Here is a 57,671-nt window from a genome sequence, read left to right on the forward strand (position 1 = left end):
GGGCGGATAAGCCCCGCCAAAGCCGGGCAGGCCCGCAGCGCCGGTGGTACCGGTACGCCACGGCGCACGGGAGAGTAAGCCGCCGACACATTATTGAGAGCCTTTGGAGAAATCCAAAGGCTTTTTTCACTTAGATGAATCGCTGTCAAACCAATTCAAAAATTTTTTAATATGAAAAATACCTTTGATCAGACTTATATCAATATCCTTTGATAACCAACTCTGAAACCATTTTTTACTTTTCTTTTGGTAAGAAATGGATTAACTTGGCCCTTGATTTGAGAAAAAAAATATCGCCGAATTTAGATTATCCCCCTATGAGAACGTATTTCTTTTTATTGGTTTTTTTGTTATCTTTTTCTTCTAACGCATTTACCCAAGATAATTTAGCAACCTATAAAAGAGGTAAAACTTTAATCAGATATGGGAATTATTCTGAAGCCATGGAGTTGATGCGTCCATATATGGATGAATCCTCATTTGGAAAATTAGCTTTATATGCCCAATATCATTTTGGAATGGCTGCTTTTAAAAATGGTCAAGGTGAATTAGCCAAATCTGTGATAGAACCATTGGCAGAAAATAAGACATGGGAAAAACAAGAAGATGCAAAATATCTGCTAGCATTGATTTATTTCGAAGAAAAAAAAAATATAGAAGCCTTACATGAATTATCTTTGATCAAAAATCCTGACATCTTTTCAAACGGTGAGCGTGCAAGCCTGAATTATTTAAAAAATACCTCTGTTAGTTTTTTGGTAGCAAACTTAAGTAAATTCAAAGATAATAAAGGGTATTTAATTGCTTTGAGAGAACAGCTCGAAAGACAATCAATTATGTCTATAGAAGAAAAAGCTGTTTTGAAACAGTTAAGTAATATTGATTATTCTTTTGATATTCCTAACCAAAGTAATAAAAACCTTCAAATTCTTGATATAGCCATATTATTACCTTTCAATTATTCAGGTGGAACTGATGTTAAAACAATATCACAAGGTAATTTTATTCTAGAGCTGTATCAAGGGATTAATTATGCTCTTGCTGAATTAATTGCGAACGGGACCAAGATTAATGTAAAAACCTATGACACCCAAAGGAATAATAACAGACTTCAAACCATTCTTTCTGAAGAATTTTTGCTAAATGCAGATGTAATCATTGGTCCTATTTACCCCGAAGAAACAGAGATTGTTTTGCAATTTTCAGAAAAAAATGAAATCCCATTTATTAATCCTCTTTCTAATTTGGATGATAAAATTCAAGGGTATGATTTTGCCTATTTGTTCAGGCCTGCAGTTTCATCTTTAAGCAGTAGTCTGTTGAATTATTTGAAATCAAATATTTCAGGAAAAAGGCTAGCAATAGCATATTCGAGTGCGTCAAGGGATGAACAGCTCGCAAACAAACTTGAGGCAGAAAGTAAGAATCAAGGGTTTGGTATAGTGACCAAAACCTTAATTTCAGCAAAAAATATCAACCATTTTTTTGAATCCCTACAACTTCAAAAAGACCTTCTTTCAAAAACAGATGCTGTCCTAATTCTTTCAGATGATCCGAATATAGCTCAGGCTACATTTGGATATATGGAATCTAAAAATCTTCAAATCCCCGTGGTAGTGATGGACAGTTGGCTTTTTTTCAATTTTGCCAGTTATGAAATGCTGGAAACCCAAAATTTTGTCTTTTTAGGAAATAATTCCATTGATTTCAGCAATCCTAATCTGGAAGCTTTCAGAACCGGATTCAATGAGCAATATGGGAAATTTCCCTCTCTAAATATGCATTTGGGCTATGAACTTGTAAATTGGATAGCGCAGACGATAAGCCCGGCAGAAGGATTTGATTTTAGAAGTAACTTGAATAAAAACGGCTTTAGCCAAGGGAAAATTACCTATGGTTTTGATTTTAGAGATTCCAATAACAACCGTTACGTTCCTGTGTTAAGATTGAATAATGGAAATTTAGAAGATAATTAAAGAACATATACATGCAGATTACCCATAGTAAAACTTTATTTGAAAAGGCAAAAAGATATATACCGGGAGGAGTCAATTCTCCAGTTCGTGCTTTCAGGTCTGTAGGGGGAGATCCGATTTTTATCAAAAGAGCTGACGGAGCTTATATCTATGACGAAGATGATAATGCCTACATTGAGCTCATTAATAGTTGGGGGCCGATGATTCTGGGGCATAATCACCCAATGATCAAAGAAGCCATCATCAGGGCTTTGGAATTTGGGACATCTTATGGGGCACCTACATCAAAAGAAGTTGAAATTGCTGAATTGATTGCAAGCATGGTACCTTCTGTCGAAAAGGTCAGAATGGTGAATTCAGGTACGGAAGCCACTATGTCTGCTATCAGGGTAGCGAGAGGATACACTGGAAGAGAAAAATTTATCAAAATGGAAGGCCATTACCATGGGCATGGAGATTCATTTTTAATTTCTGCAGGTTCTGGTGCGATTACTATGGGCAATCCGGATTCACCGGGCGTGACCAAAGGTACAGCAAAGGACACCCTCCTAGCACCATACAATGACCTCGAAGCCATCGAAAAACTTGTTGCCGCCAATAAAGGTGAAATTGCTACTTTAATTTTGGAGCCTGTTCCTGGTAATATGGGACTTGTCTTGCCAAAAGAAGGTTACCTCCAAGGATTAAGAAAGATATGTGACAGGGAGGAAATTGTTCTGATCTTTGACGAGGTCATGACTGGATTCAGGCTTGCAAAAGGCGGAGCCCAGGAACTTTTTGGAGTAGTTCCTGATATGACTACTCTCGGCAAGATCATAGGAGGCGGACTTCCGGTCGGAGCTTATGGTGGGAAGAAGGAGATTATGGAGTTTGTTTCACCGGCGGGACCAGTCTATCAGGCAGGAACACTTTCCGGAAATCCCATCGCAATGGCAGCGGGTCTTACAATGCTGAAACACCTAAACCAGAATCCTGAGGTTTATACCACATTAAACAGTATCGGGCAAAAATTGGTGAAAGGTTTCCGATCTTCCTTAGAGAAGCATGGATTGAATTATAGGATCAACCACATAGGGAGCATGTATAGTCTGTTTTTTACCGATCAGGAAGTTTTTGATTTTGAATCTGCCAAAAAATCTGATACTGTACGCTTTGGTAAATATTTCCAAGCCATGCTCAAAAGAGGTATTTACCTTGCCCCTTCCCAATATGAAAGTCTTTTTCTATCAACTGCCTTGACTGATGATTTGATTGAAAAAATTGTACAAGCCAATGAAGAATCACTCAAAGAAAGCTTTTGAATCGAAAATATAAATTAGAATGACCTTAAAAATATACGGCATCAAAAACTGCGACACTATGAAAAAGACCTTCATTTTTTTGGAGGAAAAAGGGATTGGTTATGAGTTCATTGATTACAAAAAACAGGCGCCTGACAATGCTTTGCTCGGGAGGTTTGCCAATAAAGTAGGAATAGAATCTTTGGTCAACAAAAAAGGGACTACTTATAAAAAGCTCACTGAAGATGAAAAGGTCACTTTGGAAAATGAAACTTCCGCTTTTGAAATGTTGGTTACAAAAAGCAGCATGATCAAAAGACCGATAGTCGAGTTTCCAAACGGTGATATGATTTTGGGTTTTGAGCCGGAAGCCATCTTGAAAAAAATCTAGAATTTGCCTTTCCTGCTAATATTTCACTTGATCTGTTGGCAGGGAAGGCAATTTAAAATTTCCCAATTCGACCTTAAAACTCAATCTCTTTAGCTTTTCAACGTCGATCTCATTGGCTAAAGGGGTTTCATAAGCAAAAACTTTTTGAAGGCTAAGATGGGAATCCAGCTTCTCTAAATTTTCCCCATTGACCATTGATTTAGTCAAATGCAACTGAATCAAGTGGGTATTTCCCTTCAGCATTTCAAAACTTTGACCTTTAATTTTTGTCTCATTCAGTTTGAGTACAGTGAGGTTTTCCATTTTCCCAATAAGAGGAATAACATCATCAGTGACATTCGAAAGACTTAAATCAAGGATGGTGATATAGGCAAGAATAGATTCCAAAGATTCCAAGTCCTGATTATCGGCTTCAGGGAAATTGATGGTACTGACTTTGAGTAAGGGAGATGTTACGCTCAACTTTTCGATAAAAAAACCTTGGCCTTTTAATTTCTTTAAAACATCCTCCTCCAATGGCTCGAGTTGGACTTCAGGATAAATCGAGTTTTCATTTTTCACAAAAAAAGAAGAAACCAAATCCACTGAAATTCCCGATTGGCCAAGTGTCTCTTCAAAAGAGGCACCTGTCTGAAGCCAAGCTTTTATCAATTCAACTTCGGCTTTTACAGGCTGTCTTTTTTCTTTTGGTGGCATATGGTCTTCATGGTCCAAAGGGAGCAGCATTCGTACCATGAGTTCGCTTTCCATAGGGTTTTTATGGAAGATCACTTCTCCATTTTTCCCGCCTTCCAACAAGCTTTCTTTGGAAGTCAGGATCAAATCTCCTTTGTTGTTCTTCTGATTATGGCAACTGCGGCAGTTTTGGTTCAAAATTGGTTGGACTACTTCTTCAAAAAACAAGGCCTCCTTCCAGGCTTCCCCATCAAGGGAAAGTGGCTTAAACTGCTCCTCCATTTTCCATCCAAAAGTTTCTTGTATTCTTTCTGGCAAAACCTCCGTTAGGTAGGTTTCTCCGTGTGTCAGATTGCCTCCGAGATGCCCGGTAATTGTCAGGGAAAGAAAAAGTATCGCTGAACCAACATGGATTTTTGGATTTGATGTGGATTGATATTTTTTGACAAGAAGATAAAGAGACAAGCAAGTCACCGCAGTGAGAATGCCCAGAATCAAATGGTTTTGAATCGTGTCAAAAGCATAACCTTCCTGATTGTAGAGAATAATTCCCGTGATACAAGCAAAAAATGCCGTCACAGTACTCAAAAGCAAAGCAAACTGCACTGTGGGCAAAAGCAGGTTCTTGTCCTTCCTTGGATAATACATCAAGATCAGGGCAAACAAAATAAACCCAATCGGCAAGTGGACTATCAATGGGTGGAAGCGTCCGATCAATGGTAAAATGAATAGCGGCATTGGTCTTGTTTAGGCTAAAATGTCTCTGATGATTTCACCTTCCACATCTGTCAGTCGAAAAGGCCTTCCCTGAAAATCGTAGGTAAATTTTTCGTGGTCAAATCCCAAAACCTGCAATATCGTGGCGTGGACATCATGTACCGAAACTTTTCCCTCTACTCCTGAGAATCCAAAATCATCCGTTTGGCCGTAACTAGCTCCGCTTTTAATCCCTGCCCCTGCCATCCACATTGTAAATGCATCCACGTGGTGGTCTCTTCCTTTGAAGCCCATGGTCTTTCCTTCCCTGTTTTCCTGCATCGGCGTTCTTCCAAATTCACCTCCCCACACCACTAAAGTATCTTCCAACAATCCCCTTTGCTTGAGGTCGAGCAAAAGGGCGGCAATCGGCCGGTCTATTTCATTGCATTTGTTTCTTAATCCCAAATCAATTGCCGTATCATGGTCCGTGCCGTGGCTATCCCATCCCCAATCATACAACTGAACAAAGCGAACCCCTTTTTCTACCAGTTTTCTGGCGAGCAGGCAGTTATTGGCAAAGGCTTCTTCTCCGGGTTTTGTGCCATACAGCTGATGGATATATTCAGGTTCGTCGTTGATGTTCATCACATTGGGAACCTCGATCTGCATCCTGTAGGCCATCTCGTATTGGTTGATCCGGGCCAAAGTTTCGGGGTCGCCAAATGCCTCAAATTCAGCTTTGTTTACTTCATTGATGGAGGAAATCAATGTCTTTTTGAGATCTCGGTTGATTCCTTTCGGGTCTTCAAGGTATAGCACCGGATCGCCTTTTGAGCGACATTGGACACCTTGGTAAACAGAGGGTAAAAACCCGCTGCCCCATACGCTTTTTCCTGCATCAGGGGTTTTTCCGCCGGATGTCAGGACTACAAAACCCGGTAGATTCTGATTTTCAGTACCAAGCCCATAGGTAACCCAACTTCCCAAGCTCGGTCTCCCCAATCTCGGACTTCCTGTTTGCATAAAAAGTTGGGCAGGACCATGGTTAAATTGGTCGGTGTGGACGGCTTTTAAAAAAGCGACTTCATCTACCACTTTTGAAAAATGCGGTAAGTAATCAGACACCCAAGCACCGGATTCGCCATGTTGGGCAAAGTTGGATTGTGGGCCAAGAAGATTGGGCACCCCACGGATAAAGGCGAATTTCCTGCCTTCTAAAAGAGATTCCGGGCAAGGTTGGTTGTTGTATTTGACAAGTTCTGGCTTGAAATCAAAAAGCTCCAACTGCGACGGTGAACCTGCCATATGCAGGTATATAACCGATTTTGCTTTGGCAAAATAAGGAGGAGGCAAGGGAGAAAGGGGATTCAAATCCCTGTCGGAAAGTTGAAGTCCCTGAACTTTGGGTACACCTTGATTTGTCTCGCAGCCATAAAGCAAGGGAGCCAAGGCCAACCCGCCCATTTTGCTGACGCAGTCCAACAGGAAGTGACGCCTTGTCTGTTTTTCAAGTTGCGTGCGGTGAAGCTCGGTCAATAGGTTTTCCAGCCTTTTCATTTCAGGATTTGGTTAGAAATTCATCTAGGTTCAACATGGCATTGGCCACCAAAGTATATGCTGCCAATTCCGGATTCCCTTCGACTTTTTTGTCTTGTAAAAATTCTTTCAGTTCCTCTGGTTTGGCTCTGTAATTTGCCAATGCTTTTTGATAAAGGTTCAGTAGACTTTTCTTCTTGGATTCAGAAATTGGCGCCAACATCATTTTTTCATAGGTTTCTGCAATGACATTCCCGGGATCTTTATTGGTTTCTTGGGTCATTTTTTCCCCAAGTTTCAAAGCAGCTTCAATATACACCGGATCATTTAAAGTCGCCAATGCCTGAAGTGGAGTATTGGTGACGATCCTTTTACTGATGCAGACTTCCCTACTGCCGGCATCAAAGCTGATAAATGAAGGATAGGGACTGGTTCTTTTCAAAAATGTATAAATCGACCTTCTGTATTGGTCTTCGCCTTTACTTGTTTTCCAGGATTCTCCATTATAAACTGTTTGCCAGATTCCATCGGGTTGGTGGGGCATGACACCTTTGCCATACATTTTGTCACTGATCAGCCCTGAAACAGCCAAGGCTTGGTCACGGATTTGCTCGGCACTCAGCCTAAATCTCGGCCCTCTTGCGTACCACCTGTTTTCAGGATCTTTTTCGTGCATTTCAGGACTGATCTTGGAGCTTTGCCTGTAAGTGTGGGAGCTGACGATTTCCTTAATCAGGGATTTGATGCTCCAATCATATTCGTGCATCAGCTTCCAAGCCAAGTGATCCAATAATTCAGGATGGGAAGGCAGATCCGATTGGGTTCCCATATCTTCCAAGGTATTGACCAATCCGCGTCCGAATATTTGCGCCCAAACCCTGTTGACCAAAGTACGGGCTGTCAGGGGATTTTCCTTGTCTACCATCCAATAGGCAAGTCCTAACCTGTTTTTGGGCCAATCGGCTTTCCAGTTGTTCAAGGCTTCTGGTGTTTTTGGGGAGACTTCTTCCCCGAGTAATAACCAGTTTCCCCTTTCAAAAACATTGGTTTTTCTCTTCATGAAATCAGGATTCTCGATCATGATGGGAAGCGCCACAGGTTTGGCGGCTAACAAATCTTTCCATTGCTGCTCGATGCTCAGGTATTCGGGTTTGTCTTTTCCGGGAAGTGAATTGACAAATGCAAACCAAACTATACCTGAAGTGGACTGTTGCGGTTTTGCTTTTGGATTTACGGCACTGATGAAAAGGTCGGTCTTTCCTTTTATTGGTGCAAATGGAATAGCCCTTGTAATCCGGCCTTCCGTTTTATTGATAGTAAATTCACTCAGGATTTCACCTTCAGGTCTACCTTTTCGGATTTCCATTTTGGTGCCGTCTATATCTGCCCAATAATTCAGTAAGAGTTGATCGGAGTTTTGGGTGTCCACATTGCGGAGGTAGGTCGTTCCATTGTGCCACATGCCTAGCCATTTGGTATCGATGAGTTCGGCGTTGACATAATCCTCGCAAAGATGGGCGTGGTACTTGGGTTCAAGGTAGGTTAGGAAATTGGCTTTTGCCAAAGCTTCCTCGTTGTTGCTGTTTTGGGCCACCCAGGTTTTGATTTTTTGAACCTGAGCTTTTTCTTCCTCGGAATAAAGTCTAAGCTTTGGTTCCTCGTCGTGGGTGTCCTCGTCCCGCGAATTATTGAAAAATGCCTTGATCTGAAAATATTCCTCATGCTTGAAAGGGTCATAAGGATGGCTATGACATTGTACGCAGGCCATGGTGGTGCTTTGCCAAACTTCAAATGTCGTATTGACTCGATCTAATACCGCCGCAACCCGGAATTCTTCATCCTCCGTACCGCCTTCATCATTGTTCATGGTATTGCGGTGAAAAGCCGTAGCGATCAACTGCTCTTCGGTAGGATTGGGCAATAGGTCCCCAGCAAGCTGCTCCACAGTAAACTGATCAAATGACATGTCATCATTGAGTGACTTGATGACCCAATCCCGATAAGGCCACATGGTCCTGGAGACATCCCGCTCATAGCCTTTGGTATCGGCATATCGGGCCATGTCTAGCCACCAAGTCGCCCATTTTTCACCATAGGTAGGCAAGGAGAGGAGTTGGTCGACAGCTTGGTTATAGGATATTTTTCCTGTATTCCAATCATTTACCAATTTTTGTGATGGGGGAAGACCCGTGATATCCAAAGCCAATCTTCTTAATAAGCGCAAGGATTCTTCCTCTGAAGATGGCAAAATCCCATTTTCAATTTGTTTTTGGAATACAAAATGGTCAATGGATGAAATGGGAGATGTACCAAGAATTGAGACAAATGAACGAAGCGAAGGGGAAGAAACTTTAGGTTTTTCGACCGGCACATAAGCCCAATGTTTGCCCCAGGCAGCGCCTTGATGGATCCAATTTTTGAGTGTTTCGATTTCTTCAGGTGACAATGCGGGTCTGTGATAAGGCATCCGCAATTCGGGATCGGATTCATAAAGTCTCCTGATGATTTCACTTTGTCCAGGTCGGCCGGGTATGATGGCAGGCTGTCCTGATTCTGTTTCAGCAAATGCTTCCTCCTCAAAAAGAACGCTGAAGCCGCCGTTTTTTTTCACCCCTCCATGACAGGAAATACAATGCTTGTTTAGGATGGGTTTGACATCCGTACTGAAATCCACTCTTTTTGGTTCTTTGAAAAACAAGATGGTTCCCACCAAAAGGAAGAGCGAAACGGTAAGGAAAGCTGGAAGATTTTTATTTGGCATTTTGGATAAGCTACTGCAATAAAATTAAAGATTTTTGTACAACTTATCAAAATGTCGTTTGTTGGAAGGGGGAATAGCAATTATCTGTACAAGTCAAATTGAATAAATACAAACCAACTTCTGCTATTATACGATATTGTTTGATACTTTTTGATATTGGGATATTGTTTCGATTCGAACTTGGTGTCTGTTTGGTTTAAGATTTTTTTGGAAAATGATCCCATCGGGATCAAATATTAATAACCCCGGGTAAGGAACGCAACCCGGGGAAAAAAGAGAGAAAGCGTGACCGGTTTTTGGCCGAAAGAATATCAAGAGAGTATAAGCCTTCTACCAAAAACAGGGGACTTCAAGACATAATTTCTTATGCCATTATTTAAGGTACAATACATTCAACCCCGGGTTTAACCCTGGGTTACTATTATTTGATCTTTTCAGGATCATTAACCCAAAATGTTTGTGATGGTAAAAACATTTCTTGATTTAATATCTGCCTTTGGAAAATCAAAACGAATAAGACGGAAGATGCTTTAGGATATCGCCAGTCATTTTTTCCAGACTGTACTCATGTTGCCAACCCCAGTCTTTCCTTGCGCAGCTATCGTCAATACTATCCGGCCAAGAGTCGGCTATTTCCTGTCTGAAATCCGGTTTGTAACTGATGCTGAACTGAGGATAATGGACTTTGATACTTTCGAAAATTTCCTTTGGAGAAAAACTCATGGCCGAAAGGTTGTAACTCGACCGGATTTTCACCTGCTCTTTTGGCGCATGCATCAGGTCTAAAGTGGCCTTGATCGCATCGGGCATATACATCATTGGCAGGTAGGAATCTTCTTGGAGGAAAGAAACGAAATGCTCGCCTGCAATTGCTTTGTGGTAGATGTCCACCGCATAATCGGTCGTCCCACCGCCGGGAAGTGACTTGTAGCCAATAAGTCCAGGATAACGCAGGCTTCTTACGTCTACTCCGTATTTCTGAAAGTAATACTCACACCACCTTTCTCCGGCTTGCTTCGAAATGCCATAGACCGTATTGGGTTCCTTTACACAATATTGCGGTGTGTTGACTTTGGGAGTATTTGGACCAAAAACAGCAATGGAAGATGGCCAATAGATTTTATCCAGTTTTTCTTCTTTAGCCAGTTCCAATACAAAAAGCAAGCTTTCCATATTGAGGTTCCATGCAAAAAGAGGCATCTTCTCGCCTGTGGCGGAAAGCACAGCGGCCAAATGGTAAATCTGCTTCACATTTTGGTCCTTGACCAAATCTTTCAAAGCCTCTTTGTCCATCACATCTAGGACGGAAGTCCTGCAGTTTTCGAACTTTTCCAAAGCTTTGGGATTGATGTCTGTAGCGATGACATTGTCTCCACCGTAGATGTTGGCTATGGCCTGCGTCAGTTCCGAACCCAATTGTCCGGCTGCGCCAATGATCAAAATTCTTTCCATTTTTAAAATATTCCTTATCGGTGCTTCAGGAAAGCCCTTAGGATTTTTAATTATATTTGGGACTTAAAGCGACAAAAATAGTGATTTCAATGAATGTATTTCACTTTAATTGTAAGAGTGTTTTTTTCTTTTAAAACCCCCAATACAAAATATTATGTACGATACTTTGAAACCCAAATTAGAGAAAGAGTTACAGGAAATCGAAGCGGCAGGCCTGTTCAAAAAAGAACGCATCATTACTTCCCCTCAAGCTGCGGAGATTACCATTGCCGGAGGCAAAAAGGTGATGAACTTCTGTGCCAACAATTATTTAGGTCTTTCTTCACATCCCAAGGTCATAGAAGCAGCAAAAAGTGCCATCGATTCCCACGGTTTTGGCATGTCTTCGGTGAGGTTTATCTGCGGTACACAGGATATACATAAGGAATTGGAAGATAAAATTTCTAAGTTTTTGGGAACCGAAGATACGATTTTGTATGCTGCGGCTTTTGATGCCAATGGGGGAGTGTTCGAACCTCTTTTTGGTGCGGAGGATGCAATCATTTCCGATGCGCTCAACCATGCTTCGATCATCGACGGGGTCAGGCTGTGCAAAGCAATGCGCTTCCGATACAACCACAACGACATGGAGGATCTCGAAGCCCAACTTAAAGATGCAGATGCCAAAGGTGCCCAAAATAAAATCATAGTCACTGACGGCGTTTTTTCCATGGACGGTACCATCGCTCAATTGGACAAAATCGTCGCTTTGGCAGAGAAATACCATGCTGTAGTCATGTCTGACGAATGTCATTCTACGGGCTTTATGGGCAAAACCGGCCGTGGCGTCCATGAATACCGCAATGTGATGGGCAAAATCGACATCATCACAGGGACATTGGGCAAAGCCCTTGGCGGTGCTTCGGGAGGATTCACTTCCGGCAGGAAAGAAATCATCGAATTGCTGCGTCAGCGTTCGAGACCTTACCTTTTTTCCAATACCTTGGCGCCATCCATCACAGGTGCTTCGATTGCGGTTTTTGACTTGCTGTCGGAGACCACCGAACTGAGAGACAAGCTAGAAGTGAATACCAAATACTTCAGGGAAAAGATGACAGCGGCGGGTTTTGATATCAAGCCTGGCGAACATGCCATCGTCCCGATCATGCTGTATGATGCGGTGCTGTCCCAAAAGATGGCCGAGAAGCTTTTGGAGAAAGGGATCTATGTTATCGGGTTTTATTTTCCGGTGGTGCCAAAAGGTCAGGCGAGGATCCGGGTGCAGATTTCTGCCGGCCACGAAAGGGATCATTTGGACCAAGCTATTGCTGCTTTTATAGAAGTGGGGAAAGAATTGGGTGTAGTGAAGTAAAAATCCTAGACCTTATTGAATATCAAAAATCCCCTTGGATAAGATTCCAAGGGGATTTTGATTTTAGTATTTAGGAGATTCAATAATTGCATTGTCATTTTTTTTTTGATATATTTAGTTTTCAGAATTGAAAATATTTGAGAAAAAAGTAAACCGAAAAAGGCTATGAAAAAAATAATTTATTTTCTAATTACACTTTTATTAGGTGTAGGCTGTATTAGTAAAGAGGATTGGGAAAAGGATGTTCTGGATGTTGATAAGGCATTACAAAGAGCCCAAGACTCTTGCGGACAGGCTTCAATGGATTGGTTTAGTGAAATGCTTCGCAAGGCAGAGGAGGATAGGTTAACTAAGGCACATAAAGGAAGTTATATTGGTTTTGTTTCCTTGGTCAAATATGAAAATAGCAGCGTCTTTTATACAAATTTCATGAGTAAAGTTGGAGGAGGGTTGATGTTTTACTTAATGGATTGCGAAGGAAATCAATTTGATGCATCTTCCATTGTTGCGGAGGATATGGCTTTTTTCTCAAAAGAAGCCTATAAAAGGAGAACATCATATATTCAAGTGTGCCTCTGGATTTTTTTGACTGAGTATGGGGTATTCAAAATTTCATAAGGTGATTAAGGCTGCAGGGTTTTGACCCAACCGTTGGCACCGAGGCCTGTGGATCCTTAATGGATCACTAAAATCCTGAGAATTAAAAAATTTTCTATTCAGGTTTGTGATGTGTTTTCAATCAGACGTACTAAATGCTACATTTCTCACAAGTTGTTTTTCTCACGCAGTTCTTTTGCTGAATAATTGAACTCAAGTGGTTCTTGGAGGATAGAAAGGCTCATTTTTTTAAGCTTTTGCTTGGAGATGTATCCTTTTAAAGCCATTTTCAAAGCTTCTGTAATGGTCTCTGCTTTGGTATATTCCAAAGCTTCTTTGATCAATTCGTCAGGTAAGATTACAGTAACTTTCATGTCAAAATAATTTTAGATTAAAACTACAATATGCTATCGTATCAAAAAATTGTAATACGATTTATTTTTATTTTAAGTATCTGTGGCTCATTTGGTTTGAAGTTCAAATTCAGCGGCTATGGACTATGGACCATAAACTATCGTCTCGACTTTTTCACTTCCTCAAATTCTTCGTCTCTATCCTATTCAATTCCTGTTGGAGGACATTTTTTGGAATCCACTCGCCACGGACCATGATACCTTGGACGTTTCGGAGATTGGACAGATTTTCTAAGGGATTTCCTTCCACCAATACAAAATCCGCTGAAGCACCGGTTGCGATCACGCCAAATTCTCCTTCTCTTTCAAAATACTTTGCCACGTTAACAGATCCGGTTTTTAGGATTTCATAAGGATTCATGCCGGCATCATGCATAGCAGAGATTTCATTGTGGATAGAAAATCCGGGAACGTTAAATACCTGTGGAGAATCTGACGCCATGACCATCGGCACGCCGCCACGGTGCAAGGCCATCAGCATCGTCTTTCTGAATTCAAGATAAGGCTTGACATTTTCTTCCTTGAGCATGCCCTGGTTTTCGAGAAGTTTCTTTTGGTTGACCCACTGCTGTACCTGTAGGCCGGGCATGTATTTCATGTCCGATTCCAAGCGGAACTCATCAGCAGGAATGTATCCAAAGAAGCGCTCAAACAAAGTCAGTGTGGGTGCGATCCAGGCTTTTTTCTCCACGGATAACTTTACCAGATCGGGGATTTTGGACATGTCCGCATATTTCAGGGCGAGCATGCTGAAGGATCCGGCCACCTGTGGATCAAGTTTGGATTTGTCAGTGACCAAAGCCTCGATATAGCCATCCATGTGTTCTACAGAACGATAACCATTGTTCAGGGAGTTGACCAAGCCGACGTCCAAGGAGATGTGTCCGCCAAATTTGATATCCACTTCCTTGGCGGTATTGGCGATGGCAAGGAACTTGGGCATATCCAATCCCGGGTGTAATTTGAGGTGGTCAAAACCTGCCGCTTTTTGGTCACGGACCATTTTGGCACCGCTTTCAGGATCTGCGACGGAATTGCCGTTGAGCGATTGTCCTGCTACAAAAATCCTCGGTCCTGTAATTTCACCGGAAGCTATTTTCTTTTTGAGTTCAAGGTGGGAATCATGGCCGATCATACCTCTCACATTGAGAATTCCATTGGCTAAGTAAAGCCACATGACATCCTGCATGTAGGAGAAATCTCCTGTTTCGGTAATTGGGATATGCGAATGCATTTCTGCCAAACCAGGGAAAGCATAGGCACCTTTGCCATCGATCTTTTCCATTTTCTCAAACTTGCCCAAGTCCTTTTTGGGATATATGCCGAAGACCTTATCTCCCCTGATATGGATAAATTGGTCTTTGAGCACCTTGTCATTTCGCATGCTGATGACATGAACATTGGTGACGATATATTCCTGGGCTTTTGACTGGAGGAATACTATTAGTACCAAACAAAGGGTCAGGAAATATTTTTGGATTGATCTCATGATTTTATCAGATCTTAGAAATGGATATTTATTGATACTGGATATTCATGGATATTGATCCTTGGAATGGAAGCTTTGGTAAGTTTTTATCCAATTTTTCAGATTGAAATTATGGATATTTATTGATACTGGATATTCATGGATATTGATCCTTGGAATGGAAGCTTTGATTTGAAATTCCCCTTTCTTATAAATGGATATTCATCGATACTGGATATTTATTGATACTGGATATTCATGGATATTTTATTTTAGACTCATCGTTTATATATCATACTGACGATTTGGAATAAATCCCTTTTTCATTTGAACCAAAATCCCCATTAGCTAAATCAAATTTTTTTCTGCTATTAGAATCCAGTACTCCTTTGAATGGTGCGGAAATATCAATTAGTACCAAATATCAATGAATATCTGCCTTTTTGAATTCACGGATAATATACCAAATAACCCTTAACCCATTAACCAAATAACCCATTAACCCATAACCAATTCCCTAATATCCAATCTCCATACTTCCCCCCTTGGGAATACTACCTTTCCAATCCGAATGGTGAAATGGTCCATTGGGATCATCTCTTCGCTGATAAGTATGTGCGCCAAAATAATCCCTTTGTGCCTGGATCAGATTGGCTGATGAATCGGTGGTAATCCTTCCATAAAAATAATTGATGGCGGCTGACATGACCGGCAAGGCATAATTGTGTTGTAAGCCTAAGCCAACGATATAAGAAAGGTCATACCGGAGTTCTTTGATCTTGGTTTTCATCTGCTTGGCTTTCAGCAGTGAACTGTTTTCCTTGTACAAAGCAACCATGTTTTCCATCAGTGTCGAGCGGATAATACATCCATTGGTCCAAATCCGTGATATCTCACTCATATTGAGGTTCCAGTTTTCAGTCAGGGAGACCTGATTCATTAATTCAAACCCTACTTCATGGTTGATGATGCGGGTGAGGGCGTAAGCGTTTTTGATTTTCTCAATCAGAATGACCTTGTCTTCTCCAAAAGCTCCGAAACGGTGACCGAAAAATGTAGCCAATTCTTCCCGCTCGTCTTTGTTGCCGGACAGCATCCTAGCGGTGACAGCTTCCGAAAGTGGGCTATAGGCGACATTGTATTTCAACGCGGTCGTCAATGACCAAGAGCCCGTTCCCTTTTGTCCGGCTTTGTCCAACACCTGATCGAGCAAGAAGTTTTTCCCTTCCTTGGCTAGCAGGATATCGGCAGTGATTTCCAGCAGGTAACTTTTCAGGCCTTCATTGGTCCAGGATTTCAGTGTTCTTGAAATTTCGGGATAGGAGAGTTTCAGGCCAAACTTCATCAGGTGGACAGTTTCTGCCAAAGTCTGCATTTCACCGTATTCGATGCTGTTATGGACCATTTTGATAAAATGTCCCGCACCCGAATTGCCAATAAAGCTGACACATGGCTCGCCGTTATGGTCTTTGGCGGCGATTTTTTTGAGGTAAGGGGATACCAAGTCATAAGCTTCCTGATTTCCGCTTGGCATCAAGGACGGTCCTTTTCTCGCTCCTTCTTCGCCTCCGGAAACTCCCATCGGGATAAAATGAAAGCCTTTGGAATTTAGCTCTTCGTACCTTCTTTTCGAATCTTCAAAAAATGAATTTCCCCCGTCAATGATGACATCTCCTGGCTCAAGCATCGGAAGTAATTGGGCGATCTGCATGTCTATTGCATTGCCGGCGGGGATCATCAGGAGAATTTTCTTTGGTTTTTTGAGGGAAAAAATAAATCCCTCTAATTCATCAAAACCTTTCAAAAGTGGAAAATCCGAATTTTCAGCGGCAAAAGTAGATGCTATTTTTTCCTCTTTTCCTTCTACATGCCTGTTGTATACTGCCGTAGGGATTCCGTTGTCAGCAAGGTTGAGTGCAAGGCTTTTGCCCATCACTCCCATGCCGATGACACCAAAGTGAAGTGAGGGCATATTGATTTCATCTATTTTAAGAATTTCCGCAACCATTTCTTCAGGAGTTTTTGAAATATCAATCCGATGTCCATATTCGGGTTCCTCCCAAGTTTCTAATTGGGAATCCAATAGGCCGGGATTCATATAATGGCCTTTTCGCAAAGAAAGCCTTTCGGTCAAAATATCTTTGCTGCCGATGAGGTGTAGCCATACTATCGAAGGAACTACTTGGAGGATTTGTCTGTAGTGTTCACGTAGTGCCGAACAGGCGAGGATTCCGCCGCCTGCTGATTCCCATGCTTTGATATTATCGGCAAGGTGCTCGAGCCAAGGCTGTCGGTCGTGGTCGGTCAGGGGAATTCCCTGTGTCATCTTTTCCACATTGGCTTTGGGATGAAAGTCATCCGCATCAAAAAAAGGCAGCCGAAGTTTCTTGGACAATAAGGAGCCCAAAGTTGTTTTTCCGCTTCCTGAAACACCTGTTACAATAATTATCATAGCCGAAATTAAGAAATTTAATTATTTTCACCATGAAGAGTTTGGGAAGGAATGATAACCACAGCTGAAAATAATATTGACCACATCTACACCAAAAAAGTCGGAGACCTACATTTCCGTGATTTATCGGTTTGTCAGGTCCATACCCCTGTTTTTGAAGTTGCCCGATTGATGGCTAGGGATAAGATTTCCTGCTTTTTTGTTGGAGATTCTCCCAATGAAATTATTGGATTCGTCACTGATATCACGCTACGGGATAGGGTCATCGCCGATAAGCTTTCTTTTGACACCCCTGTAGGAGAAATAATGGATAGGAATATCGTTTACATTCAGGATTCAGCTTTTCTGTATGAAGCGCTTTTGATGATGTTCCGGACCAAAACTCGTTACCTTTTGGTCAAAAACAAAGAAACATTTGTCGGGTGGATCAGTCGAAACAAAATCCTTTCCGAGCAGGCGCAGGGTCCTTTTGTTTTTATCCAATCTGTGAAGCAATCCATGGACACATATGAATTGAAAGAAAAGTGGCAGCAAGTTCCTCTTATCATCCATCAGCTGATCGAAAAAGGACTCAAATCACAGATTGTCAATCAGATCATCACCACCGTGGCGGATACCATCGCCCTAAGGATTATTGAAAATACCATCAGGGAAATAGGTGAACCCCCGGCCAAGTTTGTATTTTTTGTGCTTGGCAGCGAGGGAAGGGCAGAGCAAACCCTCAAAACCGATCAGGATAATGCCATCATCTATGAAGACAAGGGCAATGAACACCGCGAAATGGTCAGGGAATACTTTTTGGATTTTGCCGAAAGGGTTTCTTTCGCCTTAGATCAGGTAGGGTTTGTGTTTTGTAAAGGAGGTTTTATGGCTAAAAACCCAAAATGGACGCATTCTTTATCGCATTGGAAGCGGAATTATGAAAGCTGGATTCAGGAATCCACTCCCGAAACTGTCATGAAGTATTCGACCTTCTTCGACTGCCGTCCAATTTATGGAGAATTTGGGTTGTTGGAGGATTTGAAGAAATTTATGGATCAACAACTTGAAAAACCCTCCGAGAAGTTTTTTATAAATATGGGAACCAATGCGCTTCAATTTGAACCGCCATTGACTTTTTTCAAAAACATTAAAACATATAAAATCGATGGGGAGAAACATTTCAACATCAAAAAAACCATGACGCCAATTGTAGATCTGGTGCGCTTATTTGCCTTGAAATACAGAATTTTTGAACCAAACACCGGAGATCGAATCAGGTTGCTTGAAGAACAAAAAATCTTTACCGAAAGGGAAGCAAAGGAAATCTCGCACGCATACTATTACCTTATGGGACTAAGGCTTGAAAAGCAATCCCTACAACTAATAAAGAATAAAGAAAACCCAACAAACCATGTCAGTATTGATGAGCTGACCAAAGTGCAGATGGTAACATTGGTGGAAATATTCAAGGTGATCAAGGAATTTCAATTGAAAATCAAGATTGAATTTACTAAAAATATATTTTAGTAAAATTTGCATATCTTTTTTAAAAATTTTATAAAAGTCTATGATTTAACGTAAAAGTTTTTTTATTTTTGCATAGAAATACTGTTAACTGAATTTTATTAATTAAAAGTTTAATGAAGAAGGTAACCAAAGTAAGGTTACGTATTTCTTTTCCTTGATAGGATTGAAACCAAATTTAAATCGGTTTGTCACCTTCCTGATAGAAAAAAACAGTGTCACTCGAATTGTCAATTATTTCTAAAAAGTCTGAATCAAAAAACAGTCCTATGCTTAGCAATTATCCACTTTCAGAAGTAGAAAAAGCTTTCCAAAGAGAATCAGGTGTTGAAAAAATCACTACCCTGATTCCTTATCTCATGGTTGATAATTTTCCCAAACTTGGTCTCATCACTGCTTGCAGGTTTTTGGAATGGGTTTCGGAAAACCCTCAGGGAGTGATCAGTTTGCCAACAGGTAAAACCCCTGAATACTTCATCAAATGGACCCAATATCTTTTGGAGAATTGGGATACCAAAAAGGGAAAAGAGACTAGAGAGAAATATGGACTTGGGGCTGTCAAAAAACCATACCTCAAGGATTTGACTTTTGTGCAGATTGATGAGTTTTATCCGATTTCTTCAAAGCAAAAAAACAGTTTTTTTGACTATGTCAATAAATTTTACCTCGAAGGTTTCGGTCTGAGCAAAGAAAAGGCAATCTTGATTAATTCGGATGAGATTCCTTTGGCAGGTGGGAAGCACTTCAAGGAAGTTTTCCCGGACCTAAAAGTGGACCTTTCGCTAAGGTTCCGTGACCCTATAAACAACCTAGAAAAAATCCAACAAGAGTCTATTTACAAAATCGATCATTGGTGCGGCCAATATGAGCAAAAAATCAGAGACGCTGGAGGAATCGGGTTCTTTTTAGGTGGTATTGGGCCGGATGGCCACATTGCCTTTAACACACGTGGTTCGCATCTTTTTTCAACAACAAGGTTAACTGAAACCAACTTTGAAACCCAAGCTGTAGCGGCAGGGGATTTGGGAGGAATTGAAGTTTCGGCCAATAGGCTTGTAATCACGATAGGCTTGGACACCATCGTTTACAATCCAAACGCCGTTGGAATCATCATCGCTGCGGGTGAGGCCAAAGCCCAAATCGTAAAGGATTCCCTGGAGACTCCCTTGGACAACGTCTACCCGGCCACAGTACTCCAAAAACTGAAAAACGGACGTTTTTATCTTACCAAAGGTGCGGCGGTAAAGTTGACAGATTCTGTGGATGCCTATTACCGTCAAGGCGAATGGACTTGGGAAAAAACAGAAAGGGCTATCGTCGACCTTTGTAAAAAAATCAAAAAATATGGTCACCGTCTCAAAATGGAAGACCTAAAATCAGACAAATATACAGCAATGATTCCGGGATTGTCTGAAGAGACAGTCAATCAGGTAATGCAGAGCACAATTGACAAACTAAAAAGAGGGACTACTCAAGAAAAGAATGAAGTGCTGTTGCATACAGGGCCTCACCACGATGATATTTCTTTGGGGATTTTGCCACATATCACCAATCAATTGCATGAAAATAGCAATGAGGCCCATTTCTCGGTTTTAACATCCGGCTTTACAGCTGTGACCAATACTTTTGTGATTGATACTTTGCTCCAAACCAAAAAATTATTGGATGAAGGCAAAATCCAAATGGTTAAATTTGAAGACTTTTTTCAGGTTGGGTATAAGTTGAAGACTGATAAAGATGTTTATCATTTTCTGACCAATGTGGCCTCAGAAGATTTGGATGAGAGAATCAGGGGACTTTGCCACAGGGTAGTACGTGCAGTGGTGGATGTATTTGAAGTAAAGTCAGCGGTAAAGTTGAGGGAGACAATCAATGACATTATCAGCATCCTTCGGAATTCCTATGATGGGGAGAAGAACCCTGCTAAAATCCAGAAACTGAAAGGAATGATCAGAGAATTTGAGGAAGAATTGGTTTGGGCCCATTTTGGTGTTCAGGTGAAGAATGTTCATCATTTGAGGCTAGGGTTTTACACAGGGGATATTTTCACTGAGCAACCTGACAAAAAAAGAGATGTGGTTCCCATTGTTGAATTGTTCAAAAAAGTCAATCCAACCAAAATAAGTTTGACGCTTGATCCTGAGGGTTCAGGACCGGATACCCACTACAAAGTACTGCAGGCAACAGCCGAGGCAGTCAGACAGTGGGCTGAGGAAAAGGACCTAAGTAAGTTGCGGATTATCGGTTACAGAAACGTTTGGTTCAAATTCGAGCCTCATGAAGCCAATGTCATTGTGCCTGTATCATTGGGCGATATGTCAGTGATGGAGGATTCTTTTTCCAACTGTTATCTCAGTCAGGTAAATGCTTCTTTCCCGAGTTATTCGCATAATGGTAAATTTTCTACCGTTGCCAAGCGTACATGGGTTGGACAACTTGACGATATTCAGTTACTTTTGGGAAAAAATTATTTTTACCTTCATGAAAGTGCCAAAGTCCGGTCTAGTCATGGCCTGATCTTTTTCAAAGACATGAATGTTGAAGAGTTTTTGGCTCACGCCCGAGAGCTTGAAAAATCAATTGAAGGAATGCTTAATTGATTGGGGAGAAACCAAAATTTTGGAAAAAGGAGAATGAAATACATTCTTCTTTTTCTGTTTAAAGCTTAAAAACCTTAACCCTATGCTTAAAACCGAAAAACCTATTCTTGGACTTGACATTGGAGGCACCAATATCAAAGCAGGAGTTCTTGTTGGTTCCGATTTGATAGATGTCCGTACCATAGCTACCCCTTCACAGGAAAGTCAAGATTTTATCCTGGAAACCATAGCTGGATTGATTTCTTCCTATAGCCACCATGATTTTTATGCCATTGGAATAGGAATTCCCGGTTTGATAGACACAGATCAGGGAGTGGTTTTGAACCTTGAAAATATACCTTCTTTCAGAAGGGTGCATTTGAGGGAATTTTTGGAAGAAAGGTTTTCAAAACCGGTTTACATAAATAACGATGCCAATTGCTTTGCCTTAGGGGAATACAAGTTTGGAGCAGCAGGAATATACAGGCATGTTGTAGGAATTACACTTGGTACTGGCTTAGGCGCTGGAATCATCGTCAACGGCCATTTATATTGTGGATTTAATTGTGCTGCGGGAGAATGGTGCTCCGCCCCTTACTTAGATCAGGATTTTGAGTTTTATTGTAGCAATAAATTTTTTGATGCCAAATATGGTTCTAGAGCCAAAACCTTGGCAAAAAAAGCAAAAGAAGGTGATCTTGAGGCCATTAAAGCTTATGTGGAGTTTGGACATCATCTCGGTGAGTTGATTAAAAATATTCTTTACACTTTGGCGCCTCAAGCGATTGTATTGGGCGGATCCATCCGAAAAGCTTTCCCATATTTTCAGGAGAGTATGATGGCCAACATTGCAACCTTTAAATATCCTACTATCAGTCAAAATCTCAAGATTTTGATTTCGGATCTGGATGAAACAGCAATACATGGTGCAGTAGCTTTGGTGGATGAATACGCCGCACAAGTCGAGCCTGTAGCCAAAGCCTCCTGATTTTCTGTGTAGCTACTCGAAATATTATTTGGATACTGATCTCAGAAATGGCTGAGGTTTAAAAATATTCGTAAATTCGGGTTCTAGAACCCGAATTTTATGATTTATAATTCCATTATTGAAACCATCGGAAATACACCGATGGTAAGGTTGAACAGGCTGAACAAAGGCATTAAGGGAGAGATTCTCGTCAAAGTTGAATATTTCAATCCTGGAAATTCGATGAAAGACCGGATGGCCATCAAAATGGTCGAAGATGCGGAAGAAGCCGGATTTTTGAGACCGGGAGGGACAATCATAGAAGGCACAAGCGGTAATACCGGAATGGGATTGGCTTTGGCCGCCATTGCCAAAGGGTATAGGTGCATTTTTACGATGGCTGACAAGCAGTCCAAAGAGAAAATCGATATCCTCAAAGCAGTTGGTGCAGAAGTGATAGTATGTCCGACCAATGTGACTCCGGATGATCCAAGGTCTTATTATTCTGTGGCCAAAAAACTTAATCAGGATATTCCCAACTCTTTTTATCCTAACCAATACGATAACTTATCCAATTCGCTGGCCCATTACGAGACTACAGGTCCCGAAATCTGGCACGATACAGAAGGAAAAATTACCCATTATGCTGCCGGAGTGGGAACAGGAGGATCGATGTGTGGTACGGCCAAATACCTGAAAGAACAAAATCCTGATATTATCACTGTGGGAATTGATACCTATGGTTCGGTTTTCAAAAAATATAAAGAAACAGGAATCTTCGACGAAAATGAAATTTACCCTTACCTGACTGAAGGGATTGGCGAGGATATTTTGCCAAAAAATGTCGATTTTTCACTGATTGATCACTTTATCAAAGTGACTGATAAAGATGCAGCCGTCATGACAAGAAGACTGTCACGGGAAGAAGGACTTTTTGTCGGATGGTCTTGCGGGTCTGCGGTCCATGGTGCTTTGGAATATGCCAAAGAAAACCTGAAAGAAGGAGACCGCATGGTGATCATCCTTCCTGACCATGGGACGAGGTATCTTGGCAAAATCTACAATGACGATTGGATGAGAAACCATGGTTTTCTTGAAAACAAAACTTTTGGAACAGCCCGAGATATCATCAGTGCTAGAAATGGCAGTTACCAATTGGTAGTTTCCCACAAAAATGACAAAGTCAAAGATGCCATCCACTTGATGAACGGGAAAAGCGTTTCCCAGATCCCTGTTTTGGAAGATGGTCATGTGGTCGGTTGCCTTACAGACAGCAAATTGTTGACAAAAATAATTGAGAATCCTGAACTGAAGGACGCAACAGTCGCCGATGTGATGGAAGCATCCATGAAATTTGTGGCTTTGGACAGCACCTTGGATGTCTTGAGTTCGATGTTGGATAAAGAGAAAGCAGTTTTGGTAAGAGATGATAACCATCAGATCCATATTGTCACCAAACATGATATCTTGGAAGCAATGACAAAATAATGGTTAAATGGTTATTGGGTTATTTGTATAGGTTTTTTGATGATAAATGGAATTAAAAAATTGAATAATCCTTTCATCCCAAACTTCGAATTTTTCTCAAATCTCAAATCTCAAATCTCAAATCTCATGTCTCAAATCTCAAATCTCTTGTCTTTTAAATGAGTAAAGAAAAATTACAACAACTCCGGATCAAAGGCTACGATTTTGATTTTAAGGACATATTTCAAAGGGCTTGGCATATGTTTCTCAAGCAACCGGTTTTGAGTATCGCATATACCATGCTTATCATTTCTTTACAATTGATGGCGGCAGTGTACCTTCAGAAATTCGCCTTTGTCTTTGCGCTGTTTTTGGCACCTCCACTCTATTCCGGGTTTTATCTCGCCGCCAATAGGATCAGTTTGGGATTGCCTATAATCTATCCGGACTTCTTCAAGGGATTCAGTTTTTACATGCCGATTTTTTTTATATGGTTGGTTGGACAAATTTTGGTTGCTTTAGGCCTGTTTGCATTTTTGATTCCGGGAATTTACCTCGCAGTAGGGTACAGCTTTGCGGTTTTGATGGCTTTGTTTGGTGGATTTGATTTTTGGACAGCATTGGAAGAAAGCAGAAAGTTGATCACTGTGAGGTGGTGGAAATTTTTTGTTTTTACTTTAATCTTGATTGTCCTTAACTTATTAGGTTTTGTAACACTTTTTGTTGGTTTGTTTGTGACAGTCCCAATTACCTTCTATGCAACCTATATTCTTTTTGAGGATTTGACAAAAGATATCTTTTCGGAATAGAAAAATATGGTTATCCGCTTCTTTGTCAATTACCTAATATTCTATTTCAATTGGGAGGGAAGGCCGGAGTCGGAAGCCCCCCGCCTGTCGTCGGGCAGGGATGTACTGGACTATTCCAATCTCCCAACAAGATTTACATAGAATTACCATTCAAGTTGAATCATCGCGTACAATACATGTAAAGGTGATTCTTGGCAATAGTAAATAAGAATGGTTGATGCTGTTCTGTGGGTATCCACTTTCTGGCCATTAACTATATAAAACTCGGATTGAAGTTCCATCGCAGTGGCTATGGACTATTGTCTATTGACTTATTCACCATGACTGATTTTGGTTGACCCTTTTTTGTCTAGTGGCAAAGTAGCTGATAATCCTATACTGTTTTTTTTTCAATTCCCATTTCCTAACTTCCGCCTATGAAGCACCTTAAGAAAATTGGGTTTTACGCAGCCTTTATTCTGCCTGTCTTATTGATTGGAGGTTTTTATTTGGGGGGATGGAATTTGATGATGATCCATGCATTTGTTTTTATTTTGGTGCCTTTTCTGGATTTTCTCATCCGAACCGATCGTGTCAATATTCCGGAAAATGAAATCTCCGATGTTTCCAAAGAGCAATTCTATCGCTTTGTGACCTTCATTTGGGTATATGTACAGCTTGTGGTTTTGGTTTGTGGTTTTTATGCTGTGGCAAATACTCCTTTGTCTTTGGCTGAGTGGTTGGCTTTTTCCACAGGAATGGCCTTGGTAACTGGAGGAATAGGAATTACTGTAGCGCATGAGTTGGGGCACAAAGCCGAAGCTTTAGAGCAGTTTTACGCCAAGGTTTTATTGATGACTGTCTGCTACATGCACTTTATCATTGAGCACAACAGGGGACATCATGTTCGGGTAGCAACTTTGGAAGACCCTGCTACGAGCAGGTTTGGGGAGACTTTTTACAGCTTTTGGTGGAGGTCTGTCAAAGATGGGTATTTGAGTGCCCTTGAATTGGAAAAGGAAAGACTTCACAAGAAAGGCCTTCCTGCCAGGTCAAGCCAAAATCAGATGATCTGGTTTACCCTGCTGCCGTTGGCATTTGTGGGGATATTTACCCTTATGTTTTCATTTATGCAAGACAGGTTTGTGTGGGAAGTTCCGGTTTTGTTTTTTGCACAGAGTTTCTTTGGATTCAGTTTATTGGAATTGGTAAATTACATTGAGCATTATGGGATGGCAAGAAAACTATTGCCAAATGGCCGATATGAAAAAGTAACTCCTTTGCATTCTTGGAATGCGAGTCATTTGGTTTCTAATTTTTTATTGTTCCAGCTACAGCGACATTCTGACCATCATGCCTTTGCGTACAAGCGCTATCAGGTTTTGAATCATTATGACGAAAGTCCCCAATTGCCGCAGGGATATTCGGCCATGATTATTTTGGCATTGTTTCCTCCTTTGTGGTTCAAGGTAATGGACAGGAGGTTGGAAGATTGGAAGGAGAAAGTGGGGGGCTGAGTTTTTTATATTAATCCAACAAAAAGTTATTGAAGAAAGTACTCTTCAGTCCAAGCCAAGCGAGGAACAACAGGATTCCCCAAAAGAGATATACCCGGTAGTAATCTGTAGTTTCCTTGTATCTGGATTCAAGGATTTCTGCTTTTTCCATGTTGTTGATCTGATCAAAAATCTGCTCCAAGGCATTGTCATCTGAAGCCCTGAAAAACTCCCCATTGCCGATTCCTGCAATTTCCCTGAGTGTTGTTTCGTCCAGGTAGCTCTCGACCATCTGCGGTCTTCCAAAGAAGTCCACGCCATAAGGAACCATACCGTCTTTGCCCACTGCAATGGTGTAGATCTTGATATTCATAGCAGCAGCCAATTGCGCAGCAAAAAGTGGATCGACATTACCGGCATTGCTCTCGCCGTCACTAAGAAGGATCATGACCTTACTTTTGGAATCGGATTCCCGCATCCTGTTGGTTCCGGCAGCCAAAGCTGATCCGATGGCAGTACCTTTTGCATCCATCATATTGAATGAAATATCCTTGACCAAATCAGTCAGCAGGGCATAATCTGTGGTCAAAGGTGCAAGCGAATAGGCCTCTCCTGAGAATATCACCATCCCTATTCTGTCTCCAAACCGTCCGTTGATAAAGTCAATTGCTGTTTCTTTAGCAGCCTCAAGCCTGTTTGGTTTGAAATCCTGTAGGTCCATCGATTCTGAAATATCCATCACGATCATGATGTCAATCCCCTCTGTGGACTGCTCGACCCTTTCGTTGCTTTTTTGAGGCCGGGCCAAAGCGATGACAATCATCCACACTGCGAAGATAAACATCAGCGCGGGAATCAACCGAAGGTAAGTCCATGGATTGTTTTGCGAAACCGTACCAGGTAGTGAAAGCTCGAGAACAGGATTTTTGAGAAATTTTACAAACTTTCTCAAGACCAAAATCAAAGGTGCAATCCATAAAAGATGTAGTGCCCAAAGGTTTTCCCATTCAAAAGTCTTGAAGGTCTCAGGCAAAAACCAGAACCAAGAAAAAAAGTCAGCGATATTATTTGGATTCATCTTGTTCGGTTATCTTTTTCTTGAAAGAATCTGTGCAGATGTCTTTGAGGTTATTGCAGGTTTCGGTGATGTCTTTTCCTTCCTTGCCGGCATAGATTACCATTTCGATGGCTCTAAAATCCTTGATGATCTCCTTGTTGTCGAGGAATTCTGAAATCTCCGTAGTAGTCCACTCTCTGAATGGCCGGTCATTGAGGTGTTCCATATAGGTCTTCCAGAGGCCAAGGAGTTCATCGGCTTGTGCCATATCCGGTGAAGCAGCAAAGGCTGTTTCGGCGGCATTCCACCTTTTGACAAAACGCTTGTACTTTTGTTTTTCTCTCCAATTCTCCCACTTTCTTTTGATTTTTTTACCGAAAACAACCAGTACGATTATAGCCAAAACTGCAATTATCCCCAAAATCAAGAGCAATACCAGCATGTTGAATTCGGTAGGAATGGGTTGGTAGACGTTGTTGTCCTTAAATCCCAATTCTTCAGGAAGCGGGTCAATGGTCAGTTTCAATGCCAAACCTGCTTCCAAAGGCAAGTGTACCAAACTGTCAAATCTGAAAACTTCATATACTGGAAGGGTGAGTTTGGCAACAGGATCAAGAGAAAAATTGCTTACATAGTAAACCACCGAATCAACAGTGACATCCTCTTGCGTGGAGGAAATGAAGGATTTTTTCTCCAAGAGGACAAATGGAAAGTAATTATGTGTCGAGTCCGGGAAAACAATATTTACTCCCGGTTTTGATTTTGCTTTGAGGACATATCCCACCCTTTCGCCAAGCATGGCCGAATCCTGCATAAAATAGCCTTCTACCTCAAGGTCCTGGGAATGGCTCTGCTGAGGTATAAGAAAGTAGCTGATTATGCAAAGGAAGAATAATACTTTACCCACGTTTCATTGTCCGGTTACGGTTTTTGAATAATTCTATCAAAGGAATCACGATGTCTTCCTTGGTGCTGATGCCCAGGTAATTGATCTGGTTTTTCTTACAAATGGTTTTAAGATGGTCCCTTTCGGAAGTAAATGTATCTGCAATTTTTTTGGAAAAGCTTCCAAAAGCAGTATTTACCCAAGTTGTCCTGCCTTCTTCTTTGTCATATACCGGAATAATGCCAAGTGCGGGAAGGGCGGATTCCCTGGGGTCTGTCACTTGGACAGCTACAAGGTCATGTCTTTGGGCCAAAGCTTTGAAAGGTCGCTCATAACCCTCGTCAATAAAATCCGAAATCACGATCACAATGCTTCTCTTCTTGATCAGGTTCAGCGCAAAGTTAAACATTTCTGTCAGGTTGGTTTTTTGGGAAATGTTTTTGTGCCCAAAGATTCCCTGAATGATTTTCACTCCTTGTTTCGGGCCTTTTCCCGGTAGGATGATTTTTTCTTTTTGATCTGAATAAGAAATCAATCCGACCTGGCTTCCTTCAAATACAGCCGCCAAAGTCAAAACGCCGGCAATCTCTTTTCCGATATCTATTTTCTTTTTCCCTTCCTGTCCGATATCCTGCGACCCGCTGATGTCTATGAGGAAATAGACCGATTGGTCTTTGTCTTCCCTAAAGGTTTTGACAAAGGTGCCATGGCCTTTGGCGGATACTTTCCATTCTATCGTCCTGAAGTCATCTCCGTATTGGTAGGGCCTCAGGTCATCAAATTCCAATCCCGCACCTTTGAAGATGGATTGATAGTCACCCTGAAGCTGGTTGTTGACCACCTTCCGGATCATAATCTCGTACCTTCTGAGTTTTTTGAGCAGTTCGTTCATGGCTGATTTTTCAAAGGCCTAAATTAAGGTTGATAATTGAATTAAAAAACGATATGTGATCATCGGACGTAAGGTAAACCAATCAATTTTCTTGTTCATTGTCGGAATTGATTAATTTTGGTCTGTGAAAAATAAAATCTTTCTTTTGATAATGCTTTTTGTGGGAATTGCCTGCAGCAAGCAAGAAATCCCCGAAGGTATCTTGTCCGAAGATAAAATGGTGGAAGTGCTCATAGATATCCATCTGGCTGAAGGTATGGTTTCATCATTTCCGATTCATTTTGACTCTTCAAGATTGTTATACCCATATTTTGAAAATGAGGTTTTTTTAAAACATGATATCGCTGATACTGTTTTTAAAAAGAGCTTGGAATACTACATGTTGGACATAAAGACGATGGACAGGTTATATGCCAGGACAATTGACTCCCTTCATGTAGTAGAAAAAGCAAGAACCCCTAATTCCAACCCATGATTTACCCTAAAAATCTCGAAGAGAAAATCAATTTCACCAAAATCCGGGAATTGTTGAAAGAAGCATGCACCGGACCCCTTGGGATGGATTTTGTGGATAAAATGGGATATTCCAAGGACCCCAACCTGGTCGGCAAGCTTCTAGACCAAACAGCCGAATTCAAAGCCATCCTCGAATCAGGGGAATTGTTTCCTTCCTCTAATTTCACCAATATCTATCCCTACCTCGAGAAAGCAAAAATCGAAGGTACCTTTCTTTACGAAGAAGAGTTTCACGAAATAAGGCTCTCCCTTTTTACATTAAGCCGCTGCATTGAGTTTTTCAAAGACCATGAAGAAACCTATCCCAACCTCTACAATTTGCTTGGATTGGTGGCCTTGGACAATACAATCCTCAAAGCAATAGAGCGGATAATTGATGAAAAGGGAAAAATCCGAAACAATGCCTCACAGGAACTTTCCCTGATCCGTTCTCAGATTTTATATGAAGAAAATCGGCTGAGGAAGGTTTTGGACAGGATTTTCAGGGATGCAAAAGCCAAAGGATTGACTCCTGAGGATGCCTCCGTGACCATTCGAGGTGGGAGGATGGTCATTCCGGTTTTGGCTGAAAGCAAAAGAAAAATCAAAGGTTTCATCCATGATGAGTCTGCCACAGGTCAGACAGTTTATCTTGAACCAGCAGAGGTTTTGGACATCAACAATGAGTTGAAGGACTTGGAGTACATGGAAAAAAGGGAAATCCAAAAGATCCTTACCAAACTCACTGATACTGTGAGGCCAAATATTCCTGAACTCAGGCGAGCATATCATTTCCTTGGTATGGTGGATTTTATCCGCGCTAAGGCCAAGTTTGCCATCAAAACCAACTCCTCCCGTCCTATTCTGAAAAAAGAAAGACAGTTGGAATGGAGCAATGCAAGACATCCACTGCTGGAGTTTGCCTTGAAGCAGCAGCACAAAAAAATCGTTCCGCTCAATATCACTTTGGACCATAATAGGAGGTTGCTAGTGATTTCGGGACCCAATGCCGGCGGCAAATCCGTGACTTTGAAAACCGTAGCTATGGTCCAATATATGCTGCAATGCGGTTTGTTGGTTCCGATGGACGGCCATTCCACCTGTTCACTGTTCGATAATTTTTTCATCGATATTGGGGATGAGCAGAATATTGAAAACGACCTCAGTACCTATAGCTCACATTTGATGAGCATGAAGTATTTTACTGAGTTTGCGGACAAAAAGACCATTCTTTTCATTGATGAATTTGGAACCGGAACCGAACCGCAGTTTGGCGGTGCTATTGCCGAAGGTATTTTGCTTGCCTTGAATAAAACAGGGGCCTATGGAGTTTTGACCACACATTACGGTAATCTGAAGCAAGTCGCCTCCAAAAACCAAGGATTAGTAAACGGGGCGATGAGATATGATGTCGAGAAACTAGAACCTTTATATCAATTGGATTTGGGCAAGCCTGGAAGCTCCTTTGCCTTGGAGATCGCCTCTAAAATCGGCATTTCAAAAGATATCATTGACTATGCCAAAATGCATATCGGCGAAGACCGTGTCAAATATGATAAGATGCTGACCAAGCTGGAAAATCAGCTTGCCAACTATGAGCAGCTGGTCAATGAAAACAAGAAGAAAGAAAGGGTTTTGGACTTGAAAGTCAAAGAATACACAGCGCTCAAAGACAATATCGATCAGAATAAGAAGAAATTCATTCAGGACGCAAAAGCTGAAGCCAAAATGCTTTTGGATGAGGTTAACAAAAAGATTGAAAACACGATTTCTGATATCAAAAAAAGCAAAGGAGACAAAGAAATCACCAAGCAGCTGCGAACAGAAATCGAGGACTTAAAAGTCAAAATCAAGCCTGAGAAAAAAGTTATTGTCATTCCTGAAATCAAAGACTTGGAAGGTGAAATTCAGGTGGGGGATTTTGTGAGATTGATTGACAATGGCGCAATAGCACAGGTATTGGCTTTGAAGAAAAAAGAAGCCGAAATCAGTATCGGAGACTTGAAGTCCACCGTCAAGATCAACCGGCTTCAAAAGATTTCACTTTCAGAAGTCAAGAAAGAAAAGAAAACTTTTGCTAAAAGGACAGGATTTGATACCAATGCCAAAATGCTTGAATTTTCTCCCAACCTTGATATCCGAGGCTTGAGAGGAGAAGAAATTCTTCCTTTGGTTCAGGCTTTTGTAGATGATGGCTATATGCTTGGCCTCAAAGACTTAAGGATAGTTCACGGCAAGGGAAATGGGATTTTGAAGGAAATTACCCGTAATCTTTTAAGAAATATGAATCAGGTGGCCAAACTTGAGGATGAACATGCCGATAGAGGTGGGGCGGGAGTGACCTTGGTTACGCTCAAAGCATAAAAAAGGGCATCCCAACTATTTTTGGGATGCCCTTTTGAATTTCAAGAAGATATAAAAATCACGATTTCTTTTTAAGGGTAAATACATAGCTTCCCAACACTGCTGCTGTTCCCAACTGACGGGCTCCCGGGGCTACAATGCTGAATCTTAAAATCAGATTGTCTCCTGTTCTGGTCCAAGAGATTTCGTTGTTTGCTACTGGTTTTGATCCTGTAAGCAAAAGTTTATCAAGTCCTCCCGTTACAAAAGACCAATTTCCATTTGCATCAAAAAGGTCATTGCTATTGATGGTGTTGTAAGTTTTACTTGAGGCGTTTGCAGAGAGTGTTAATTCAAAAGATTGATATATATTCGTTTCTGACCTTCCGTCCCTCACTACAGAACCACCTCCTGCGATTACCCAAATTTGAGAAGAGCCATTCGTCAATTCTTCGATTGCGAGTTCTTCGGGAGTTTTGTTTGGAGTAGGATCGTCTTTTTTATCCTTACAAGAAAAAATCCCAAGGACCATCAATCCAATGAGTAGGATGCTAAATATTTGTTTTTGCATAATTTCTAAGCGATTTATTTTCTGTAAAATTAATCATTCAGTCGAATAATCAAAGTTTTTGCTTGTGCTTGAAATCTTCAATTTTGATCTCATTAGGGCAAAAACCGTACTCTTTGGGATCATTGGAACAGACGAAAAGTGTCTTATTCTTCGAAAATTGTTTTACCAACTGCAAATACCAATCTACACCCTGCTTATCGAGGTTGGAGGTGGGTTCGTCTAAAAAAACAAGTTTACTTTCAGAAAAAAAACACAAACCTAGCTTTAATCTTTGTTTCATGCCTGATGAAAACTGCGAAACAGTTTTGTTTCGGTGAGTTTTAAGATATAAAATGTCCATCATTTCATCCAAAGTCAGATTGTCAACAGGCCTTTTAAATTTAAAATGAAACTGAAGAAGTTCTATCAATGTAAACTCCTCCGGGAGTTCCATATATGGGGCAGTAATGACTATGGAATTAAAAATACTTTCCGATTTAATCTCTTTTTCTTGGTCAAAATATTGGATTGTTCCCTTCGTCAACGGATTCACTCCCGACAAGCATTTGAGTAATGTTGACTTTCCTGACCCATTGCTGCCTGTGATAGCCCAATGGGATAAAGAAGGGATATGAAGGTCTATATCTTTAAAAATCCAATCGTATTGATATCTTTTCGATACCTGACTCAGCTTCAGCTCCATGTTGATTTAGCTGATGTACCCTTTCATTACGCCTCTCTCAGAAGACCTGATAAAATTCACTATTTCATCTCTTTCTTTTGTGGCAGGAAGATTGATTTCTATCTCTTCGAGTGCCCTGCTGTTGTTCAGAGAATTTAAGAATAAGTACCGGTATACTTCTTGGATATGGCTGATGGTTTCACTGGAATAGCCTCTTCTTCTCAATCCAAGACTGTTGACGCCCGCATAGCTAAGGGGTTCGCGGGCAGCTTTGGTAAATGGAGGAACATCCTTGCGAACCAATGATCCTCCCGATATCATGGAGTGCATTCCCACTTTGACAAACTGATGAATAGCACTGCTGCCTCCTACAATAGCCCAATCGTCTATAGATACGTGTCCAGCCACCTGTACTGCATTGGCGATAATGACATTATTCCCCACAATACAATCATGGGCGATGTGTACGTAGGCCATCAGTAAGCAATTGTTCCCAACTTTGGTAGTTCTTTTATCAATGGTCCCTCTGCTTATGGTTACACATTCTCTGATAGTGGTATTGTCTCCTATTTCGACTGTTGAATCTTCCCCTTGAAACTTAAGGTCTTGGGGAATTGCGGCAATTACAGCACCTGGGAATATTTTACAATTTTTACCGATTTTTGCACCTGAATATATGGTTACATTCGAACCTATCCATGTCCCTTCTCCGATTTCTACATTTTCGTGTATCATCGTAAAGGGATCTATGTGCACATCCTTTCCTAGGACAGCTTTTTCATGTATGAATGATTGGGGACTGATCATGATTCTTTTCGGACTATACTTGCTGTCATAATTGCTTCGCAAACAAGGGTGTTACCCACAAAAGCTTCTCCTTTCATTTTTGCAATCCCCCTCCTAATAGGAGCAAGTAATTCGCATTTGAAAACCAAAGTATCTCCCGGAAGTACCATTTTACGGAATTTGCAACTTTCAATACCTAAAAAATAGGTCCAATATTTTTCAGGGTCATCTACAGTGCTCAAAACCAGAATACCCCCCGTCTGGGCCATTGCTTCCACCTGAAGGACTCCCGGCATAACCGGGTTATTTGGAAAATGCCCCATAAAAAAGGGTTCGTTGATTGTTACGTTTTTTACCCCTGCTACGACAGTTTCATCTAAATAGATGATTTTGTCCAAAAGTTGAAAAGGATATCTATGTGGCAAAATATTACTTATTTGATTGATATCCATGACGGGAGGAAGCTTGGGGTCATAATGCGGAATGTGAAGAGAACCAGCTCTTTCCATAGCCCTTTTTATTTTTTTTGCAAAGGCAACATTCGCTGCGTGACCTGGTCTAGCAGCCAATATCTGTGCTTTCAATGGTCTGCCTACCAACGCCAAATCCCCAACCACATCCAATAGCTTATGCCTTGCTGGTTCGTTTTTGTAACGCAATTCAACATTGTTAAGTATGCCTTCTTTCCTTACCTCTACCTTTTTCTTGTTGAACATCTTCGCTAGGTGTTCTAATTCTTTCTCTTCAATGACCCTGTCTACTACAACAATAGCATTATTAAGGTCCCCTCCTTTGATCAGGTTTTGATTGTAAAGCATTTCCAATTCATGCAAAAAACAAAATGTTCTACATGAGGCAATTTCTGTTTTGAATTGACTGATGCTAGTGATAGAGGCATGTTGACTTCCCAATACCGGTGAGTTATAGTCGACCATCACTGTGACTCGGTAATCATCTAAAGGCAAAGCAGCCATTTCGACCTCTCGTGAAGGTTCTCTATAAGTAATGCTTTCTGGTACCTCAAAAAATCTTCGGAGAGCATTTTGCTCTTCCAGACCTACATCTTCCAAGACCTCAATAAATTGAATGGATGAACCGTCCATAATTGGAGGTTCAGGCCCGTCAAGCTGAATCAAAACATTGTCGATTTCTAATCCCACTAAGGCCGCAAGGACATGTTCTACAGTAAAAACCCTAGCTCCGTTTTGCTCCAAGGTTGTTCCTCTTGAGATGTCCACCACATTGTCCACGTCTGCATCTACAATAGGCATTCCGGGGAGGTCTATTCTTTGGAATTTAAATCCATGATTTGGAGGGGCCGGTAAAAATGTCATATTGGAAATTACCCCAGTATGGAGACCTACTCCCGAGACGGTTACTTGTTTTTTTATGGTATGCTGTTTGACTCTCATTCGATCCTGTTAAACTCCTTCAGTGTAAGAAGTGTAAATTTATGGTTTTTTTTCGAGTTCTTTGATTCTGTCCAAGAGCTCGGGTAGTTTTTTGAAAAGACTGTAAGATTTCAGGAAATCTTTGATATCGTATCCCACATATCCAAAAAGAGTCTGTCCTGACTTGGTTATATTTTTGGAAACACCCGTATTAGCGCCCACAGTCGTGTTGTCAGCGATTTTTATATGTCCTACTATCCCGGCCTTTCCTGCAATCATACAGTTTTTTCCTATTTCTGTAGAGCCGGAAATACCCGTTTGGGCTGCTATTACAGTGTTTTCGCCAATAATAACATTATGAGCGATTTGGACAAGGTTGTCAATTTTTGCTCCTTTTTTAATCAAAGTAGAACCCATAGTGGCACAATCAACTGTAGTATTGGTACCGATGCTGACATTGTCTTCTATGACCACATTTCCCAATTGGGGGATTTTTTTAAAAGAACCATCGGGTAAAGGTGCAAATCCGAAACCGTCTCCGCCGATGACAGCCCCCGGATGGAATTCACAATTTTCGCCGATCTGCGTATTGTCATAGATTTTGACTCCGGCATGAATGACAGTATTATTCCCGATTTTTACATTGTTTCCGATAAAGGCGTTGGGGTAGATTTTAACAGAACTGCCTATAATGCAGTTTTTACCCACATATGAAAAAGCTCCTCTGTAATAATTTGCACCTATGGAACTTGTCTCGTCAAAAAATGAGGGTTCTTCTATGCCTGATTTGGAGGACTGGACCAACATGGCATAAGCTTCAAGAAGTGTCGTAAAACCTTCATAAGCATTTTTTACTCTTATTAAGGTTGTACTTAAAGGCTTATTAGGTTCGAAATTTTCAGAAACTATAACTGCGGTTGCTTTGGTTTCATAAATAAATGACTCATACTTTTCATTCGACAAAAAGCTGATACCCCCCGGTAATCCCTCCTGGATTTTATCCAGCCGGCGTACCTTTAGAGTGTTGTCGCCTTCTACTTTTCCACCTATTAATTCTGCAATTTGACCGAGAGAAAATTCCATAAATTGGATTTAGAGTTTACAAAGTTAAATTTTTGGCGTGACAGATGTAGTGTTTTTTTACAATTTTACTCATTGCCTTGATATTTGGAAGATCCGCCGCCAAGGCTACATCAATTATATTGCCTTTTTTTGTCAAAATAAAAATCTGTTCTGTGTTTAAATAGGCATAATTGCTCAAAACCCCATGGTTAAAAAAATAGTAAAGATCGTTCTCGGGGATTTGGAGTTTTTTTAGAAGCTTTGATTTTTCTTGTTCAATTTCAGAAATAGAAAATTCATCATTTCGTAAGTTTATTTTGAAAAGATTTCTATCAAGAAACATCCGGGATAAATTTTTCAGAATATAGTCATCACTGTTTTTCCAAAGTTTGATGGCGCCCCAAATATCAAAATCATCAAGCATTAGGAACTTCTCAAGTGGAGTCTCACTGTTTTCAAAATCACCAAGTGTAAAATTCCCCAATAGAAAAAAACAAAGTTCATCTGTAGCAATCAGGTTTTCGCCATTTTGCAAAAGATGTTTTGCACGATTGATAAGGCTGATCATCATCTTTTCAGCGCTGACGGTAGTTTTATGAAGGTAGACCTGCCAATACATCAGCCTTCGGGCACTCAAAAAGTTTTCAATACTGTAAATGCCCTTTTCTTCAATGACGAGTCGATCGTCTCTGATATCCATCATTTTGATAATCCTATCAGCACCTATAGCCCCTTCTGATACTCCTGTAAAAAAACAGTCCCTTTGTAAGTAATCAAGTCGGTCAATGTCAAGCTGACTTGATACGAGTTGATTGAAAAACTTTCTTTCATATTCTCCTTTGAATATTTTTATGGAGAGATCGAGTTTGTTGCTAAGTTCTTTGTTGAGTTTTTGGATTACAAGCAGGGATAGTGCTTCATGGGGTATGTTTTTGAGTATGCTGAATTCCAAAGCATGAGAAAACGGGCCGTGCCCAATATCATGCAGCAAAATAGCAATAAGCCCCGCCTCGTATTCTTCATCACTTATTTCGATACCTTTATGTCTGAGATTATCCAAAGTAATACTCATAAGGTGCATGGCACCGATGGCATGGTGAAAACGGGTGTGGAGTGCTCCGGGATAGACATAATCTGTCAAACCCAGTTGCTTGATACGACGTAACCTCTGGAAGTAGGGGTGGTCAATTATGTTAAAAATTAATTCACTGGGTATGGTGATAAATCCATAAACAGGATCATTCAGAATTTTATGTCGTTTCAATGTCGCTGACATTTGATAGGTTTCAAAAGTAATTATAAATTTAAAAGAAGTAAACCAAATTTTATGCAAAGGTTCAAAATCCTATGGGCGGACGACGAGATAGATCTTCTGAAGCCCCATATTTTATTTTTACAGCAAAGAGGCTATGAAATATCCACTGTCAACAGTGGTGTAGATGCCATAGAAATGGTAGAGAAGTTCAATTATGACGTGATTTTTTTAGATGAAATGATGCCTGGGATGACCGGACTGGAGACACTGCAGCAAATCAAAATGCTAAAGCCACAGGTTCCAGTTGTTATGATCACTAAGAGTGAGGAAGAACACATCATGGATGATGCCATTGGAGGTAAAATTGCAGATTACCTCATCAAGCCCATCAATCCCAATCAAATCCTATTGTCGGTAAAAAAGATTCTTCAGAATAAGCAGCTGATAACCGAAAAAACCAATCTTTCGTACAGGCAGGACTTTATGAATATCAGTATGGCATGTGGTGATGCCTCCACCCACCAAGAATGGACAGACATATACAAAAGGTTGACATACTGGGAAATGGAAATTGATGAGACCGAAAACAAAAGTATGCAGGACGTTCTCGACACCCAAAAAACAGAAGCCAATGCCGCTTTTGCTAAATTCATAAAGAACAATTACGTCGACTGGATCAGTGATCCCAAGTCAGAAAAGCCCATCCTTTCCCATCGCTTGATGGCGGAAAAGGTCTTTCCTCACATCAGACCCGGCAAACCTCTTTTTTTTGTAGTGATAGACAACCTCCGTCTTGACCAATGGGAAGTAATTAAACCTTTGATTTCGGAATACTTTAATATCTCTGAGGAAAGTACCTATTTCAGTATTTTACCAACTACCACAGCTTTTGCCAGAAATGCTCTTTTCAGTGGCTTGATGCCTTCTGATATGGCTAGGTTCCATCCCGAATTGTGGGAAGGGGAAGATACTGATGAGGGGAAAAACAACCACGAGGAGGATTTTCTTTCAGAAAACCTTCATCGGAACAAGTTAAACATTAAATTTAGTTATAGCAAAATACTGCAGGTATACCAGGGAAAAGCAGCTTTGGACCATTTTCATCAACTATTGAATAACGATCTTATTGTCTTGGTCTACAATTTTGTGGACATGATGTCGCATGCCCGTACAGATATCAAAATGGTCAGAGAGCTTGCACCTGACGAATCTGCTTACAGGTCTTTGACCAAAAGTTGGTTTGAGCATTCCACTCTTTTTGATATGTTTAAAAAGATCCATGCTGCCAAAGCCGATGTGATTATATCAACGGACCACGGTACCAAAAGAGTCAATAAGCCATATAAAATTATTGGGGATAAAAATGTAACCACAAATCTGAGATATAAACAAGGCAAAAACCTAAATTTTGAAAGTGGAAAAGTATTTGAGATTTCCCGTCCGGAGGATGCAAAGCTTCCTAGATTTAATGTATCGACGAGCTATGTTTTTACTGTTGAAGATTATTTCTTTGCATATCCTAATAATTACAATTATTATGTAAATTACTACAAGGATACTTTCCAACACGGAGGTGTATCTCTTGAAGAAATGATAGTTCCATTCATTCGCCTCGAACCAAAGAATATTTAATTAAATTTGGAAAAGTATTATTGTACTGGCCTAGACAATCTCTCTGAGGCCGCTCTCAGAATAGTTTCCTTTGCCAAGTTTGACAAAATTTGGGTTTTCAAAGGAGATCTTGGCGCGGGTAAAACAACGATTATCAGGGAGATAGCTAAAATATTTGGAGTGATCGATAGGGTTAATAGTCCCACGTTTTCATTAATCAATGAATACCAAAATACCAAAGGCGAAGTGTTTTATCACTTTGATTTTTATAGAGTAGGGAACCCCGAAGAGGCTTTAGAAATTGGAATTGAAGAATATTTTTACAGCGGAAAGTATTGTTGGATAGAATGGGCTGAAAAAATCGCAGCCTATATTCCTTCAGATTTTATCCATATCCATATTGATGTGGATGATACAGGAGGAAGAATGATTACCTTAAACAGGGTTATTAATGGGAAAACAAATGGTTGAAATAAGGGAAGAGGTAGGCTTGTATCCAAAAGAAAAAGCAGCCCAAGTCAAGAATTCTCAGAATTCATTGCTAATTGGAGTGCCGATGGAAACTGCTGCACAAGAAAAAAGAGTAGTGTTGACACCTGATGCAGTCGCTCTTCTTGTCAATAATGGCCAAAGGGTTTTGGTGGAGTCCAATGCCGGTAAAGAGTCAAAATTTTCAGATAAAGAATATTCCGATGCCGGTGCAAAAGTGGTCTACACTGCCAAAGAAGCTTTTGATGCGGAGGTCATAATTAAAGTAGAACCACCTACTGAGGATGAAATCAATAATATGAGGCCAGGCTCATGCTTGATATCTGCGCTGCAGTTGGGGAAGCAAAATGCCGATTACATTCATGCGCTTAATAAAAAGAGAATCACTGCGGTATCCTATGAAAATCTTGAGGATAAAGTAGGGGGTATGCCAGTGGTCAGAGCTATGAGCGAAATTGCAGGTAGTACCGTCATGCTGATTGCCGCCGAATACCTGAGTAGTGTGAACAATGGGAAGGGTTTGATTATGGGGGGGGTTACCGGGGTTCCTCCCACCCAAGTGGTCATCGTCGGCGCAGGGACAGTTGCCGAGTATGCTGCAAGGACGGCTTTGGGATTGGGAGCTAGTATCAAAGTTTTTGATAACCACATATACAAACTTCGTAGGATAAAACACCTTCTCGGCCAACAGGTATTTACTTCCACAATTGATAATTATACTTTAGGAAACGCAATAAAGGAAGCGGATGTAGTCATTGGGGCACTTAGAGCTGAAAAGGGCAGGAATAAAGTAGTAGTGAGCGAAGAAATGGTCGCAGCAATGATGGAGGGCAGTGTCATTATTGATGTGTCAATTGATCAGGGGGGCTGTATAGAAACCTCAGAAATGACTTCCCATGATACTCCGACTTTTGTGAAACATGGTATCATCCATTATTGTGTTCCCAATATTGCTTCCCGTGTTTCAAGGACAGCTTCTTGCGCTTTGAGCAATATCTTTACTCCCATTTTGTTGCATATGGCTGATTTGGGCGGTGCCGAAGAAATGATTTTCAATTATAAATGGTTTATGAAAGGTGTGTATACCTACAGAGGAAGTCTCACCAATGCCTATCTAGCTAGAAAATTTTCCATGACTCACAAAGAACTTTTGCTCCTTCTTGCGGCACGGTACTGAAAGCTCATTTCTGTTGAAGCATAAATTCCAGGTTTTTGTTGGTTTCTACGAGGTCCTCCATCAGTTTTTTATTTTCCTTTCTCAAAGACAGAAGTTCAAAAGCATTTTTGATAACTGTTTTCATGTATTCCTCTTCCCAAGGTTTGGTAAGATAATGGTACACCTGACTTTTATTGATAGCATCAATTACAGCCTGAATATCTGTATAACCCGTCAAAAGAATCCTGATTGGATCTGGGTATCCTGGAATGATAGATGTTAAAAAATCGACTCCTGTTTCATCCGGCATTCTCTGGTCCGTGATAATAATGTCGACATCATTCGATTTTAACACTTCTCTTCCTTCCTCAGCAGATAGTGCAAGATGGATTTTGTAATCTTTCCTGAATGTAGCCTTGAAAGCCTGAAGGTTATTTTCTTCATCATCTACATATAAAATCCTTATTTTTTCTTTGGCCGATTCAGACATTTGGATTTGCTATTAGTGAAACTTTAGGTACAAGTTTAAGTATATATTCAACTTAATGATAATTTTACCCCAAAAAAATTTTTTCTAACAAAGGATTTCTTCAAATTTCGATATAAAATTCCTTTTTTATAATTTTTTTTACATTTCTCTTATGATTATTGTCTCAATAACATAACTTTACTGATAGTACCCACCCTTATTGCCTCTACATGAGATTGGCTTCATCGCTTGATTTACTCTTTAAGATTATAATTTTGTTTGGGAAGTTTAAAGCCCCGTCGCTTTGGATGAAGTTCCATAGCATGTTCTGCAACATTACCAATCTGAAATTTTATTTCAAGGATTTTTGTTTTCAACAATTAAGACGAAAGAAGGACATTTGTCTTTGGAGTCATTTGGATATTTGTTTACAACTTCTATATGACTTGGACAAGGGTGTTTTAAAATGCGGTCTCCAAAGCTTTCAGCCTGTACACCAATTTTCATTTAGAAATAACCTTTTAGACAAAAAATATATTTTTGGTTTAGAACTGATTTTTCCAAAAAAAACCTTGGTTTTATGATATTAGGACTATTTTCTTTTTTTCTTTTCATGTCTTTTTCGATAATTCAATTGGACAATACTTCCGGAATGGTTGATATTTCAAAATATGAATTTATGGTGGAAGAATCAGGGAATTCAAAAATTTTGGATGTACTTACAAACCCAAATTTTAAATCAATTGAATCAAAAAATCCAAATTTTGGATTAGGTAAACAGTCGGTTTGGTTAAGGTTCGGCGTTGAATTAGCAGCAGACCTCAAAGAAAAAAAATACCTTTTGATCAACAATCCGAATTTGGATGAGGTTAATTTTTATTTGATCCAAGATGGTCAGGTTATAAGTAATCAGTCAAGTGGCAGGACTAGGAAATTTAATGAGCGCCTCATTGCTTCTAGGAAATTGATTTTTGAAATTGATACTGAATCAGGCCTTAACTCTGAAATCTACCTTAATATCAAAAGCAGTGATAAAAAGATCATTTCTGCAAGTATAGCAGATATCCGGACTATCAATCAAGACCTCAATCTTGAAAATTTACTGTTTGGATTATTTACTGGAATCCTGTTTGGACTCTTTTTTTACAATCTATTTTTGTATTTCTCCCTGAATGACCGTACCTACCTCATTTATGTTACATATATATTTTTGGTTTGGTTGGGCCAATCTTCTATTCTTGGATATGCGCAAGAACTTCTATGGCCTGATTGGGTATGGCTTAACATGAGATCTAACATAATTTTCTCCGTTTTGGGAAGTGTAGTTGCCATTTGGTTTGTTCAGTCTTTCCTAAAAACAGGAATGAACCTTCCCAAATTGAATAAAGGTCTATCGGTATTCTATATTGTCTATTCATTTATTTTGCTTGCGACGCTATTTGGGTTTCTGACGTCCTCATATGCTGTATTCTTGGTTACCCAAGCACTTGTTATCCCTTATGTATTTATCATGTCACTGTTTATACTAAAAAGTGGATTTAAACCTGCAAGATATTTTCTGATAGCTTGGTCAGTCTTCATGGTTGGGATTTTTCTATTTGTGCTGACAGAAATGGGCATTGTTCTATTTTCTTCAACAAGTTTTTACCTGATGCCATTTGGTGCAGCACTTGGAGTCATCCTTTTGTCATTTGCCTTGGCTGATAGAATAAATGAACAAAAGAGAGAAAATGAAAAAGAGCAAAGAGAGAAGCTTAAGTTACTTGAAGAACATGAAAGTCGCATAATAGAGCAAAATGAGTTTTTGGAAGAAAAGGTAAAACGAAGAACAGAAGAACTTGAACTCACACTTCATAACCTTCAAAATACCCAGACTCAATTGGTCAATCAAGAAAAAATGGCTTCATTGGGACAATTGACTGCAGGAATTGCCCATGAAATCAACAATCCAATCAACTTTGTAAGTTCAAATATCTCACCGCTCAAAAGAGACATTACAGATTTACTTGAGGTGGTCAATGCCTATAGAGAAAAAGGGAAGCTTGAATTTTCGGATAATTCTAAAAAGGACCTGCAACAAGTCGAAGAAGACATTGAGTTTGATTACATTCTTAAGGAGATAGATCAGCTTTTGAGAGGGATGGAGGAAGGCGCCAAAAGGACCGTAGAGATTGTCAAAGGATTACGTCTGTTTTCTAGAGTAGACGAGCAGGATGTCAAAAGAGTCGATATTCATGATGGGATAAATAGTACCTTGATATTACTCAATAGCTCCATGTCAGGAAAGATTCAGGTCTTAAAAGAATTTGGAATCATTCCTATTATTGAATGTCTACCGGGTAAGCTCAACCAAGTATTTATGAATATTATTACCAATGCCATCCATGCTTTGTTGGAAAACCTGAATAAAATTCCTGAACCAAAAATTACCATTAGGACTAAGCATATTGGCGAAAATATTAGGATTGAAATTGAAGACAATGGGTTTGGAATGCCTGCCAATGTCAAGCAGCGAATTTTTGAGCCCTTTTTTACAACCAAAGCAGTAGGAAAAGGTACAGGTCTTGGCCTCTCAATTGTCTATACAATCATTGAAAACCACAAAGGCACACTTGAGGTATCAACAGAACAAGGCAAAGGAACCAATTTTATCATTACCCTTCCAATTTACCAAAATACCCAGCAGAATGACTGACAAGATCAAAGTACTCTACATCGATGATGAAGATAATAACCTAAATTCCTTCAAAGCAAGCTTGAGAAAGGACTTTAAGGTCATCACTGCCATCGATGCATTTGAAGGTCTTAAAATAGCAGAAACTGAAGAACTTCATGTGGTGATTGCCGACCAAAGAATGCCAGGATTGGACGGAGTAGAATTTTTTGAAAAATTGATGAAAATCAACCCCGAACCAGTCAGGATTCTGCTCACAGGTTATTCGGACATAGCCGACGTCATAGATGCTATTAATAGAGGTCAGGTTTACAGGTTTATTGATAAACCTTGGAACATTGAGCAAATCAAGAATGCAATACAAACTGCAGGGGATATCTATTTTGCCAGAAAAGAACTAAAAGATAAAAATGAAAGGCTTCAGAAAATCCATTCTGAAATGAACCAGTTTGTGTATTCACTCTCACACGAACTTAGAGGGCCTCTTATGAGTATCTCCGGTGTATCCAAACTTGCCAAAATGGAGACCAAAGATCCTGCAGTATTGGAATACTTTGATCTGATAGACACTGCCACTGACAAATTGGATGAGTTTATATACAAGATGTTGGATTTCTACAGGTCGACAAAAATCGAAAACAAAGTCACTGAGATTGATTTTAAAGAGGTTGTGGCGCAGCAGCTTGAAGTCTACAGACAAAAGTGGGCTTTGGATCATATCGAAATCAAAATCCATATCAACCAAAACTCTGCGTTTTTCTCAGATGATTCTAAAATCAGGGTGATTCTAAATAACCTTTTCCATAACGCTGTAGTCTTCCAGAAAGAAAACTTTCCTCAAAAAATGATAAGGGTGGCTATAGATGTTGTTGGCAAAACAGCTACAATAGTAATTGAAGACAATGGAGTCGGAATTGAGGATAATCTCATAAATGAAGTCTTTAACCTATTTCAAAGAGCCACCCAGAAAAATGTTGGTTCAGGACTCGGACTCTATATGGTCAAAGAATCCACTATCCAAATGGGGGGAAAGGTACAACTAGAATCTATTGTCAACCAAGGAACCAAAGTCACGGTAGTTTTGCCAAATTTTGCTGAGTAGAAAAATTGGTTCTTAGCCAATTGAAATAGTCCTTTTTTTGAGTAATTGGGTTTTTTTCAGGAGTGGCATGGCTTAATTTTTATTTGATTACAAGTGTTTTTCGCCTTTCTTTGTTCTCAATTTTAAACCAAAAAGTTTTTAGATATGATCAATCCCTGGCATGATGTCAATATTGGGAAAGAGGCGCCGGAGTTTGTAATGGGCGTCATTGAAATTCCCAAAGGCAGTAAAGGTAAATATGAGTTGGATAAAAAAACAGGTATGCTTCTATTGGATAGGGTTTTGTTTTCAGCTGTTCATTATCCTGCTAATTATGGTTTCATCCCTCAGACTTTTTGTGAGGACAAAGATCCCTTGGATATTTTAATAATTTCCCAGATTGACATCCCTTCTATGACTTTGGTCAAAGCCAAAGTAATCGGCGTAATGAGGATGATTGATGGAGGTGAAGCAGATGACAAAATCATTGCAGTGGCGGCAGAGGATCAATCTGTGAATTATATTAACGACATCGATGAACTTCCTCCCTATTTGATGAAAGAGGTTCACAGGTTTTTTGAGGATTATAAAAAACTTGAAAACAAAGAAGTGAAAGTGGAGGATTTTCTAGGAAAAGAAGAAGCTTTTAAAATTATCCACGATTGTATCGAACTTTACGACTTGAATTTCAGAACCAAGAGATAATTTACAGCCCGGTTGGTAACATCCGGGTTTCCTTTTTTACTTATGAAAAGATTGGTCTTCTTACTTTTCTTTTTGATAGGAAAACTGTCAGCCCAAGAGCAGTTGGAGAAAAACCTTGTTTTCTCAGGTTATCTCGAAGCATATTACAGTTATGATCTAAATCGTCCTAAAGATCAACTCAGGCCTGACTTTCTATATAACTTCAATAGGCATAATGAATTCAGTATTAATCTTGCCTTGCTCAAAGCATCCTTTCAGAATGACCGAATTAGGGCAAATCTTGCATTAATGGCAGGAACCTACGCCCAATACAATCTAGCAAACGAACCCAAATGGGCTCGGTTTCTCAATGAAGTATCTTTGGGAATTATGCTCCACGAAAAGCTATGGGTTGATGTGGGTGTCATGCCTTCTTACATAGGATTTGAATCCTGGTATGGGATGGATTGCATGAATTTGACGAGAAGTATCATGGCTGAGAACTCACCCTATTTGTTTACGGGTGGAAAGTTTACCTATATACCAAATCCTAAATGGGAAATTCAGCTTTGGTTGACAAATGGCTGGCAAAATATTGTGAGAAACGAAAACAACAAGTCTTTGGGAATCGGTGCTGGTATCAAGTACATGCCCACTGACAATGTTACCACCAATTATTCCAATTACTTTGGAAATGAAAACCCTCAGCCAATACGTTTAAACAGGTTTTTCAATAATTTTTATTTGCTGTATGAAAAAGGATCATGGGATGCGATCTTTGGGGCTGATTATGGTATTCAGCAAACTTTATTAGGAGAAACAGGTTCTTGGTTTGGCCTGATAGCCTCACTGAGCAAGGATCTGGGAAAGAAAATCGTACTTGCCGGTAGGGCTGAATATTACTCAGATCCAAATGCAATCATCTTGAATGATGGTTTGAAAATCACAGGACTATCTGCAAATGTTGATTTTTCAATAACCAAAGAAACTTTATTTAGAATTGAAGCAAGAAGATTTGTCAGTCCGGAAGAAGCATTTACACTTCCTGACGGGAATTTCATAAGGGAAAATACAGCTATTACTGCCTCCATTGCCCTCAGGTTTTAAGATTCTTTCTTACCGGTATTTTTTTCTTTGAAAGCCTCTTGTTGAGGTATTTAATAAACTCCTCATAGTTGATATGCTCGTGATTGCTGATTGTAAAGGAGCTTCTATCTTCAAAAACAATAGTAATTTGCTTGAATTCACGTTTGTTTGTGATGACTGTTTCTTCGTCCCAAACCAATACTTCTGAGAGAGCATATTTGGTGGTTTTGCCTCTCAACGGTAGTTTTGTAATTATCTGGTCGTTGCCTATTGCTATAAATTTATACGCAGCCATCATTTTTACCATAAGCAAGACAATACCTAAGGTAAGTATGACAGTTGCCATCAGGTAGATGAGGACCCCAAATGTTCTTTCGGTCGCAAAATGGTTGAGGATATATACCAATCCAAAAAACTGCACAAGGACGATTAGTCCAAGGGCAAAAAAAGTGCTGGGTTTTGGTCTGGAATGAATCATGTGCTACGCAATTCTGCAAGTGTTTTTTTAGAGAATGATACTATATCTTCAAAAAAGTCTCCAAAATGTACTTTCAAATACTCATGGTGCTCATCGAGAAAGACATGCGCAGTTTCCATTTTTGAATTGAACCTTGTCCGTTTTGCCATGCCTGTCATCGCCCTCCTGATCCCATCCAATTCCCCATATCCTGCCAGCCAATTGTAATATTTCATATAACCGAAGGTCTGCAAAAATTTTTCGGGTAAGGTATCGCTGTATTCATCTATTGTATTGTACACATCCTCCGCAAATTGATCCAAAGGGATATGGTGGTAGTTTTTCCAGTATCTTCCCAAAAAATAATCAAAATACATGTCTGTAATAACCATGGAATACCTTCCATATTCCGGTCTAAGGATTGCCTGAGCCTCTTTTACCACAGGGTGCGAATCTGTAAATTTATCGATACTCCAATGAAGCTTAATTCCAACAACAATGTCCTTGTCATAGTTGTGTTCAATATCGCCTCTTACAAAATCACCTATAAAATTTCCTACAAGAACTTTAGGATCCCCGAATGACAAATATGCATGTGCTAGAAAATTCACGATATAATTGTTTAAAGTGTTTGGTTTGTGAGATAGATTATCAGTTATTTTCGATTTTAAATGTAATAATAGATGGGAAATATTCAGGAAGAATTAAGGAATTCTTTGAAACTTTTAAAGCAAGAGTGGGAGGAAGACCTCCAACAGCATAAGAAAAAATTTTTATATACCTCTATTTCAGATAAAAAGGAAGAGGGGGTATGTTGGTATCCTGTACAGTTGAAAAAAACAAAAATAGGTTTTGGGGAGAGATTGATCTTGGAGTTCGAACGCTTTGACACTGGAGCACCCCATGTTTTCCAGTCGGGCAAGTCTGTTTCTATTTTTTCAAACCAGCCCCAGTTTCAATCCCGTCGTGTCAATGGTGTGATCAATCAGGTGAAGCGGGATACCATGATAGTGACATTACAGGCCGAAGACGTTCCTGATTGGATGCATCAAGGTAAGTTGGGTATTGACTTACTTTTTGATGAGGCAAGCTACCGTGAGATGGAGTCAGCGATGAAAGCAGTGATCAAATCTGATAAGGGGAGGCTAGGAGAATTGAAGGAAATTTTGCTAGGTGAAAGGGCACCGGTTTTGATTATTTCTGATTCAAAAAAGGTGAATCACCTGAATTTAAGTCAGAATGAAGCTTTGGACTTGGTCAAGTTTTCAAAGGATGTAGCCATCATTCATGGCCCTCCCGGGACAGGCAAGACAACCACCCTGGTCGCGGCGATTGTGCAGGCATTGGAGGAGTGCAGGCAGGTTTTGGTTTGTGCGCCTAGTAATTCAGCAGTGGATTACCTAGTGGAAAAATTACTAGATTACAAAGTAAGAAGCCTCCGTATCGGCCATCCCGCGAGGGTCGAAGACCATATTCTGTCTCAAACATTGGATGCCAAAATTGCGATGCACGATAGCTACAAGGATTTGAAAAGGCTCAAAAAATCAGCTGATGATTACAGAAAACTTGGTCAAAAACACAAACGTACATTTGGCCCTGAAGAAAGGATGCAGCGGCGAAGGCTTTTGGATGAAGCAGCAAGGTGTAAGGACGAAGCACAAAGCCTGGAAGATTATATCACTTATGATATTTTTCAGGATACTCAGGTATTTGCCTGTACCCTAGTAGGTGCCGCCAATTCTGCGCTCAAGGGTATGAGTTTCCCCGTGGTGTTTATAGATGAAGCTGCCCAGGGACTAGAAGCGGCAGCATGGATTCCTATCCAAAAAGCAGCTAAAGTGGTGATGGCCGGTGACCATTGCCAGCTGCCGCCAACTATCAAATCATATGAAGCAGCCAAAAATGGATTAAGCGAGACACTTTTTGAGAAGGTGATCAAAAGAAAACCTGATGCCTCCAAAATGCTAAGTCTCCAGTATAGGATGCCGGAACTGATCATGGGTTTTTCGGGAAAATATTTTTACCATAACGGGTTAAAGGCAGCTGACAATACTTTGCAGCACTATTTGACAGCCGAAGAACCTGTATTGGAATACATTGATACTGCAGGCACAGGATTTACTGAACAACAGGAAGAAGAATCCCTCAGCACATTCAATCTGGAAGAAGCGCGGTTTTCCTTGCGATACCTAGAAAATCTCCTAAAAAGAATCGGGATTGCGGAGATCAAAAACAAGCAATGGAATATTGGATTGATCGCGCCCTATCGCGCCCAGGTCAGGAGATTTAATGAGCTGGTTTTTGAAAGTTACGAATTCCCAAACCTCCGCTCTTTCTCTGAACTGTTGACGATCGACTCGATTGATGGATTTCAGGGACAGGAGCGGGATATTATTGTCATCAGCCTTGTCAGGTCCAATGCAAAAGGAGAAATCGGCTTCTTGGCAGATACCCGAAGAATGAATGTGGCATTGACCCGAGCAAAAAGGAAATTGATAGTTGTGGGGGACAGTTCCACATTGAGCATCCACCCTTTCTACAATTCGTTTTTTGATTATATAGATGCAAACAGCTGCTACAAAAGTGTGTATGAATATTTGGAATGAAAATCAGTTTTGCCTGGTTTTTACTCGTTGTTGGTTAAAATATTCCCAATTCAGGTAACTGAGGATATCGCCAAAAGTATCTGTGGCCTCCAAGATATCAGCAGGAACATCCCTGCTTCTCAGCCTTGCCAATAACTGTCCGTAGATGGCATTCAAGGCAATCTGGATTTCATGTTTGGGGGCATTTTCTCCGGCTTCGAGGAAAAGACGTATCAAATGTGGTTTTGCTTTTTGATACAGGTCAAAATAGTCCCTGTCTGTTTTGAGTAGAGACCAATGGATCGAGGCAAGCTGATCAACCAATTCCTGAGTCTGGGGAAGGTGGCCGGTTTCTTCGATTTTGGCATTTTTCATCTCAAAGGTCAAATCAGCAAACCAAACTGCCGCTTCTTTTTTTTCCTCCTCAGAGATTGGATAGTGGGAGATCACATATTGCCGGACATCATCCAACTCGAAATTATAGGCCCTTAATAGATCTTCCATTTGATACATGTAGATGATGTATTCAGGAATGTTTTGGGCTTTTTTCTTTTCCGCTACAGCTCTCATTTTTCGGTTTTATATTGATGGTGCAAAGAAAATAAGAAAGGTCGGTTTTTAACAATAAATGAGAAAGTGCGTACATTAAGAAAAATCGTTATGCTAGACTATAGGGAATTCATCGCCATCGAGCCTGGAAAGAGAAGCGGGAAACCCTGTATAAGGACTGAGGATCACAGTGTATGATATTTTGGAATACTTAGCTTCAGGCATGTCTATAGAAGAAATTTTGGATGATTATCCTGAATTGACTAGGGAAGATGTTATGGCAAGTTTGGCATACGCCGCAGATGCCGAAAAGAAAATCCATATTTCAGGTTAGTTTCCATTGCGACTTTTTTTCCAAAAAATGAAAATTCTCATTGATGAAAATCTAAGCTGGCGAATAAAAAAGCCGTTAAGTCAATATTTTACTGAGATCACCCATATTTCTGATTTTAAGAAACTGACTGAATCCGATCAGCAAATCTGGGATTGGTCAAAAAAATCGAATTATTCCATCCTTACAAAAGATTCAGATTTTTATTTTTTGAGTGTGCTAAATGGATGTCCTCTTAAAGTAATCTGATTAAAATTTGGTAACATGTCTACGCAAGCCATTATTCAAAAATTAATTTCAAACATAGAATTGATTAAAGAGTTTTTAAAACAAGATAAAGACTGTTACCTTGAGATAAATTGATTTTCTTTTGGATAGTTTATTTCTATACCAATTTTACCCACAATTTTATCTATTTTTGCGCCCAGAATGGATATGCAAAGAATTAGGAATTTCTGTATAATTGCCCATATTGACCATGGGAAGAGTACATTGGCAGACCGTCTCCTGCAGTTCACCAATACGGTGAGTGACAGAGAGATGCAGGATCAGTTGTTGGACAATATGGACCTCGAGCGTGAGCGCGGGATCACCATTAAGTCCCATGCGATCCAGATGAAGTATAATTACAAAGGTGAGGAATATACCCTCAACCTGATCGATACACCCGGACACGTCGATTTTTCATATGAAGTTTCCCGGTCAATCGCCGCCTGTGAGGGTGCGCTGTTGATTGTAGATGCCTCTCAGGGAATCGAAGCCCAGACCATTTCCAACCTTTATTTAGCTATCGGACATGACCTCGAAATCATCCCGGTTTTGAACAAGATCGATCTCCCGGGCGCGGATCCAGAAGTGGTGGCAGATGAAGTCATAGAACTTATTGGCTGCGATAGGGAGGATATCGTCCTTGCTTCAGGAAAAGAAGGGATCGGAATTGAAGACATCCTTAATGCTGTGGTAGAAAAAGTCCCTGCTCCAAAAGGAAACATCGATTCACCACTACAGGCAATGATTTTTGACTCTGTTTATAATCCTTTCAGAGGAGTGGAGGTAATCTTCCGAATATTCAATGGTACAATCAACAAAGGCGATAAAATCAAATTTGTAAATACAGGAAAAGAATATTTTGCCGATGAAATAGGGATTTTGGGTATCAATCAAATTCCTCAGCAAACCATGTATGCAGGGAATGTAGGATACCTGATCTCAGGGATCAAAGTAGCCAAAGAGGTTAAAGTAGGTGACACCATCACGCACGTAAAAAATCCTTGTGCGGAATCAATCAAGGGATTTGAAAACGTAAAGCCAATGGTTTTTGCGGGGATTTATCCGGTAGAGACCACTGAATTTGAAGAACTAAGAGCTTCTATGGAAAAACTCCAACTCAATGATGCTTCGCTTGTATGGGAACCTGAGACCTCTGCTGCCTTGGGTTTTGGTTTCCGTTGCGGTTTCTTGGGAATGCTTCACATGGAGATCATTCAGGAGCGCTTAGAGCGGGAGTTTGACATGACGGTTATCACAACAGTGCCGTCCGTTCAGTTCAAAGCCCTGATGAACAACAACGAATACAAGCTGATCAATGCACCTTCAGATATGCCGGATCCTACGCTTTTCAAACATATCGAAGAGCCCTATGTCAAGGCCATTATCATCACCGCCGCGGAATTTGTTGGCCCTGTGATCCAACTTTGTATGGACAAAAGGGGTCAGATCAAAAACCAGGTTTACCTGACTTCTGACCGTGTGGAATTATCTTTTGACATGCCTTTGGCTGAGATTGTATTTGATTTCTTTGACAGGCTCAAAACCATTTCCAGAGGATATGCATCCCTCGACTATGAAATGATCGGATTCAAACAGTCCCACATGGTGAGGCTAGATGTGATGCTCAATGGCGAAGTGGTAGATGCCCTTTCTGCGATTGTACACAGAGATAAAGCATACGAATGGGGTAGGAGACTCTGCGAGAAATTGAGGGAATTAGTGCCGAGACAAATGTTTGAAATAGCTATCCAAGCTGCTATCGGAGCCAAGATCATTGCAAGAGAAACTGTGAAAGCCATGCGTAAAAACGTTTTGGCCAAATGTTATGGAGGTGATATTTCGCGTAAGCGTAAGCTTCTCGAAAAGCAGAAAAAAGGAAAAAAACGCATGAGGCAAGTCGGCAACGTCGAAATTCCACAGGAAGCGTTTATGGCAGTTTTGAAATTAGATTAAACTTTCCCGCAAAGGCGCAAAGACACAAAGAATTTGTTTGTAGTTTTTGCGCTTTTTGCATCCTATATGAATTCAATTAGAACCTGTTAATCGGATTTTGCTATGAGTATCGTGATCGATGGAAAAAAAACCTCCGAGGAGATAAAGGGAGAAATCGCCCAAAGAGTGGCAGAAATAAAGAATGAAGGAGGTAAAGTCCCCCATTTGGCCGCTATCCTTGTTGGCAATGACGGGGCTAGCCAGACCTACGTAGGAGCAAAAGTAAAATCCTGCGAGCAGGTTGGATTTCAATCAACCTTGCTAAGATTAGATGAAAATGTTAGTGAAGAAGAATTGCTTCAGGTAGTGGAGGACATTAACTTAAATCCTGACATTGATGGTCTGATTGTACAGTTGCCATTGCCCAAGCATATTTCTGTAGAAAAAGTAACGGATAAAATCAGGCCGGAAAAAGACGTGGATGGCTTTACGCCTTCCAATGTCGGCAGGATGGCCTTGGGATGGCCGGCTTATGTCGCAGCCACACCCTATGGTATCGTGGAGCTTTTGAAAAGATATAAAATTGAAACAGCCGGAAAACACTGTGTTGTTATCGGCAGAAGCCATATTGTAGGTTCGCCGATGAGTATCTTGATGGCGAGAAATGAATATCCGGGAAATTGTACAGTAACACTTACCCACAGCCGTACCAAAAACCTTCCTGAAATCGCCAAAACGGCGGATATTCTTATTGTGGCATTGGGAAAACCGGAATTTGTCACTGCCGAAATGGTCAAAGAAGGCGCAGTGGTGATTGATGTAGGAATCCATAGAATAGATGATGCCTCTAAGAAATCCGGTTTTAAGTTGATCGGAGATGTCAAATACGATGAAGTTGCCCCAAAAGTATCTGCCATTACGCCCGTTCCCGGAGGCGTAGGTCCGATGACCATTGCTTCCCTGCTTTACAATACCTTGTTGGCGGCAGAAAAGAAAATCTACAGTTAATTTTCAACATCAAGTACTCATCGGAAAATTTATCAAATGGGTTTTTTAAATTTTGATTAAAAACCCTTTAAAAGTTAAATTTCCCCTTGCAGGGAATAGTAAACCTTTCTACTTTTGCAGACCTCAAAAAACGCGCACGTGGTGAAATTGGTAGACACGCCACTTTGAGGGGGTGGTGCCCTTACGGGTGTGGAAGTTCGAATCTTCTCGTGCGCACATGGCCTCGGATCTTTTCCGGGGCTTTTTACATTTATATCAATTGTCCCAATAAGATTTTACAGGAGAGGATGGTTTTTATTTTTTGAATTTATTCTTATTTTAAAAAGAAAATCCTTTCTATGAAAATTCTGCAAACGGCGATAATTTTGATTTTCACCCTATTTGTTGTACCTGTTTTTACTTATTTGTTTGGAATTCCTTTGGGAGATCGTGAGTGGGAGGCACTTTGGGTCTTGATCAAAATTTGTGGAGCTTCCATTGCCTATTGTTTTTTGGTAGGTGAACTTACAAACAACAATAGTCAGGTAGATAAGTATTGGAGTATTTTACCTATCATTTATGCTTGGGTAATGGCCTATTTCGGAGATTTTTCACCGAGGATGGTTTTGCTTGCCGTACTTGTCACTGCTTGGGGAGCAAGGCTTACCTATAATTTTGCTAGAAAAGGGGCTTATCGGTGGAAGTTTTGGGAAGGGGAAGAGGACTACCGTTGGGAGATATTGCGCAAAAAGCCTGAATTCCAACCCAAATGGAAATGGACTTTGTTTAATCTCTTTTTTATATCCGGCTACCAAAATGTATTGATTTTGTTGTTTACCCTGCCTATGCTTGTTGCGATGCAGTTTGACGACGGCATAATCGGCATGTGGGATTTTCTGGTAGCGGGAATTACCTTGTTTTTCTTGGCTCTCGAAACTGTCGCCGATGAACAGCATTGGAAGTATCAAACTGAAAAATGGAGGCTGATAAAGGAAGGAAAATTGTTGAGGGGTGATTTTGCTAAAGGATTTTTGGATAAAGGGCTCTGGGCTATTTCAAGGCATCCAAATTACCTAGGGGAACAGGGGTATTGGGTTTCTTTTTACTTTTTTTCAGTGGCTGCATCTGGTCAATGGCTCAATTGGTCCGTAGTTGGGTGCCTTCTGCTTTTGATTTTATTTCAGGGGAGCTCCAATTTTAGTGAAGAAATCAGCGCCTCCAAATATCCTGCCTATAGAGACTATCAAGCGCGGGTCCCTCGTTTTGTGCCAAGGCCACAAGGAAAAACTGAAGAAAGTCCTGCACCAAGTTCCTGATTCAGTGCAGTGATTTTGGAAGGTAAGGAGAATTCTGTGACTACTGTTGGAAAGTTATTGATTTTTAGGAATTGGGAATCAAAGCCATCAATATATGTTGAGGCATGTGATCCGAAAAATAGAAGTTTGAGACCGTTAGTTTTTTGTGTATTTTTTTGACTCAATTATCTCAAACTTATGTTCCGAGCCGCAAAAACGTTCCTAGCCACATTTTCCTTGATGGCTTTATCATTTTCCTCATATTGCCAAACCCCCCAATTTCCGATTGTAAAAGGTTTTGGTGGCATATACGAAATCCCTGAAGCGACAGAAAGACCGGATCCTACAGCAGAATACAAAATTATTATTGACCTTGTTTCAGCTGCTGATGACCCAAAGCAAATCAACAGAATGGTGGACAATATCGCGCGCATGGTCAACCTTCACGGAATTGCCGGTGTCCCAAAGGAAAATATTAAAGTCAAGGTGGCAGTACATGGAACTGCGATCTTCAGCATGCTAAACGACGAGGAATACCAAAAAAGGAATGGTGTAAAAAATCCTAATTTGCCTGTTTTCGAGTCATTAAAAGAAGTAGGGGTAGAATTTTATGTCTGTGGGCAATCACTGATTGCAAGAGAAATGGAGACCACTGATATGTGGGCAGGGACAGAAATAGCCCTGTCGATGCTCACCACCTTGACTACCTATGTTCCTCAGGGATATATGTTGATGAGGTTCTAAATATCCAAAGTCAATTGATCCGGTAAATGCCTAAAAGACCTTCTATGAAGAGGCGTTAATCCTAATTTCATGATCCCTTCACGGTGTAATACTGTGGGATACCCGGCGTTTTTTTCCCAGCCATATCCCGGATATTCATCAGCATAGCGCTCCATCATTTCATCGCGGTAAACCTTGGCAAGGATTGAAGCCGCAGCAATGCTTGCAAATTTACCATCTCCTTGGATGATGCAGGTGAAAGGTATTTCAAGATGGGATTTAAACCTGTTACCATCAATCAATAAATGTTGGGGCTTGGTATCCAACATCTCTACTGCTCGGCTCATTGCCAAAAAAGAAGCATGTAAAATATTGATCCGGTCAATTTCCTCCACGCTAGCCTCGGCAATAGCCCAAGAAATCGCCGAGGATTTGATTTCAGAAACAAGATTTTGGCGGTTGGATTTTGTCAGTTTTTTGGAATCATTTACAAATTCATTTGCAAAATCCGTAGGCAATATCACAGCCGCAGCCACCACGGGGCCACAGAGACAACCACGACCCACCTCATCGCATCCCGCTTCTAGCCTGTCAGATTCTAAAAATGGAATCAGCATCTTCTGGGGTTTTTGTTGCCGGTTTATAATATTTATAGATCATTTCTGCCACCAAGCCTGTCCATCCAGTCTGATGGGAAGCACCTATCCCACGGCCATTGTCTCCATGAAAATATTCAAAAAAAAGGATATGGTCTTTGAAGTGTGGATCCTCTTGCATCTTTCTGTAATGTCCATATACGGGTCTTTTTCCATCTTTGTCTTTCAAAAAGATTTTGATGCAACGTAATGATAATTCTTTGGCTATCAAGTCCATAGTGACATAATTTCCAGAACCTGTGGGGTATTCTATTGAAAATTCTCCTCCATAATAGTAATCAAATTTGCGTAGCGATTCAATGATGAGGTGGTTTATCGGAAACCAGATTGGTCCCCTCCAGTTGGAATTGCCTCCAAACATCAGAGAGTCGGACTCTCCGGGAGTATACTTGACAGTAAGTTGATCCCCGTTTATTTTTACAGTATAGGGCTTTTTTAAATGAAACTTTGACAAGGATCTTACTCCATAATCACTTAAAAACTCCTGTGGATCGAGCATTTTGTTTAGAATACTCTTCATCCTGTGACCTCTAAGCAAAGCAAATAGCCTTCTTTTTTCAAAACCCGGCTGGATCCAACTAGAAATTAGTGATGCAAGTTTGGGTTTTTCTTTCAGGAAAAACTCCAGTCTTGCCTTGAACTCAGGAAGACTGTCAAACATGTCCAACCTGATAGATTCTACAGCAAATAGGGGGATGATGCCGACTATCGACTTCAACTTCATGACTTTTGGCTCTTTCCCTGGCAGGTGGAAAACATCGAAGTAGAAATTTTCCTCGTCATTCCAAAGGCTGATTTTGTCGCCTGAGATATTGTTCATAGCACCTGCGATATACAAAAAGTGCTCTAGAAACTTCATGGCAGTGAATTGATAGGTTTTGTTGAATTCGCATAGATCAAGCGAAATCCGCATCATATTCAAGGAAAACATCGCCATCCAGGAGGTAGCATCTGCCTGTTCGAGTTTCCCCTTGTAATGGTGGGCATGCGACCTGTCGATCACAGAGATATTGTCCAATCCAAGAAATCCTCCTTCAAAAATGTTTTTGCCGTCACTGTCTTTCTGATTGACCCACCAGGTAAAGTTGATCATGAGTTTGTGAAAAGCGCGCTCTAAAAATTCCTGATCGCCTTTACCATCTCGCAATTTTTTATCAATCTGGTATACTCTCTGTATGGCGTATGCATGGACAGGGGGATTTACATCTCCGAAATTCCATTCGTATGCAGGAATCTGCCCGTTGGGATGCATGTAAGATTCATTCAAAAATAAAAGGAGTTGGTCTTTTGCAAAATCCGGATCAATCCTTGAAATCGGGATACAATGGAAGGCCGAATCCCATACTGCATACCAAGGATATTCCCACTTGTCCGGCATGGAAA

General features: G+C 40.5%; 49 protein-coding genes and 1 tRNA gene (1 of these 50 running past the window's edge). 28 read left to right on the forward strand and 22 right to left on the reverse strand.

Going from position 1 to position 57,671, the window contains the following annotated elements:
* Window positions 1-209 precede the first annotated feature (209 nt).
* The 3 genes from MMU07_RS16120 to MMU07_RS16130 are packed head-to-tail and all read left to right on the forward strand — an operon-like array spanning window position 210 to window position 3,647.
* Window positions 210-1,976 (forward strand): ABC transporter substrate-binding protein, encoded by a 1,767-nt coding sequence (locus tag MMU07_RS16120; protein WP_241127211.1) that lies wholly within the window; start codon window positions 210-212, stop codon window positions 1,974-1,976.
* An 11-nt stretch (window positions 1,977-1,987) separates the two neighbouring features.
* Window positions 1,988-3,277 (forward strand): glutamate-1-semialdehyde 2,1-aminomutase, encoded by a 1,290-nt coding sequence (gene hemL / locus MMU07_RS16125; RefSeq protein ID WP_241127213.1) that lies wholly within the window; start codon window positions 1,988-1,990, stop codon window positions 3,275-3,277.
* Window positions 3,278-3,296: 19 nt separating this feature from the next.
* Window positions 3,297-3,647 carry a Spx/MgsR family RNA polymerase-binding regulatory protein gene (locus MMU07_RS16130; RefSeq protein ID WP_255737569.1) on the forward strand — a complete coding sequence of 117 codons (351 nt, stop codon included), beginning with the start codon at window positions 3,297-3,299 and terminating at the stop codon, window positions 3,645-3,647.
* 15 nt (window positions 3,648-3,662) lie between these two features.
* Here the strand turns inward: MMU07_RS16130 and MMU07_RS16135 are convergent, their stop codons facing one another.
* The 4 genes from MMU07_RS16135 to MMU07_RS16150 all read right to left on the reverse strand — a co-directional run bounded on the left by MMU07_RS16135 (window position 3,663) and on the right by MMU07_RS16150 (window position 10,770).
* The gene (locus MMU07_RS16135) at window positions 3,663-5,060 is read right to left on the reverse strand and encodes a c-type cytochrome domain-containing protein (protein ID WP_241127217.1); all 1,398 of its coding nucleotides are present in this window, start codon (window positions 5,058-5,060) and stop codon (window positions 3,663-3,665) included.
* A gap of 9 nt (window positions 5,061-5,069) precedes the next feature.
* A complete protein-coding gene (locus MMU07_RS16140) occupies window positions 5,070-6,578 on the reverse strand; it encodes a DUF1501 domain-containing protein (protein WP_241127219.1) in 1,509 nt (502 codons plus the stop codon).
* Between the two features lies 1 nt (window position 6,579).
* Window positions 6,580-9,318 (reverse strand): DUF1553 domain-containing protein, encoded by a 2,739-nt coding sequence (locus MMU07_RS16145; RefSeq protein WP_241127221.1) that lies wholly within the window; start codon window positions 9,316-9,318, stop codon window positions 6,580-6,582.
* A 504-nt stretch (window positions 9,319-9,822) separates the two neighbouring features.
* The gene (locus MMU07_RS16150; protein WP_241127223.1) at window positions 9,823-10,770 is read right to left on the reverse strand and encodes an NAD-dependent epimerase/dehydratase family protein; all 948 of its coding nucleotides are present in this window, start codon (window positions 10,768-10,770) and stop codon (window positions 9,823-9,825) included.
* A gap of 154 nt (window positions 10,771-10,924) precedes the next feature.
* Between MMU07_RS16150 and kbl the strand changes: the two genes are divergently transcribed.
* Together kbl and MMU07_RS16160 are read left to right on the forward strand one after the other, a co-directional pair.
* A complete protein-coding gene (kbl, locus tag MMU07_RS16155; protein ID WP_241127232.1) occupies window positions 10,925-12,121 on the forward strand; it encodes a glycine C-acetyltransferase in 1,197 nt (398 codons plus the stop codon).
* Window positions 12,122-12,286: 165 nt separating this feature from the next.
* The gene (locus MMU07_RS16160; protein WP_241127234.1) at window positions 12,287-12,739 is read left to right on the forward strand and encodes a hypothetical protein; all 453 of its coding nucleotides are present in this window, start codon (window positions 12,287-12,289) and stop codon (window positions 12,737-12,739) included.
* Window positions 12,740-12,885: 146 nt separating this feature from the next.
* Here the strand turns inward: MMU07_RS16160 and MMU07_RS16165 are convergent, their stop codons facing one another.
* From MMU07_RS16165 to gndA, 3 genes are all read right to left on the reverse strand, one after another.
* Window positions 12,886-13,092, reverse strand: a complete 207-nt coding sequence (locus tag MMU07_RS16165; RefSeq protein WP_241127236.1) for a type II toxin-antitoxin system VapB family antitoxin — start codon at window positions 13,090-13,092, stop codon at window positions 12,886-12,888.
* A 154-nt stretch (window positions 13,093-13,246) separates the two neighbouring features.
* Window positions 13,247-14,620: an amidohydrolase family protein gene (locus tag MMU07_RS16170; RefSeq protein WP_241127238.1), complete on the reverse strand. Its 1,374-nt coding sequence runs from the start codon at window positions 14,618-14,620 to the stop codon at window positions 13,247-13,249.
* 496 nt (window positions 14,621-15,116) lie between these two features.
* A complete protein-coding gene (gene gndA, locus MMU07_RS16175; protein WP_241127240.1) occupies window positions 15,117-17,051 on the reverse strand; it encodes an NADP-dependent phosphogluconate dehydrogenase in 1,935 nt (644 codons plus the stop codon).
* 51 nt (window positions 17,052-17,102) lie between these two features.
* Between gndA and MMU07_RS16180 the strand changes: the two genes are divergently transcribed.
* From MMU07_RS16180 to MMU07_RS16205, 6 genes are all read left to right on the forward strand, one after another.
* Entirely contained in the window at window positions 17,103-18,560 is a 1,458-nt protein-coding gene (locus MMU07_RS16180) for a DUF294 nucleotidyltransferase-like domain-containing protein (RefSeq protein ID WP_241127242.1), read from the forward strand.
* Window positions 18,561-18,826: 266 nt separating this feature from the next.
* Window positions 18,827-21,157: a glucosamine-6-phosphate isomerase gene (locus MMU07_RS16185; RefSeq protein WP_241127244.1), complete on the forward strand. Its 2,331-nt coding sequence runs from the start codon at window positions 18,827-18,829 to the stop codon at window positions 21,155-21,157.
* Between the two features lie 82 nt (window positions 21,158-21,239).
* Entirely contained in the window at window positions 21,240-22,124 is an 885-nt protein-coding gene (locus MMU07_RS16190; RefSeq protein WP_241127246.1) for an ROK family protein, read from the forward strand.
* A gap of 99 nt (window positions 22,125-22,223) precedes the next feature.
* Complete coding sequence (locus MMU07_RS16195) at window positions 22,224-23,591, forward strand: cystathionine beta-synthase (RefSeq protein ID WP_241127248.1); 1,368 nt, start codon at window positions 22,224-22,226, stop codon at window positions 23,589-23,591.
* A gap of 158 nt (window positions 23,592-23,749) precedes the next feature.
* On the forward strand, window positions 23,750-24,379 hold the full coding sequence (locus tag MMU07_RS16200; protein ID WP_241127252.1) for a DUF2189 domain-containing protein: 630 nt from the start codon (window positions 23,750-23,752) through the stop codon (window positions 24,377-24,379).
* Window positions 24,380-24,795: 416 nt separating this feature from the next.
* Window positions 24,796-25,875, forward strand: coding sequence for an alkane 1-monooxygenase (locus MMU07_RS16205; RefSeq protein WP_241127253.1), 1,080 nt, complete (start codon window positions 24,796-24,798; stop codon window positions 25,873-25,875).
* Between the two features lie 10 nt (window positions 25,876-25,885).
* Here MMU07_RS16205 and MMU07_RS16210 read toward each other — a convergent pair whose 3' ends face one another.
* From MMU07_RS16210 to MMU07_RS16220, 3 genes are read right to left on the reverse strand one after another with little or no spacing between them, the layout of a single operon-like run.
* Window positions 25,886-26,932, reverse strand: coding sequence for a vWA domain-containing protein (locus MMU07_RS16210; protein WP_241127255.1), 1,047 nt, complete (start codon window positions 26,930-26,932; stop codon window positions 25,886-25,888).
* The gene (locus tag MMU07_RS16215) at window positions 26,919-27,818 is read right to left on the reverse strand and encodes a hypothetical protein (RefSeq protein ID WP_241127257.1); all 900 of its coding nucleotides are present in this window, start codon (window positions 27,816-27,818) and stop codon (window positions 26,919-26,921) included. Before MMU07_RS16215 ends, MMU07_RS16210 begins: the two co-directional genes overlap by 14 nt.
* Window positions 27,811-28,689, reverse strand: a complete 879-nt coding sequence (locus MMU07_RS16220) for a DUF58 domain-containing protein (protein WP_241127259.1) — start codon at window positions 28,687-28,689, stop codon at window positions 27,811-27,813. Before MMU07_RS16220 ends, MMU07_RS16215 begins: the two co-directional genes overlap by 8 nt.
* Window positions 28,690-28,813: 124 nt before the next feature.
* Here MMU07_RS16220 and MMU07_RS16225 point away from each other — a divergent pair, with 124 nt between their 5' ends.
* Window positions 28,814-29,164 (forward strand): DUF4296 domain-containing protein, encoded by a 351-nt coding sequence (locus tag MMU07_RS16225; RefSeq protein ID WP_241127261.1) that lies wholly within the window; start codon window positions 28,814-28,816, stop codon window positions 29,162-29,164.
* A complete protein-coding gene (locus MMU07_RS16230; protein ID WP_241127270.1) occupies window positions 29,161-31,548 on the forward strand; it encodes an endonuclease MutS2 in 2,388 nt (795 codons plus the stop codon). Before MMU07_RS16225 ends, MMU07_RS16230 begins: the two co-directional genes overlap by 4 nt.
* 58 nt (window positions 31,549-31,606) lie before the next feature.
* On the opposite strand, the gene MMU07_RS16235 is transcribed toward MMU07_RS16230, so the two are convergent.
* The 6 genes from MMU07_RS16235 to MMU07_RS16260 are packed head-to-tail and all read right to left on the reverse strand — an operon-like array spanning window position 31,607 to window position 37,274.
* On the reverse strand, window positions 31,607-32,098 hold the full coding sequence (locus MMU07_RS16235; RefSeq protein WP_241127272.1) for a hypothetical protein: 492 nt from the start codon (window positions 32,096-32,098) through the stop codon (window positions 31,607-31,609).
* Between the two features lie 49 nt (window positions 32,099-32,147).
* Window positions 32,148-32,780, reverse strand: a complete 633-nt coding sequence (locus MMU07_RS16240) for an ABC transporter ATP-binding protein (protein ID WP_241127274.1) — start codon at window positions 32,778-32,780, stop codon at window positions 32,148-32,150.
* Between the two features lie 6 nt (window positions 32,781-32,786).
* Complete coding sequence (lpxA, locus tag MMU07_RS16245) at window positions 32,787-33,566, reverse strand: acyl-ACP--UDP-N-acetylglucosamine O-acyltransferase (protein WP_241127276.1); 780 nt, start codon at window positions 33,564-33,566, stop codon at window positions 32,787-32,789.
* Window positions 33,563-34,957, reverse strand: a complete 1,395-nt coding sequence (locus MMU07_RS16250; RefSeq protein ID WP_241127285.1) for a bifunctional UDP-3-O-[3-hydroxymyristoyl] N-acetylglucosamine deacetylase/3-hydroxyacyl-ACP dehydratase — start codon at window positions 34,955-34,957, stop codon at window positions 33,563-33,565. The genes lpxA and MMU07_RS16250 overlap by 4 nt, the downstream gene beginning before the upstream one ends.
* Before the next feature lie 39 nt (window positions 34,958-34,996).
* Window positions 34,997-36,019: a UDP-3-O-(3-hydroxymyristoyl)glucosamine N-acyltransferase gene (gene lpxD, locus MMU07_RS16255; RefSeq protein ID WP_241127287.1), complete on the reverse strand. Its 1,023-nt coding sequence runs from the start codon at window positions 36,017-36,019 to the stop codon at window positions 34,997-34,999.
* 16 nt (window positions 36,020-36,035) lie between these two features.
* Window positions 36,036-37,274, reverse strand: a complete 1,239-nt coding sequence (locus tag MMU07_RS16260; RefSeq protein WP_241127289.1) for an HD domain-containing protein — start codon at window positions 37,272-37,274, stop codon at window positions 36,036-36,038.
* A gap of 51 nt (window positions 37,275-37,325) precedes the next feature.
* Here MMU07_RS16260 and porX point away from each other — a divergent pair, with 51 nt between their 5' ends.
* From porX to MMU07_RS16275, 3 genes are read left to right on the forward strand one after another with little or no spacing between them, the layout of a single operon-like run.
* Window positions 37,326-38,885, forward strand: coding sequence for a T9SS response regulator signal transducer PorX (gene porX / locus MMU07_RS16265; protein WP_241127291.1), 1,560 nt, complete (start codon window positions 37,326-37,328; stop codon window positions 38,883-38,885).
* A 6-nt stretch (window positions 38,886-38,891) separates the two neighbouring features.
* A complete protein-coding gene (tsaE, locus tag MMU07_RS16270) occupies window positions 38,892-39,335 on the forward strand; it encodes a tRNA (adenosine(37)-N6)-threonylcarbamoyltransferase complex ATPase subunit type 1 TsaE (RefSeq protein ID WP_241127301.1) in 444 nt (147 codons plus the stop codon).
* On the forward strand, window positions 39,316-40,530 hold the full coding sequence (locus MMU07_RS16275; RefSeq protein ID WP_241127303.1) for an alanine dehydrogenase: 1,215 nt from the start codon (window positions 39,316-39,318) through the stop codon (window positions 40,528-40,530). Before tsaE ends, MMU07_RS16275 begins: the two co-directional genes overlap by 20 nt.
* 4 nt (window positions 40,531-40,534) lie before the next feature.
* Here MMU07_RS16275 and MMU07_RS16280 read toward each other — a convergent pair whose 3' ends face one another.
* Window positions 40,535-40,999 carry a response regulator gene (locus tag MMU07_RS16280; RefSeq protein ID WP_241127305.1) on the reverse strand — a complete coding sequence of 155 codons (465 nt, stop codon included), beginning with the start codon at window positions 40,997-40,999 and terminating at the stop codon, window positions 40,535-40,537.
* A gap of 559 nt (window positions 41,000-41,558) precedes the next feature.
* Here MMU07_RS16280 and MMU07_RS16285 point away from each other — a divergent pair.
* From MMU07_RS16285 to MMU07_RS16300, 4 genes are all read left to right on the forward strand, one after another.
* Window positions 41,559-43,673: a sensor histidine kinase gene (locus tag MMU07_RS16285; protein WP_241127306.1), complete on the forward strand. Its 2,115-nt coding sequence runs from the start codon at window positions 41,559-41,561 to the stop codon at window positions 43,671-43,673.
* Window positions 43,666-44,754 (forward strand): hybrid sensor histidine kinase/response regulator, encoded by a 1,089-nt coding sequence (locus MMU07_RS16290; RefSeq protein ID WP_241127308.1) that lies wholly within the window; start codon window positions 43,666-43,668, stop codon window positions 44,752-44,754. Before MMU07_RS16285 ends, MMU07_RS16290 begins: the two co-directional genes overlap by 8 nt.
* 144 nt (window positions 44,755-44,898) lie before the next feature.
* Complete coding sequence (locus tag MMU07_RS16295; protein WP_241127310.1) at window positions 44,899-45,438, forward strand: inorganic diphosphatase; 540 nt, start codon at window positions 44,899-44,901, stop codon at window positions 45,436-45,438.
* Between the two features lie 42 nt (window positions 45,439-45,480).
* Window positions 45,481-46,524 carry a porin gene (locus tag MMU07_RS16300; RefSeq protein WP_241127312.1) on the forward strand — a complete coding sequence of 348 codons (1,044 nt, stop codon included), beginning with the start codon at window positions 45,481-45,483 and terminating at the stop codon, window positions 46,522-46,524.
* Here MMU07_RS16300 and MMU07_RS16305 read toward each other — a convergent pair.
* Together MMU07_RS16305 and MMU07_RS16310 are read right to left on the reverse strand one after the other, a co-directional pair.
* Window positions 46,514-46,981, reverse strand: a complete 468-nt coding sequence (locus tag MMU07_RS16305) for a hypothetical protein (RefSeq protein WP_241127321.1) — start codon at window positions 46,979-46,981, stop codon at window positions 46,514-46,516. The two genes, MMU07_RS16300 and MMU07_RS16305, sit on opposite strands and share 11 nt — an antisense overlap.
* The gene (locus tag MMU07_RS16310) at window positions 46,978-47,571 is read right to left on the reverse strand and encodes an acyl carrier protein phosphodiesterase (RefSeq protein ID WP_241127323.1); all 594 of its coding nucleotides are present in this window, start codon (window positions 47,569-47,571) and stop codon (window positions 46,978-46,980) included. The genes MMU07_RS16305 and MMU07_RS16310 overlap by 4 nt, the downstream gene beginning before the upstream one ends.
* Before the next feature lie 72 nt (window positions 47,572-47,643).
* Here MMU07_RS16310 and MMU07_RS16315 point away from each other — a divergent pair, with 72 nt between their 5' ends.
* Entirely contained in the window at window positions 47,644-49,566 is a 1,923-nt protein-coding gene (locus MMU07_RS16315; protein ID WP_241127325.1) for an AAA domain-containing protein, read from the forward strand.
* A 3-nt stretch (window positions 49,567-49,569) separates the two neighbouring features.
* Here the strand turns inward: MMU07_RS16315 and MMU07_RS16320 are convergent, their stop codons facing one another.
* Entirely contained in the window at window positions 49,570-50,115 is a 546-nt protein-coding gene (locus MMU07_RS16320; RefSeq protein ID WP_241127327.1) for a DUF4924 family protein, read from the reverse strand.
* A gap of 202 nt (window positions 50,116-50,317) precedes the next feature.
* Between MMU07_RS16320 and MMU07_RS21915 the strand changes: the two genes are divergently transcribed.
* From MMU07_RS21915 to MMU07_RS16350, 7 genes are all read left to right on the forward strand, one after another.
* Entirely contained in the window at window positions 50,318-50,428 is a 111-nt protein-coding gene (locus MMU07_RS21915; RefSeq protein WP_336246202.1) for a DUF433 domain-containing protein, read from the forward strand.
* A 27-nt stretch (window positions 50,429-50,455) separates the two neighbouring features.
* Window positions 50,456-50,674 (forward strand): DUF5615 family PIN-like protein, encoded by a 219-nt coding sequence (locus tag MMU07_RS21875; protein WP_418884519.1) that lies wholly within the window; start codon window positions 50,456-50,458, stop codon window positions 50,672-50,674.
* A gap of 180 nt (window positions 50,675-50,854) precedes the next feature.
* Window positions 50,855-52,648: a translation elongation factor 4 gene (gene lepA / locus MMU07_RS16330; protein WP_241127329.1), complete on the forward strand. Its 1,794-nt coding sequence runs from the start codon at window positions 50,855-50,857 to the stop codon at window positions 52,646-52,648.
* A 102-nt stretch (window positions 52,649-52,750) separates the two neighbouring features.
* Window positions 52,751-53,635: a bifunctional 5,10-methylenetetrahydrofolate dehydrogenase/5,10-methenyltetrahydrofolate cyclohydrolase gene (locus MMU07_RS16335; protein ID WP_241127331.1), complete on the forward strand. Its 885-nt coding sequence runs from the start codon at window positions 52,751-52,753 to the stop codon at window positions 53,633-53,635.
* Between the two features lie 132 nt (window positions 53,636-53,767).
* A tRNA-Leu gene (locus MMU07_RS16340) sits at window positions 53,768-53,851 on the forward strand.
* A gap of 122 nt (window positions 53,852-53,973) precedes the next feature.
* The gene (locus MMU07_RS16345; RefSeq protein ID WP_241127333.1) at window positions 53,974-54,930 is read left to right on the forward strand and encodes a DUF1295 domain-containing protein; all 957 of its coding nucleotides are present in this window, start codon (window positions 53,974-53,976) and stop codon (window positions 54,928-54,930) included.
* Between the two features lie 177 nt (window positions 54,931-55,107).
* Window positions 55,108-55,653: a DsrE family protein gene (locus MMU07_RS16350; protein WP_241127334.1), complete on the forward strand. Its 546-nt coding sequence runs from the start codon at window positions 55,108-55,110 to the stop codon at window positions 55,651-55,653.
* Here the strand turns inward: MMU07_RS16350 and MMU07_RS16355 are convergent.
* Together MMU07_RS16355 and MMU07_RS16360 are read right to left on the reverse strand one after the other, a co-directional pair.
* Window positions 55,650-56,249 carry a ribonuclease HII gene (locus MMU07_RS16355; protein WP_241127336.1) on the reverse strand — a complete coding sequence of 200 codons (600 nt, stop codon included), beginning with the start codon at window positions 56,247-56,249 and terminating at the stop codon, window positions 55,650-55,652. The two genes, MMU07_RS16350 and MMU07_RS16355, sit on opposite strands and share 4 nt — an antisense overlap.
* A protein-coding gene (locus MMU07_RS16360; RefSeq protein ID WP_241127338.1) for an MGH1-like glycoside hydrolase domain-containing protein crosses the window boundary here: on the reverse strand, window positions 56,224-57,671 show its 3' portion. Its footprint extends 1,225 nt past the window's final position; the window shows 1,448 of its 2,673 coding nt (coding positions 1,226-2,673); its start codon lies off the right edge, out of view; it ends in the stop codon at window positions 56,224-56,226. The genes MMU07_RS16355 and MMU07_RS16360 overlap by 26 nt, the downstream gene beginning before the upstream one ends.

Origin of the sequence: Cognataquiflexum nitidum (assembly GCF_022538055.1) — a bacterium.
GTDB classification, from domain to species: Bacteria; Bacteroidota; Bacteroidia; order Cytophagales; family Cyclobacteriaceae; genus Cognataquiflexum; species Cognataquiflexum nitidum.

Excerpts from the sequence above, each read along its gene's own strand:
- MMU07_RS16280 (WP_241127305.1), bottom strand. The coding sequence starts at position 40,999 with ATGTCTGAATCGGCCAAAGAAAAAATAAGGATTTTATATGTAGATGAT.
- MMU07_RS16145 (WP_241127221.1), bottom strand. The coding sequence starts at position 9,318 with ATGCCAAATAAAAATCTTCCAGCTTTCCTTACCGTTTCGCTCTTCCTT.
- MMU07_RS16350 (WP_241127334.1), top strand. The coding sequence starts at position 55,108 with ATGTTCCGAGCCGCAAAAACGTTCCTAGCCACATTTTCCTTGATGGCT.
- MMU07_RS16305 (WP_241127321.1), bottom strand. The coding sequence starts at position 46,981 with ATGATTCATTCCAGACCAAAACCCAGCACTTTTTTTGCCCTTGGACTA.
- MMU07_RS16345 (WP_241127333.1), top strand. The coding sequence starts at position 53,974 with ATGAAAATTCTGCAAACGGCGATAATTTTGATTTTCACCCTATTTGTT.
- MMU07_RS16140 (WP_241127219.1), bottom strand. The coding sequence starts at position 6,578 with ATGAAAAGGCTGGAAAACCTATTGACCGAGCTTCACCGCACGCAACTT.
- MMU07_RS16295 (WP_241127310.1), top strand. The coding sequence starts at position 44,899 with ATGATCAATCCCTGGCATGATGTCAATATTGGGAAAGAGGCGCCGGAG.
- lpxD (WP_241127287.1), bottom strand. The coding sequence starts at position 36,019 with ATGGAATTTTCTCTCGGTCAAATTGCAGAATTAATAGGTGGAAAAGTA.
- MMU07_RS21875 (WP_418884519.1), top strand. The coding sequence starts at position 50,456 with ATGAAAATTCTCATTGATGAAAATCTAAGCTGGCGAATAAAAAAGCCG.
- MMU07_RS16275 (WP_241127303.1), top strand. The coding sequence starts at position 39,316 with ATGGGAAAACAAATGGTTGAAATAAGGGAAGAGGTAGGCTTGTATCCA.
- MMU07_RS16290 (WP_241127308.1), top strand. The coding sequence starts at position 43,666 with ATGACTGACAAGATCAAAGTACTCTACATCGATGATGAAGATAATAAC.
- hemL (WP_241127213.1), top strand. The coding sequence starts at position 1,988 with ATGCAGATTACCCATAGTAAAACTTTATTTGAAAAGGCAAAAAGATAT.
- MMU07_RS16150 (WP_241127223.1), bottom strand. The coding sequence starts at position 10,770 with ATGGAAAGAATTTTGATCATTGGCGCAGCCGGACAATTGGGTTCGGAA.
- lepA (WP_241127329.1), top strand. The coding sequence starts at position 50,855 with ATGGATATGCAAAGAATTAGGAATTTCTGTATAATTGCCCATATTGAC.
- kbl (WP_241127232.1), top strand. The coding sequence starts at position 10,925 with ATGTACGATACTTTGAAACCCAAATTAGAGAAAGAGTTACAGGAAATC.
- MMU07_RS16130 (WP_255737569.1), top strand. The coding sequence starts at position 3,297 with ATGACCTTAAAAATATACGGCATCAAAAACTGCGACACTATGAAAAAG.
- MMU07_RS21915 (WP_336246202.1), top strand. The coding sequence starts at position 50,318 with ATGTCTATAGAAGAAATTTTGGATGATTATCCTGAATTGACTAGGGAA.
- MMU07_RS16285 (WP_241127306.1), top strand. The coding sequence starts at position 41,559 with ATGATATTAGGACTATTTTCTTTTTTTCTTTTCATGTCTTTTTCGATA.
- MMU07_RS16250 (WP_241127285.1), bottom strand. The coding sequence starts at position 34,957 with ATGAGAGTCAAACAGCATACCATAAAAAAACAAGTAACCGTCTCGGGA.
- MMU07_RS16235 (WP_241127272.1), bottom strand. The coding sequence starts at position 32,098 with ATGCAAAAACAAATATTTAGCATCCTACTCATTGGATTGATGGTCCTT.
- MMU07_RS16320 (WP_241127327.1), bottom strand. The coding sequence starts at position 50,115 with ATGAGAGCTGTAGCGGAAAAGAAAAAAGCCCAAAACATTCCTGAATAC.
- MMU07_RS16165 (WP_241127236.1), bottom strand. The coding sequence starts at position 13,092 with ATGAAAGTTACTGTAATCTTACCTGACGAATTGATCAAAGAAGCTTTG.
- MMU07_RS16300 (WP_241127312.1), top strand. The coding sequence starts at position 45,481 with ATGAAAAGATTGGTCTTCTTACTTTTCTTTTTGATAGGAAAACTGTCA.
- MMU07_RS16205 (WP_241127253.1), top strand. The coding sequence starts at position 24,796 with ATGAAGCACCTTAAGAAAATTGGGTTTTACGCAGCCTTTATTCTGCCT.
- porX (WP_241127291.1), top strand. The coding sequence starts at position 37,326 with ATGCAAAGGTTCAAAATCCTATGGGCGGACGACGAGATAGATCTTCTG.
- MMU07_RS16355 (WP_241127336.1), bottom strand. The coding sequence starts at position 56,249 with ATGCTGATTCCATTTTTAGAATCTGACAGGCTAGAAGCGGGATGCGAT.
- MMU07_RS16200 (WP_241127252.1), top strand. The coding sequence starts at position 23,750 with ATGAGTAAAGAAAAATTACAACAACTCCGGATCAAAGGCTACGATTTT.
- lpxA (WP_241127276.1), bottom strand. The coding sequence starts at position 33,566 with ATGATCAGTCCCCAATCATTCATACATGAAAAAGCTGTCCTAGGAAAG.
- MMU07_RS16240 (WP_241127274.1), bottom strand. The coding sequence starts at position 32,780 with ATGGAGCTGAAGCTGAGTCAGGTATCGAAAAGATATCAATACGATTGG.
- MMU07_RS16135 (WP_241127217.1), bottom strand. The coding sequence starts at position 5,060 with ATGCCGCTATTCATTTTACCATTGATCGGACGCTTCCACCCATTGATA.
- MMU07_RS16335 (WP_241127331.1), top strand. The coding sequence starts at position 52,751 with ATGAGTATCGTGATCGATGGAAAAAAAACCTCCGAGGAGATAAAGGGA.
- MMU07_RS16190 (WP_241127246.1), top strand. The coding sequence starts at position 21,240 with ATGCTTAAAACCGAAAAACCTATTCTTGGACTTGACATTGGAGGCACC.
- MMU07_RS16260 (WP_241127289.1), bottom strand. The coding sequence starts at position 37,274 with ATGTCAGCGACATTGAAACGACATAAAATTCTGAATGATCCTGTTTAT.
- MMU07_RS16315 (WP_241127325.1), top strand. The coding sequence starts at position 47,644 with ATGGGAAATATTCAGGAAGAATTAAGGAATTCTTTGAAACTTTTAAAG.
- MMU07_RS16180 (WP_241127242.1), top strand. The coding sequence starts at position 17,103 with ATGATAACCACAGCTGAAAATAATATTGACCACATCTACACCAAAAAA.
- MMU07_RS16230 (WP_241127270.1), top strand. The coding sequence starts at position 29,161 with ATGATTTACCCTAAAAATCTCGAAGAGAAAATCAATTTCACCAAAATC.
- MMU07_RS16210 (WP_241127255.1), bottom strand. The coding sequence starts at position 26,932 with ATGAATCCAAATAATATCGCTGACTTTTTTTCTTGGTTCTGGTTTTTG.
- gndA (WP_241127240.1), bottom strand. The coding sequence starts at position 17,051 with ATGATAATTATTGTAACAGGTGTTTCAGGAAGCGGAAAAACAACTTTG.
- MMU07_RS16170 (WP_241127238.1), bottom strand. The coding sequence starts at position 14,620 with ATGAGATCAATCCAAAAATATTTCCTGACCCTTTGTTTGGTACTAATA.
- MMU07_RS16220 (WP_241127259.1), bottom strand. The coding sequence starts at position 28,689 with ATGAACGAACTGCTCAAAAAACTCAGAAGGTACGAGATTATGATCCGG.
- MMU07_RS16195 (WP_241127248.1), top strand. The coding sequence starts at position 22,224 with ATGATTTATAATTCCATTATTGAAACCATCGGAAATACACCGATGGTA.
- MMU07_RS16185 (WP_241127244.1), top strand. The coding sequence starts at position 18,827 with ATGCTTAGCAATTATCCACTTTCAGAAGTAGAAAAAGCTTTCCAAAGA.
- MMU07_RS16160 (WP_241127234.1), top strand. The coding sequence starts at position 12,287 with ATGAAAAAAATAATTTATTTTCTAATTACACTTTTATTAGGTGTAGGC.